The 54,643-nt window shown below is 66.1% G+C and carries 55 protein-coding genes (1 of these 55 cut by a window edge); 32 read left to right on the top strand and 23 right to left on the bottom strand.

From position 1 onward, the window contains the following. A protein-coding gene (locus ACFQ4E_RS09670; protein ID WP_386802987.1) for a Hint domain-containing protein crosses the window boundary here: on the top strand, positions 1-614 show its 3' portion. The gene continues 421 nt to the left of window position 1, outside the view; the window shows 614 of its 1,035 coding nt (coding positions 422-1,035); the start codon falls outside the window, past its left edge; the stop codon is at positions 612-614. Here ACFQ4E_RS09670 and ACFQ4E_RS09665 read toward each other — a convergent pair. The 3 genes from ACFQ4E_RS09665 to dapD form a co-directional block, all read right to left on the bottom strand. Beyond that, positions 592-840: a GlsB/YeaQ/YmgE family stress response membrane protein gene (locus ACFQ4E_RS09665; protein ID WP_386802985.1), complete on the bottom strand. Its 249-nt coding sequence runs from the start codon at positions 838-840 to the stop codon at positions 592-594. The genes ACFQ4E_RS09670 and ACFQ4E_RS09665 overlap by 23 nt on opposite strands. Positions 841-864: 24 nt before the next feature. Further along, positions 865-1,893: a sodium:calcium antiporter gene (locus tag ACFQ4E_RS09660; RefSeq protein ID WP_386802983.1), complete on the bottom strand. Its 1,029-nt coding sequence runs from the start codon at positions 1,891-1,893 to the stop codon at positions 865-867. Positions 1,894-1,998: 105 nt separating this feature from the next. Continuing rightward, positions 1,999-2,826 (bottom strand): 2,3,4,5-tetrahydropyridine-2,6-dicarboxylate N-succinyltransferase, encoded by an 828-nt coding sequence (gene dapD / locus ACFQ4E_RS09655; protein ID WP_386802981.1) that lies wholly within the window; start codon positions 2,824-2,826, stop codon positions 1,999-2,001. Positions 2,827-2,963: 137 nt separating this feature from the next. Between dapD and ACFQ4E_RS09650 the strand changes: the two genes are divergently transcribed. After that, positions 2,964-3,800 carry an LOG family protein gene (locus tag ACFQ4E_RS09650; protein WP_386802979.1) on the top strand — a complete coding sequence of 279 codons (837 nt, stop codon included), beginning with the start codon at positions 2,964-2,966 and terminating at the stop codon, positions 3,798-3,800. Between the two features lie 33 nt (positions 3,801-3,833). Here the strand turns inward: ACFQ4E_RS09650 and ACFQ4E_RS09645 are convergent, their stop codons facing one another. Beyond that, positions 3,834-5,714, bottom strand: coding sequence for a polysaccharide biosynthesis protein (locus ACFQ4E_RS09645; RefSeq protein WP_386802977.1), 1,881 nt, complete (start codon positions 5,712-5,714; stop codon positions 3,834-3,836). A 322-nt stretch (positions 5,715-6,036) separates the two neighbouring features. On the opposite strand from ACFQ4E_RS09645, the gene ACFQ4E_RS09640 reads away from it, so the two are divergent. Together ACFQ4E_RS09640 and ACFQ4E_RS09635 are read left to right on the top strand one after the other, a co-directional pair. Continuing rightward, the gene (locus ACFQ4E_RS09640) at positions 6,037-7,059 is read left to right on the top strand and encodes an aspartate-semialdehyde dehydrogenase (protein WP_386802975.1); all 1,023 of its coding nucleotides are present in this window, start codon (positions 6,037-6,039) and stop codon (positions 7,057-7,059) included. A gap of 392 nt (positions 7,060-7,451) precedes the next feature. Further along, positions 7,452-7,751 (top strand): hypothetical protein, encoded by a 300-nt coding sequence (locus tag ACFQ4E_RS09635; protein ID WP_386802973.1) that lies wholly within the window; start codon positions 7,452-7,454, stop codon positions 7,749-7,751. Positions 7,752-7,760: 9 nt separating this feature from the next. On the opposite strand, the gene ACFQ4E_RS09630 is transcribed toward ACFQ4E_RS09635, so the two are convergent. Continuing rightward, complete coding sequence (locus ACFQ4E_RS09630; RefSeq protein WP_386802971.1) at positions 7,761-8,414, bottom strand: carbonic anhydrase; 654 nt, start codon at positions 8,412-8,414, stop codon at positions 7,761-7,763. Positions 8,415-8,565: 151 nt separating this feature from the next. Here ACFQ4E_RS09630 and ACFQ4E_RS09625 point away from each other — a divergent pair, with 151 nt between their 5' ends. After that, positions 8,566-8,949, top strand: a complete 384-nt coding sequence (locus tag ACFQ4E_RS09625) for a hypothetical protein (protein WP_386802969.1) — start codon at positions 8,566-8,568, stop codon at positions 8,947-8,949. Positions 8,950-8,961: 12 nt separating this feature from the next. Here the strand turns inward: ACFQ4E_RS09625 and ACFQ4E_RS09620 are convergent, their stop codons facing one another. Together ACFQ4E_RS09620 and nth are read right to left on the bottom strand one after the other, a co-directional pair. Further along, the gene (locus tag ACFQ4E_RS09620) at positions 8,962-9,951 is read right to left on the bottom strand and encodes an adenosine kinase (RefSeq protein WP_386802968.1); all 990 of its coding nucleotides are present in this window, start codon (positions 9,949-9,951) and stop codon (positions 8,962-8,964) included. Then, positions 9,948-10,592 (bottom strand): endonuclease III, encoded by a 645-nt coding sequence (nth, locus tag ACFQ4E_RS09615; RefSeq protein ID WP_386802966.1) that lies wholly within the window; start codon positions 10,590-10,592, stop codon positions 9,948-9,950. Before nth ends, ACFQ4E_RS09620 begins: the two co-directional genes overlap by 4 nt. 102 nt (positions 10,593-10,694) lie before the next feature. Between nth and ACFQ4E_RS09610 the strand changes: the two genes are divergently transcribed. From ACFQ4E_RS09610 to ACFQ4E_RS09600, 3 genes are all read left to right on the top strand, one after another. Then, the gene (locus tag ACFQ4E_RS09610) at positions 10,695-11,546 is read left to right on the top strand and encodes a methylated-DNA--[protein]-cysteine S-methyltransferase (RefSeq protein ID WP_386802964.1); all 852 of its coding nucleotides are present in this window, start codon (positions 10,695-10,697) and stop codon (positions 11,544-11,546) included. A 121-nt stretch (positions 11,547-11,667) separates the two neighbouring features. Continuing rightward, a complete protein-coding gene (locus ACFQ4E_RS09605) occupies positions 11,668-12,336 on the top strand; it encodes an OmpA family protein (RefSeq protein ID WP_386802962.1) in 669 nt (222 codons plus the stop codon). Between the two features lie 96 nt (positions 12,337-12,432). Next, positions 12,433-12,981 (top strand): NADPH-dependent FMN reductase, encoded by a 549-nt coding sequence (locus tag ACFQ4E_RS09600; RefSeq protein ID WP_386802960.1) that lies wholly within the window; start codon positions 12,433-12,435, stop codon positions 12,979-12,981. 4 nt (positions 12,982-12,985) lie between these two features. Here the strand turns inward: ACFQ4E_RS09600 and ACFQ4E_RS09595 are convergent, their stop codons facing one another. Continuing rightward, on the bottom strand, positions 12,986-13,675 hold the full coding sequence (locus ACFQ4E_RS09595; protein WP_386802958.1) for a sugar transferase: 690 nt from the start codon (positions 13,673-13,675) through the stop codon (positions 12,986-12,988). Positions 13,676-14,468: 793 nt separating this feature from the next. On the opposite strand from ACFQ4E_RS09595, the gene ACFQ4E_RS09590 reads away from it, so the two are divergent. From ACFQ4E_RS09590 to ACFQ4E_RS09565, 6 genes are all read left to right on the top strand, one after another. Next, positions 14,469-15,083, top strand: a complete 615-nt coding sequence (locus ACFQ4E_RS09590; RefSeq protein ID WP_386802956.1) for a ribonuclease D — start codon at positions 14,469-14,471, stop codon at positions 15,081-15,083. Between the two features lie 8 nt (positions 15,084-15,091). Then, positions 15,092-15,706 (top strand): LPS export ABC transporter periplasmic protein LptC, encoded by a 615-nt coding sequence (gene lptC / locus ACFQ4E_RS09585; RefSeq protein WP_386802954.1) that lies wholly within the window; start codon positions 15,092-15,094, stop codon positions 15,704-15,706. A gap of 9 nt (positions 15,707-15,715) precedes the next feature. Further along, the gene (gene lptA, locus ACFQ4E_RS09580; RefSeq protein WP_386802952.1) at positions 15,716-16,207 is read left to right on the top strand and encodes a lipopolysaccharide transport periplasmic protein LptA; all 492 of its coding nucleotides are present in this window, start codon (positions 15,716-15,718) and stop codon (positions 16,205-16,207) included. A gap of 1 nt (position 16,208) precedes the next feature. Then, positions 16,209-16,970 (top strand): LPS export ABC transporter ATP-binding protein, encoded by a 762-nt coding sequence (gene lptB / locus ACFQ4E_RS09575; RefSeq protein ID WP_386802950.1) that lies wholly within the window; start codon positions 16,209-16,211, stop codon positions 16,968-16,970. 233 nt (positions 16,971-17,203) lie between these two features. Then, positions 17,204-17,773: a ribosome hibernation-promoting factor, HPF/YfiA family gene (hpf, locus tag ACFQ4E_RS09570; RefSeq protein ID WP_386802949.1), complete on the top strand. Its 570-nt coding sequence runs from the start codon at positions 17,204-17,206 to the stop codon at positions 17,771-17,773. Positions 17,774-17,831: 58 nt separating this feature from the next. After that, the gene (locus tag ACFQ4E_RS09565) at positions 17,832-18,296 is read left to right on the top strand and encodes a PTS sugar transporter subunit IIA (protein ID WP_386802947.1); all 465 of its coding nucleotides are present in this window, start codon (positions 17,832-17,834) and stop codon (positions 18,294-18,296) included. Between the two features lie 14 nt (positions 18,297-18,310). Here the strand turns inward: ACFQ4E_RS09565 and ACFQ4E_RS09560 are convergent, their stop codons facing one another. The 7 genes from ACFQ4E_RS09560 to cysQ form a co-directional block, all read right to left on the bottom strand. Beyond that, a complete protein-coding gene (locus tag ACFQ4E_RS09560; RefSeq protein WP_386802945.1) occupies positions 18,311-19,735 on the bottom strand; it encodes a sulfotransferase family 2 domain-containing protein in 1,425 nt (474 codons plus the stop codon). Positions 19,736-19,741: 6 nt separating this feature from the next. Further along, the gene (locus ACFQ4E_RS09555; protein ID WP_386802943.1) at positions 19,742-21,442 is read right to left on the bottom strand and encodes a DUF5927 domain-containing protein; all 1,701 of its coding nucleotides are present in this window, start codon (positions 21,440-21,442) and stop codon (positions 19,742-19,744) included. Beyond that, positions 21,439-22,449: a glycosyltransferase family 2 protein gene (locus ACFQ4E_RS09550; RefSeq protein WP_386802942.1), complete on the bottom strand. Its 1,011-nt coding sequence runs from the start codon at positions 22,447-22,449 to the stop codon at positions 21,439-21,441. Before ACFQ4E_RS09550 ends, ACFQ4E_RS09555 begins: the two co-directional genes overlap by 4 nt. Before the next feature lie 56 nt (positions 22,450-22,505). Then, on the bottom strand, positions 22,506-23,708 hold the full coding sequence (locus tag ACFQ4E_RS09545; RefSeq protein WP_386802940.1) for a glycosyltransferase family 4 protein: 1,203 nt from the start codon (positions 23,706-23,708) through the stop codon (positions 22,506-22,508). A 19-nt stretch (positions 23,709-23,727) separates the two neighbouring features. After that, positions 23,728-24,621, bottom strand: coding sequence for a UTP--glucose-1-phosphate uridylyltransferase GalU (galU, locus tag ACFQ4E_RS09540; protein ID WP_386802937.1), 894 nt, complete (start codon positions 24,619-24,621; stop codon positions 23,728-23,730). 110 nt (positions 24,622-24,731) lie between these two features. Next, complete coding sequence (locus ACFQ4E_RS09535; RefSeq protein WP_386802936.1) at positions 24,732-25,979, bottom strand: glycosyltransferase family 2 protein; 1,248 nt, start codon at positions 25,977-25,979, stop codon at positions 24,732-24,734. A gap of 9 nt (positions 25,980-25,988) precedes the next feature. Next, positions 25,989-26,786: a 3'(2'),5'-bisphosphate nucleotidase CysQ gene (gene cysQ / locus ACFQ4E_RS09530; protein ID WP_386802934.1), complete on the bottom strand. Its 798-nt coding sequence runs from the start codon at positions 26,784-26,786 to the stop codon at positions 25,989-25,991. A 123-nt stretch (positions 26,787-26,909) separates the two neighbouring features. Here cysQ and ACFQ4E_RS09525 point away from each other — a divergent pair, with 123 nt between their 5' ends. After that, on the top strand, positions 26,910-27,740 hold the full coding sequence (locus ACFQ4E_RS09525; RefSeq protein WP_386802932.1) for an ABC transporter permease: 831 nt from the start codon (positions 26,910-26,912) through the stop codon (positions 27,738-27,740). After that, positions 27,737-28,363: an SH3 domain-containing protein gene (locus tag ACFQ4E_RS09520; RefSeq protein WP_386802930.1), complete on the top strand. Its 627-nt coding sequence runs from the start codon at positions 27,737-27,739 to the stop codon at positions 28,361-28,363. The genes ACFQ4E_RS09525 and ACFQ4E_RS09520 overlap by 4 nt, the downstream gene beginning before the upstream one ends. Positions 28,364-28,379: 16 nt before the next feature. Here the strand turns inward: ACFQ4E_RS09520 and ACFQ4E_RS09515 are convergent, their stop codons facing one another. Next, positions 28,380-28,985, bottom strand: coding sequence for an alpha-ketoglutarate-dependent dioxygenase AlkB family protein (locus ACFQ4E_RS09515; RefSeq protein WP_386802928.1), 606 nt, complete (start codon positions 28,983-28,985; stop codon positions 28,380-28,382). Positions 28,986-29,192: 207 nt separating this feature from the next. Here ACFQ4E_RS09515 and dnaK point away from each other — a divergent pair, with 207 nt between their 5' ends. The 5 genes from dnaK (at position 29,193) to ACFQ4E_RS09490 (ending at position 36,263) form a co-directional block, all read left to right on the top strand. Then, a complete protein-coding gene (gene dnaK / locus ACFQ4E_RS09510; protein WP_386802926.1) occupies positions 29,193-31,100 on the top strand; it encodes a molecular chaperone DnaK in 1,908 nt (635 codons plus the stop codon). Positions 31,101-31,179: 79 nt separating this feature from the next. After that, entirely contained in the window at positions 31,180-32,331 is a 1,152-nt protein-coding gene (gene dnaJ / locus ACFQ4E_RS09505) for a molecular chaperone DnaJ (protein ID WP_386802924.1), read from the top strand. 106 nt (positions 32,332-32,437) lie between these two features. Further along, complete coding sequence (locus ACFQ4E_RS09500; RefSeq protein ID WP_386802922.1) at positions 32,438-34,459, top strand: FAD-dependent oxidoreductase; 2,022 nt, start codon at positions 32,438-32,440, stop codon at positions 34,457-34,459. A 135-nt stretch (positions 34,460-34,594) separates the two neighbouring features. After that, positions 34,595-35,155 (top strand): type 1 glutamine amidotransferase domain-containing protein, encoded by a 561-nt coding sequence (locus ACFQ4E_RS09495; protein ID WP_386802920.1) that lies wholly within the window; start codon positions 34,595-34,597, stop codon positions 35,153-35,155. Between the two features lie 202 nt (positions 35,156-35,357). Continuing rightward, the gene (locus tag ACFQ4E_RS09490; RefSeq protein WP_386802918.1) at positions 35,358-36,263 is read left to right on the top strand and encodes a LysR family transcriptional regulator; all 906 of its coding nucleotides are present in this window, start codon (positions 35,358-35,360) and stop codon (positions 36,261-36,263) included. A gap of 65 nt (positions 36,264-36,328) precedes the next feature. Here the strand turns inward: ACFQ4E_RS09490 and ACFQ4E_RS09485 are convergent, their stop codons facing one another. The 3 genes from ACFQ4E_RS09485 to ACFQ4E_RS09475 form a co-directional block, all read right to left on the bottom strand. Further along, the gene (locus tag ACFQ4E_RS09485; protein ID WP_386802916.1) at positions 36,329-36,955 is read right to left on the bottom strand and encodes a hypothetical protein; all 627 of its coding nucleotides are present in this window, start codon (positions 36,953-36,955) and stop codon (positions 36,329-36,331) included. Next, positions 36,955-38,133 carry a 23S rRNA (adenine(2503)-C(2))-methyltransferase RlmN gene (gene rlmN / locus ACFQ4E_RS09480; protein ID WP_386802914.1) on the bottom strand — a complete coding sequence of 393 codons (1,179 nt, stop codon included), beginning with the start codon at positions 38,131-38,133 and terminating at the stop codon, positions 36,955-36,957. Before rlmN ends, ACFQ4E_RS09485 begins: the two co-directional genes overlap by 1 nt. Before the next feature lie 133 nt (positions 38,134-38,266). Next, positions 38,267-38,797, bottom strand: coding sequence for an invasion associated locus B family protein (locus ACFQ4E_RS09475; protein ID WP_386802912.1), 531 nt, complete (start codon positions 38,795-38,797; stop codon positions 38,267-38,269). A 170-nt stretch (positions 38,798-38,967) separates the two neighbouring features. Between ACFQ4E_RS09475 and ACFQ4E_RS09470 the strand changes: the two genes are divergently transcribed. After that, positions 38,968-39,966, top strand: a complete 999-nt coding sequence (locus ACFQ4E_RS09470; protein ID WP_386802910.1) for an asparaginase — start codon at positions 38,968-38,970, stop codon at positions 39,964-39,966. 16 nt (positions 39,967-39,982) lie between these two features. Here the strand turns inward: ACFQ4E_RS09470 and serB are convergent, their stop codons facing one another. Beyond that, positions 39,983-40,852, bottom strand: a complete 870-nt coding sequence (gene serB / locus ACFQ4E_RS09465) for a phosphoserine phosphatase SerB (RefSeq protein ID WP_386802908.1) — start codon at positions 40,850-40,852, stop codon at positions 39,983-39,985. A 160-nt stretch (positions 40,853-41,012) separates the two neighbouring features. Here serB and ACFQ4E_RS09460 point away from each other — a divergent pair, with 160 nt between their 5' ends. Further along, a complete protein-coding gene (locus tag ACFQ4E_RS09460; protein WP_386802906.1) occupies positions 41,013-42,167 on the top strand; it encodes a phosphoserine transaminase in 1,155 nt (384 codons plus the stop codon). Between the two features lie 79 nt (positions 42,168-42,246). After that, complete coding sequence (gene serA / locus ACFQ4E_RS09455) at positions 42,247-43,842, top strand: phosphoglycerate dehydrogenase (protein WP_386802904.1); 1,596 nt, start codon at positions 42,247-42,249, stop codon at positions 43,840-43,842. A 142-nt stretch (positions 43,843-43,984) separates the two neighbouring features. On the opposite strand, the gene ACFQ4E_RS09450 is transcribed toward serA, so the two are convergent. Further along, positions 43,985-44,356 carry a hypothetical protein gene (locus ACFQ4E_RS09450; protein WP_386802902.1) on the bottom strand — a complete coding sequence of 124 codons (372 nt, stop codon included), beginning with the start codon at positions 44,354-44,356 and terminating at the stop codon, positions 43,985-43,987. Beyond that, positions 44,353-44,811 (bottom strand): cupin domain-containing protein, encoded by a 459-nt coding sequence (locus tag ACFQ4E_RS09445; protein WP_386802900.1) that lies wholly within the window; start codon positions 44,809-44,811, stop codon positions 44,353-44,355. Before ACFQ4E_RS09445 ends, ACFQ4E_RS09450 begins: the two co-directional genes overlap by 4 nt. A gap of 173 nt (positions 44,812-44,984) precedes the next feature. Between ACFQ4E_RS09445 and ACFQ4E_RS09440 the strand changes: the two genes are divergently transcribed. Both ACFQ4E_RS09440 and ACFQ4E_RS09435 read left to right on the top strand, forming a co-directional pair. Beyond that, positions 44,985-45,929 carry a LysR family transcriptional regulator gene (locus tag ACFQ4E_RS09440; protein WP_386802898.1) on the top strand — a complete coding sequence of 315 codons (945 nt, stop codon included), beginning with the start codon at positions 44,985-44,987 and terminating at the stop codon, positions 45,927-45,929. A gap of 10 nt (positions 45,930-45,939) precedes the next feature. Then, positions 45,940-46,650, top strand: coding sequence for a metallophosphoesterase family protein (locus ACFQ4E_RS09435; protein WP_386802896.1), 711 nt, complete (start codon positions 45,940-45,942; stop codon positions 46,648-46,650). Here the strand turns inward: ACFQ4E_RS09435 and ACFQ4E_RS09430 are convergent. Then, complete coding sequence (locus ACFQ4E_RS09430) at positions 46,597-48,372, bottom strand: SulP family inorganic anion transporter (protein WP_386802894.1); 1,776 nt, start codon at positions 48,370-48,372, stop codon at positions 46,597-46,599. The genes ACFQ4E_RS09435 and ACFQ4E_RS09430 overlap by 54 nt on opposite strands. Before the next feature lie 290 nt (positions 48,373-48,662). On the opposite strand from ACFQ4E_RS09430, the gene ACFQ4E_RS09425 reads away from it, so the two are divergent. The 6 genes from ACFQ4E_RS09425 to ACFQ4E_RS09400 all read left to right on the top strand — a co-directional run bounded on the left by ACFQ4E_RS09425 (position 48,663) and on the right by ACFQ4E_RS09400 (position 54,639). Continuing rightward, positions 48,663-49,097 carry a universal stress protein gene (locus ACFQ4E_RS09425; RefSeq protein ID WP_386802892.1) on the top strand — a complete coding sequence of 145 codons (435 nt, stop codon included), beginning with the start codon at positions 48,663-48,665 and terminating at the stop codon, positions 49,095-49,097. A 34-nt stretch (positions 49,098-49,131) separates the two neighbouring features. Continuing rightward, complete coding sequence (locus tag ACFQ4E_RS09420; protein ID WP_386802890.1) at positions 49,132-50,670, top strand: alanine/glycine:cation symporter family protein; 1,539 nt, start codon at positions 49,132-49,134, stop codon at positions 50,668-50,670. Positions 50,671-50,879: 209 nt separating this feature from the next. Next, positions 50,880-52,226: a TldD/PmbA family protein gene (locus ACFQ4E_RS09415; RefSeq protein ID WP_386802888.1), complete on the top strand. Its 1,347-nt coding sequence runs from the start codon at positions 50,880-50,882 to the stop codon at positions 52,224-52,226. Further along, complete coding sequence (locus ACFQ4E_RS09410; protein WP_386802886.1) at positions 52,213-53,007, top strand: inositol monophosphatase family protein; 795 nt, start codon at positions 52,213-52,215, stop codon at positions 53,005-53,007. Before ACFQ4E_RS09415 ends, ACFQ4E_RS09410 begins: the two co-directional genes overlap by 14 nt. Before the next feature lie 192 nt (positions 53,008-53,199). Next, positions 53,200-53,442, top strand: a complete 243-nt coding sequence (locus tag ACFQ4E_RS09405) for a DUF4170 domain-containing protein (RefSeq protein ID WP_386802884.1) — start codon at positions 53,200-53,202, stop codon at positions 53,440-53,442. A 3-nt stretch (positions 53,443-53,445) separates the two neighbouring features. Further along, positions 53,446-54,639, top strand: a complete 1,194-nt coding sequence (locus ACFQ4E_RS09400) for a 3-deoxy-D-manno-octulosonic acid transferase (protein WP_386802882.1) — start codon at positions 53,446-53,448, stop codon at positions 54,637-54,639. The last annotated feature ends 4 nt before the right edge of the window (positions 54,640-54,643 follow it).

The following is a 54,643-nucleotide window of genomic DNA, read 5'->3' as shown; positions in this document are numbered from 1 at the left end:
TCGCCGTGCCCGACGGCAAGCAGCGGATCGAGAAGATCCGCGAAGGCGATCAGGTGCTCGATTACGGCGGAGAGGTTCTGACCGTGATCGAGGCGCGCCGGACGCGCTACGACATCCTGCCAAACGCCTGGGCGCCGATCGTGATCGAGCCGAACGCGCTCGGACCCGATACCCCGAACCGTCGGCTGAAAGTGTCGCCCCAACACAGGCTGGCGCTACCGGTGTCGCAGCAAGACAGCGATCTGCCCCTTCTCGCGCCCGCAAAGGCCTTTACCGTGTTGCCGGGCGTCCACCGGGCGCGCAAGCGCAAGCCGGTCGTCTACATCCATCTCCTGACCGAGCGGCACGCTCTCCTCCGGGCCAACAATCTGCCCGCGGAGTCGCTTCTGCCGACCCGGGTCGAGGCGGATGACGAGATCGGCCCGGACACCGAAATGGTCGCCCAGGTTTCGGATGCGGATCATAAACTGGTCGACGCCCAGCCCTGCGGCAAAATCCTGAGCACCGCCGCCGCCCGGCAGATCCTGCGGACATGGACCTATGTGCGGGACAGCGGCTGCGGCCCGGTCAACCTGTCGCGAACCTACGACTTCAGCGACGCACAGCTCGGATGATCGCGATCAGAAGGCACGCGCCCAGAAGGCCCACGAAGCCCTGAGCGAGCCAGCCGCCCTGCGCGGTGATGCCGATGAGCGAGAGCAGGAAATTCGCGAGAATCGCGCCGACGATTCCGAGGAAGATGTTCAGCAGAAGGCCGGTGTTGGCCTTCATGATCATGCTCGCAATCCATCCGGCCAATCCGCCGAGGATCAGCGAGGCAATCCAACCAAGTCCCGTCATGGGGTCTCCTTTCGTGTGGCAGGGTCAGCGGGTCACTTCGACCACTGTCGCCGCCGCGTATATCGCCATCATCAACACAGATTCGATGCCAATGCGACCCGGTCCTTCGCGCTGGCGCAGGATCAGGCCACCGAGCAGCACGGCGGTCATCAGGAGACCAGTGCCGAGCCAGTAGAGATCGCCGGGCGCGACCGCGTGGTAGAGCGACCCGTCGCGATAGGCGATGTCCGAAGCGACGAGGAACAGCGTGTCGAAGGTGTTGCCGCCGATGATGCCGCCGACGGCAAGCTGAAGCGCGCCGCGTCGGACGGCGACAAGGGTGGTCACGAACTCCGGCAGCGAGGTCACGACCGCGGTGATCAGCGAGCCGACGAGGCTCGACGATAGCCCGAAACGCGAAATGAACTGCCCGCCGACCTGACTGATCACCCAGCCGCCCGCGCCCATCGCGGCAACGAGGCCCACGAAAACCAGCGCGGGACGCATCGCGGGCTTGTCGGCCTCGTCGTCATCCTCAGGCTCGTCCTCGCGCGTGTCCGAGGTGCGCACCGGCCGCCACATCGGGTCTTCCTTGACGCTCGACGACAGGCGGACGCCCGCGAGATAGGCGAGGAACAAGAGGATCGAGACCGGATGGATGCCGAAATAGGCCAGGTCCGGGCCCGCGACCGCGCAGATCGGCAGGCTTAGGAGGATGATCAGCATCACCGCTTGGAAGAGATTGGCAGGCTCGGCCGCGGCATGTTCGAGATTGGCGCGTTTGTGCAGGAGATCCGCGAGTGCCAGGAACAGCGTCTGCGCGGCGATGCCGCCGACCGCGTTCGAGAAGGCAAAGCTCGCATCGCCCGACAGCGCCGCGTTGACCGAGACGACGACCCCGGCGAGCGACGTCGCCGCGCCGAGGATCAGGCCGCCCGCAAGCGCCTCGCCCATCCGGGTGCGGTCGGCGAGGATATCGGCAAGCTCGGTGGCCTTGATCGAGGCGAGCACAACGACAAGCGCCGCCGCGGCGAACACTGCGAGAAGAAGCGTGAGTGACAGATCGTCGAGCATGAAAAATCCCGGTCCTTTCGCAAGAAACGACCGGGACGGCGAAAGGGTCCCATCATCTCTGCGCGGGGGCGAAGAAGTGTCGCCGCCCCCGCGAAAAGGGCGCGATCAGTCGCGGAGAAGCTCGTTGATCCCGACCTTGGAACGGGTCTTCTCGTCCACGCGCTTCACGATCACCGCGCAGTAGAGATTGATGCCGTTGGTCGAGGGCATCGAGCCGGACACCACCACCGAGTAGGGCGGCACTTCGCCATAGCTGACCTTGCCGGTCTCGCGATCGACGATCTTGGTGGACTTGCCGATATAGACACCCATGCCGAGGACCGCGCCTTCACGGACGATGCAGCCTTCGACCACTTCGGAGCGGGCGCCGATGAAGCAATTGTCCTCGATGATCGTCGGACCCGCCTGCATCGGCTCCAGAACGCCGCCGATGCCGACGCCGCCGGAGAGGTGGACGTTCTTGCCGATCTGCGCGCAGGAGCCGACGGTCGCCCAGGTGTCGACCATCGTGCCCTCATCGACATAGGCGCCGAGGTTGACGAAGGACGGCATCAGCACCACGCCGGGCGCGATATAGGCGGATTTCCGGACGATGCAGCTCGGGACGGCGCGGAACCCGGCCTCTTTCCAGTCCTTCTTCTTCCAGCCCTCGAACTTGCTGTCGACCTTGTCCCACCAGGTGCCGCCCTGCGGGCCGCCCGAGTGCTTCTCCATGTCGTTGATCCGGAAGCCCAGGAGCACGGCCTTCTTGGCCCACTGGTTCACGTGCCAGTCGCCGCTGGCCTGTTTCTCGGCAACGCGCAGCGCGCCGCTGTCCAGCGCCTCAAGCGTGGCTTCGATGGCGTCGCGCGTCTCGCCCATGGTCTCGGGCGTGATCTCGGCGCGGGCCTCCCAGGCGGCTTCGATGGCCGTCTCGAGCTGTGCGATGTCCATTCGGGGCTCCTTCGCGGGACTATCCTCGGTCGCGGGCGTCTTAACGCGCCCGGGGCCCTAGGGGAAGAGCAGGCGCTGGCGCGCCCTCGGCAAACAGGCTAACCGGACAGGGTTAGTTTGGATCTTGAGGGCATGACATGACCGATCAGAGCGAAAGCGCCTTCCGTGACGCCGGGCGGGACCGCCGCACCGCGACCGAGGTGCCGGAAACGCCGCAGACGCTCAACCCCGCCTATCGCCTGGCTTTCGCGGATGACGATTTCCTCTGTCGCCGCGAATTGCGCCCGGTTCGGCTGCAGCTCGAGCTCCTGAAGTTCGATCTTCTGCTCGACGAGGCCGGGATCGACACGACCGTCGTGCTCTTCGGCGGTGCCCGCATTCCGGCGACGCCCGACGACGCGCGCTCCGAGACGCTCGCCGACCTCTCGCGGTTCTACGACGAGGCCCGCGCCTTCGCCCGGAAGGTGACCGAGCATTCGCTCAAGGGTGGCGGCCGCGAATGGGTGATCGCGACGGGCGGCGGACCGGGTGTGATGGAAGCGGGCAATCGCGGTGCGGCCGAGGCAGGCGGGCGCTCGATCGGTCTCAATATCGTGCTCCCGCACGAGCAGGCGCCCAACAGCTACGTGACGCCCGACCTGTCCTTCAACTTCCACTATTTCGCGATCCGGAAGATGCATTTCCTGATGCGCGCCCGCGCGGTCTGCGTCTTTCCCGGCGGTTTCGGGACGCTCGACGAGCTGTTCGAGACCCTGACGCTCGTGCAGACGGGACGGATGAAGCAGGTGCCGATCATCCTCTTCGGCAAATCGTTCTGGGAGGAGATCGTCAACTGGGATGCGCTCGCCCGCGCCGGAACGATCAGCGCCACCGATCTCGACCTCTTCCGCTACGCGGAAAGCGCCGAAGAGGCGATGGCCATTCTGGAAGAGTGGAAGCCGGCCCCGCCGCGCGACATCGTTCCCGACCGGTGATCGGATGCACTCCGGCCCGTCAGCGGGCCGGGGTCACGACCGTTTGTCGTCGGTGCCGGTGGCGCTTTCTGCGGGCTCCTCGGCGCGCTCCACCCAGCGGTGGATCACGTCATGGGCCAGACCTTCGTCGAGCGAGGTGATGGCACGGCGCAGCTCGCGCAGCGCATTGGCCATCTCGATCTCGGACAGGTAGCTCTCCTGCGCGCGCAGAATCTTCGGATGCGGCGTGGTGAGCATGTCGGGCGAGATCAACAGCTCTTCGTGCAGCTTCTCGCCAGGGCGCAGTCCGGTGATCTTGATCTCGATATCGCCTTGCGGGTTGTTGCTGTCCTTCACGGTGAAGCCCGCGCCCTCGACCATCTGGCGCGCCAGTTTGCGGATCGGAACGGGCTTGCCCATGTCGAGCACGAAGAGATCGCCGCCGCGCGCGAAGGAGCCTGCAAGAAGCACAAGCCGCGCGGCTTCGGAGATGGTCATGAAGTAGCGCGTGACCTTCGGGTCGGTGAGGGTGATCGGACCGCCCCGCTCGATCTGCTCTTCGAAGAGTGGGATCACTGAGCCGGACGAGCCCAGCACGTTGCCGAAACGCACCATCGAAAACCGGGTGCCGGACGAGCGTGTGGCGAGGTCCTGGACCACCAGTTCGGCAAGACGCTTGGAGGCGCCCATGACGTTCGTGGGTCGCACGGCCTTGTCCGAGGAGACCAGAATGAATCGCTCGACCCCGGCGTCGCGGGCCGCGTCGGCCAGCACCTTGGTGCCGATCACGTTGTTCCGGAGCCCGGCGAGGACGTTGGACTGGACCAGCGGCACATGCTTGTAGGCCGCGGCATGGAGGACGACGTCGATGGCATGCGCGTCCAGCGTTTCACGCATCACGGCATCGTCGAGGACGGACGCCAGAACCGGGACGATGTGCAGCTTCGGAGCGAGATCGCGCAGTTCCTTGTCGATGGTGTAGAGCGCCAGCTCGGACTGATCGAGGATCACGAGGCAGTCGGGCTTGCAGGCCACGACCTGACGGCAAAGCTCGGACCCGATGGAGCCGCCCGCGCCGGAGATCAGAATGCGGCGGCCGCTATAGGCATCGCTGACGCCCGGCAGCTCCGATTCAAGCCGGTTGCGGCCAAGCAGATCTTCTGGCGACACCGGAACCGCGCGACGGCGCAATTCGCCCGGGTTGCCGACAAGCTCGGCAAAGGACGGCAGCGCGTAGACCTCGATCCCAAGCTGCCGCAGCCCGTGGGCGATATGCGCCTGTCGCGGCTGGCTGATCGAGGGCATCGCCAGCACGACCCGGTCGACCTTCTTCCGTGCCACCAGAGACTTGATCTGCGTCGGCGCGTGCACGGTTAGACCGCCGATCTTCAGGGTCTGAAGCGTCGGGTTGTCGTCGACGAAGGCGACGGGCTGGATCTGGTTGTCCGAGTGCAGCGCCGCGGCCAGCTGCTGTCCGGTCTGTCCGGCGCCGTAGATCAGAACCCGAAGGTGCTGTCCGCCCCGGCGGTAGATTTCGAGCACCAGCTGGCGCAGCAGGATACGCCACGCCGCCGCCAAGGTGACGGTGACGAAGGCGAAGATCATGAAGGTCTCGCCGACGAGCCCCGGCCCGACAAGGCGGTCCGCGACGATGGCCGCCACGGTCACCGCGCCGGCATAGGCGCCGGTCAGCATCAGGCTCCGACCCTCGTAGGCGTTGAGCTTGATGCGGTTTAGGCAGAGCACGCGCGACAGGACGAGGCCCGCGGCGGTGGTCAGCAGGAGAAGCGGAAGTATCTCGCTATAGGCCTCGGCGGCGCGTCCCTGAAGGAGAACCGCCAGCAAGAGCGCGAGGGAGACTGCAAGTCCGTCGATGACGAGGAAGAATGCGGATTTCTGCTCTCGCGTGAGCGACGTCGCAAGTCTGTATAGCATGCCCCGATAATGCCTTCTGTCCCCTTGCCGTACTGCCGACGGCGTCAGGTCTGGTGTATTATCCCCGGACAACACGCTCCGGGTCCGGTCACAACTTGATGCAGCTATATGCGACCGCCTAAGGAATGGACAATAGCGTCACACCGCACCTGCGAAAAACGGCGGGATTCCACTTATCTCTGCCCGGTTTTGCGGCATTTACGCCCCGAGGCGTGACCCGGAAACCACGTCTTGGCCCTTTTGTCCCTACCGCTCCTGCAGTATGGAGGCGCGAAATCGCCGCCCCGTCGGGCTGCGCGGAGTCGAAAAGGAACGAGCGAAGATGGGATACAAGGTCGTCGTCGCAGGCGCCACGGGCAATGTGGGCCGAGAAATGCTGAACATTCTGGCCGAGCGCGGCTTCCCGGTGGACGAACTGGCACCGCTGGCCTCGCGCCGGTCGCAGGGCACCGAAGTGAGCTTCGGCGAGAAGACCCTCAAGGTGCGGGACATCGACCAGTTCGATTTCACCGGCTGGGACATCGCGCTTTTCGCCATCGGGTCGGACGCCACCAAGAAATACGCGCCGATCGCCGCCAAGGCGGGCTGCATCGTGATCGATAACTCCTCGCTCTACCGATACGACCCGGACGTGCCGCTGGTCGTGCCCGAGGTGAATCCCGAAGCGGTCGAGGGGTATTCGAAGAAGAACATCATCGCCAACCCCAACTGCTCGACCGCGCAGATGGTCGTCGCGCTGAAGCCGCTGCATGACCGGGCGCGGATCAAGCGCGTCGTCGTCTCTACCTACCAGTCGGTGTCGGGCGCGGGCAAAGAGGGCATGGACGAGCTCTGGGATCAGACCAAGGCGGTTTACAACCCGACCGACGACGTCAAGCCGAAGAAGTTCCAGAAGCAGATCGCCTTCAACGTCATTCCGCATATCGACGTCTTCCTCGAAGACGGGTCGACCAAGGAAGAGTGGAAGATGGTCGCCGAGACCAAGAAGATCGTCGATCCGTCGATCAAGGTCACCGCGACCTGCGTGCGCGTGCCGGTGTTTGTCGGCCATGCCGAAGCGATCAACCTCGAGTTCGAAGAGTTCCTCGACGAGGACGAGGCCCGAGACATCCTGCGCGAAGCGCCGGGCATCATGGTCGTCGACAAGCGCGAGGATGGCGGCTACGTCACGCCGATCGAATGCGTGGGCGATTTCGCCACCTTCATCAGCCGCATCCGCCAGGACAGCACGATCGAGAACGGCCTGAACCTCTGGTGCGTCTCCGACAACCTGCGCAAGGGCGCCGCCCTGAACGCGGTCCAGATCGCCGAGACGCTGGGCAACCGGGTGCTCAAGAAGGGCTGACCGGGCGCGATCATCGCTCCGAGAATGTCGCCGCCGTCCGCCATTGCGGGCGGCGGTTTCTCGTTCGCCCACAGGGCGACCGGAGGTGCTCCGACCGCTGCCCTGCGACGCGGGAAAGACACCGATCCGGGCGGCGGTCTCGGGAGGAGAGCGCCTGCGACGAGGGCGGCATTCGCGACACGGAAACGGTAAGCCATTCCCAAGGAAGAAATTTTTCGGAACCGGATCAAAGCCGCCCGCATTCTCTGGAAAACGTCGCTTCAAGGCTGACGCTGGTCTAACGCCCGATGCGCTTTTCTGGGCACAGGCCGCGGAAAAGGTCCGGCTCGGCCCTAATTGAGCCGGAAACCTGTCGTAGCCTTGACGCAGTCCCGAGTGCTGAGGAGGTGGCCATGATGCCCGATCCCGATCTTCCCAACCCCCTTGATTGCGAAACCCGCGCGCTGTTCGCGCGCTTCCTCGCTCCGATCCTGTCCCGCGCGACCGACTGGACCGCCCTGACCCGCGAATTGGCGGAAAAGGGCTACCAGCTGAGCTTCCGGTCCGGCCGCCTCGTCATTCTCGAAGAGATGTCGGGCCGCGCGGTCTGCACCGGACGCGATCTCGGATGCCCGCTCTCGGACCTCTCGGCCCGGCTTGGCCGCCCGGCGATCCGGGTTCACGCGTCTGGGATGACGGGCGATCTGGCCTGACGCCGACCGTCAGATCGGCAGAAAACGCTCGGTGGCGGTGTCGTAATACTCCAGCCCGCCGGCACCGATATCGGTCCAGAGACCGTGCAGCGACAGCTTGCCCGCAAGGACGGCCTCTTCCACGAAGGGGAACGTCATCAGGTTGTCGAGACTGACCAGAACCGCCTCGCGCTCCAAGGCACTCGCGGCCTCGCTCTCGCCGAGATTGCGCGACTTCACGCGCTCGTAGCCCGGCCTCAATATATCCATCCAGCGCCCGACGAAACTCGACGCCTCCTCAAGCGCCGGGGCCTTGCCCGTGCACATGTCGAGACATCCTTGCACCCCGCCGCAGCTTGAATGCCCAAGCACGATCAGATGCGCGACCTTGAGCGCCGTTACCGCGTATTCCACCGCCGCAGAGGTGCCGTGCTGGTTGCCGTCGGGCTGATAGGGCGGCACCAGATTCGCGATGTTGCGGTGGATGAAGAACTCGCCCTGGTCGGCCCCGAAGATCGAGGTGACATGCACGCGGCTGTCGCAGCAGGAAATAACCATGGCCCGGGGGCGCTGCCCCTCATCCGCGAGCCGCCGATACCACGCGCTGTTCTCGGAATAGGTCGTTGCTTTCCAGCCGTGATAGCGCTGGACGAGGTAGCTCGGCAGCGGCTTGGCACGATGCATCTGGTCTTCTCCCTATCCCTGTCTGGGTTAACCGGATACGCCGGATTGCCGAAAGATTCGACCCCAACAATCCATACCCGGCAATCATTTGGGAAGTGCGATCTGTCATAAAGAGCCTTGGGTGTACGGGAACTGGAAGAAGGACGATCCGATGACGACCGCTCTCACGATTTCGGCCTGCAAAGAGCAGGTCCGCCTCGATCATGACCGCCTCAATCTTCTCTACGCCGATGTCGGCCTGCGCGAGGCCGAGGACATGCTCTGCCGCGCGATGGAGGAACTGGCGCTGCGCCTCGGGCAGGCCGAGCGCCTGTGGCGCGGCGGCGAGCTGCAGGAATTGCGCCGCTGCGTGCGCGCGCTGGGCGCCATCGCCGGTCAGATCGGTCTGGACGGCATCGTCGCGGTGGCGCGGGACGTGGGCGCCTGCGTCGATCGGCAGGACAGCGTCGCGCTGGCTGCCGTACTCGCGCGGCTTCTGCGCTTGGGCGAGGCGTCGCTGTCCGAGCTCTGGGACAGCGCGGTCGTCAATCTCTGACGCGGGGCCGGATCAGCCCAGCCCGGCCTCGGCGAACAGCGTCGCGAGCTTCGCCTCGGGCCGCGGCCCGACATGCGAGATCACCTCGCCCGCGGCGATGCAGCCCATGCGCCCGGCCTCTTCCATCGAGCGGCCGGTCACCAGCCCATAAAGGAACCCGGCGGCGAACTGGTCGCCCGCGCCGGTGGCATCGACGGGCACGACCTTCTCCACCGGGACATCGGTGCGCGTGCCCTCCCGCAGGATCGTCACGCCATCGCCCGAGCGGGTGCAGACGACCAGAGGGCAGAGCGCCGCGACTTGTTCCAGATCGGTCTCGAGATCGCCCTCCTGGTAGAGCGCGCGGATCTCGGCCTCGTTGCCGATCACGAAATCCAGCTCCTCGGCGATGAGCCGCAGGAAGTCGTCGCGGTGCCGCTCCACGCAAAACGGGTCCGAGATCGCGATCCCGGCGGTGCCGCCCGCATCGCGGCAGGCGCGGGCCATCTTGATGAAGGCCTCTTTCCCCTTCGGCTTGTCGAAGAGATAGCCCTCGAGAAAGACCAGCTCGGCCTCGCGCGCGACCGCGTCATCCACGTCCTCGGCGCCAAGCTCGGCGGAGATGCCGAGATAGGTGTTCATCGAGCGCTCGCCATCGGGCGACACGAAGATCATCGAGCGCGAGGTCGGCAATTCGCCATCCGGCACGGGCGGGTTGAGGAACTCGGTGCCGCCTTCCTCCATCGCCTTGGCGTAGAAGCGCCCCAGGCCGTCATCGCGGACGCGCCCGACGAACCCGGTGCGCAGCCCCAGATTGCCGAGACCCGCGAGCGTGTTGGCCACCGACCCGCCGGGGGCCTGCACCCGGCCCTCCATCGCGCCGTAAAGCATCTCGGCCCGCTCGCGCTCGACAAGCTGCATGATGCCCTTGCCGATGCCCATATTGTCGAGAAACGCATCCTCGGCACGGCTGATCACGTCGACAATCGCGTTGCCGATGCCCACGACTTGATAGGTCTTCATTCGGTCTTGTCCTCGAAAGCGCAGAGGTCGCGGATCAGGCAGGCCCCGCATTTGGGCTTGCGCGCGACGCAGATGTAACGGCCGTGCAGGATCATCCAGTGATGCGCGTGAAGCTGGAACTCTGCCGGAATATTGTCTTCGATGGCGCGCTCGACCGCGACGACGTCCTTGCCCGGCGCGATGCCCGCGCGGTTGCCGAGCCGGAAGATATGGGTGTCGACCGCCTGCGCCGGATGCCGCCACCACATGTTCAGCACGACATTCGCGGTCTTGCGGCCCACGCCGGGAAGGCCCTCGAGCGCGGCACGCGACGAGGGGACGGTGCCGCCATACTCCTCGACCAAGATGCGGCTGAGCTTGATGACGTTCTTGGCCTTGTTGCGGTAGAGCCCGATCGTCTTGATGTGCTCGATCAGACCCTCTTTGCCGAGCGCCAGCATCTTTTCCGGCGTATCGGCGATCTCGAAAAGCGCGCGGGTTGCCTTGTTCACCCCCGCATCGGTCGCCTGCGCCGACAGCGCGACGGCCACGACAAGCGTATAGGCGTTCACGTGCTCGAGCTCGCCCTTGGGCTCGGGCTCGGCGTCGCGAAAGCGGGTGAAGATCTCGCGGATCGTGTGATAATCGAGCTGCTTGGCCATCCGACGCTCTATGCCCGCCCGGTGCCGCTTGCGCAATATCCGGGTCGCGCCCGTGGTCCCGGACTTGCTATGACCGGGCGAGACCTTTCGGAGACCCCGCCCATGTCCGTCGCCGCTCCTGAGACGCCCGCGTTCAGCCGCTACCATTACGATGTCATGGCGCGGGCCATCGAGACGGTGGATCGGCTCGGACCGCAGGCCACGCTGACCGAGATCGCCGCCGCGATGGACATGAGCCCCGCGCATTTTCAGCGCCTCTTCTCGCGCTGGGCAGGGGTCAGCCCGAAGCGCTACCAGCAATACCTGACCCTCGATCATGCGCGCGCGCTCTTGCGCGAGCGGTTCACCACCCTCGAGACCGCGCATGCCACCGGTCTTTCGGGAACGGGCCGTCTCCACGACCTCTTCCTGCGCTGGGAGGCGATGGCGCCTGGCGACTACGCCACTGGAGGCGCGGGGCTGGAGATCGCTTGGGGCTGGTTCGACAGCCCCTTCGGCGCGGCGCTCGTCATGGGCACGGATCGGGGCATCTGCGGGATCGCTTTTTCCGCCGAGACGACCGAGGACGCGGCGATGGACGACCTCGTCTCGCGCTGGCCTGCGGCGCGCTACCGCGAGGACCGCGCCGCGTTGAGCGCCTGGGTCGACGCCGCTTTCGGCGTCTCCGGCGAGGCGCGCCTTGTGCTGATCGGAGCGCCGTTTCAGATCAAGGTCTGGGAGGCCCTGATGCGCGTGCCCTCGGGCCACGTCACCACCTATTCCGAGATCGCCAGCGCCATCGGTCACCCCAAGGCCGTGCGCGCCGTCGGGACGGCCGTCGGGCGCAATCCGATCAGCCTCCTCATCCCCTGCCACCGCGCGCTTCGGAAATCCGGCGGCCTCGGAGGCTATCACTGGGGGCTGCCGGTCAAGCGCGCGATTCTCGCCTGGGAGAGCGCGCGGACCGAAGCCTAACGCCCGTTTGGCGGAAATCGGCCCAAAAATGCGACATGTTTTTGGATAACAGGGAACGCTGCGTGTAGAGGAGGCGTTATCCCTACCGGGTATCCAAAACCAACTCGAACGAGGACACATCATGCTTCGAGCAAAATCTGCCATTCTTCTTTCGTCCGCCGCGCTGATGGCTCTTGCCGCCTGTGAACCGGCCGCGCTGAACGACCCGAACAACCCCAACCGCAACGCCCAGCAGGGCGCTCTGATCGGCGCAGGCGTCGGCGCGCTCGCCGGTGCGGCCCTGGGCAACGACCCCGAAGAGCGCCGCCGCAACGCGGTGGCCGGCGCGCTGGCCGGTGCCGCGGGCGGTGCCGTGATCGGCAACCAGCTCGACAAGCAGGAAGCCGCGCTCCGCGCCCAGGTCGGCAACCCGAACATCGGCATCACCAACACCGGTGACCGCCTGATCGTGACGCTGCCGCAGGACATCCTCTTCGCGACCGACTCGACCGCCGTGTCGCCCGCCGTCCAGAGCGATCTGCGCGCCGTTGCCTCGAACCTGAACCAGTATCCGAACACCACCGTTCAGGTCGTGGGTCACACCGACAACACCGGCGACGCGTCCTACAACTACGACCTGTCCCAGCGCCGCGCCCAGGCCGTCGGTGGCATCCTGATCTCCAACGGCGTGTCGTCGTCCCGCATCCAGACCATCGGTCGCGGCGAGGACCAGCCGGTCGCGTCGAACCTGACGCCGGAAGGCCGCCAGCAGAACCGCCGCGTCGAGATCGTGATCCTGCCGAACGCCTGATCCCGCACCTCGCGCACATCACATGTGGAAACGCCGCGGCTTGCCGCGGCGTTTTTGCGTCACAGCTATGGGGAAACGTTCTTACGGGAGTTCCCCATGTCCGATCTGAGCCTTCTCGGCATCTCCGGCTCGCTGCGCGCGGCCTCGACCAACCGCTTGCTGATCCGCGCCGCCGCCCGCCATTTCGATCCCGCCTCCTTCATCGAGGCCGAGATCGATTTTCCGATCTACAACGGCGATCTCGAGGACAAGGGCATCCCCGACGCGGTCACGCTGCTCGGACGCCAGATCGACGAGGCGGATGCGGTCATCATCTCGACGCCCGAGTACAACAAGGGCCTCTCCGGCGGGCTGAAGAACGCGCTCGACTGGGTCAGCCGTCTGGAGGGCAACCCGTGGCGCGACAAGCCCGTCGCGATCATGTCGGCCGCCTCTGGCGTGGCCGGCGGCGCGCGCGGTCAATCGATGCTGCGCACGCTCCTGAACCCGTTCCGCCCGCATGTCATCCCGGGCCCCGAGGTCATGGTCGGGCAGACGTCCAAGCAGTGGAACGAGGACGGCACCCTCGCGAACGAGGGCACCCACAAGTTTCTCGGAGAGTTGATGAGCGAGCTTCGGAAAGTGGCCGAGGCGCGGAGCGCCTGACCGGTCAGTAGCCCGTTCCGCGGATCACCACGACGACGGTCCGCAGCATGACCGCAAGATCGGTGCGGAGAGACAGCGCCTTGGCATAGGCGGTGTCGTACTCCGCCCGGTCGGCGAAGCTCGACTCGTTGCGGACGGAGGTCTGCCAGAACCCGGTGACGCCCGGGCGCAGCGTGTAATAGGCGGTGCCCGGATAGAGATCCATCTGGTCGATCATCATCGGTCGCGGTCCGACGATCGACATGTCGCCGCGCAGCACGTTCCAGAGCTGCGGCAGCTCGTCGAGCGAGCTCTTGCGGATGACGCGCCCAAGCGGCGTGATCCGCGGATCGAAGCGCAGCTTCTGGCTGCGATCCCACTCGGCGCGGGCGGCGGGGTCGGAGGCCAGATGCGCTTCGAGCAGGACGTCCGCGTTCGGGACCATGCTGCGCAGCTTCCACATGCGGAAGATGCGACCGTTCAGGCCGACGCGACGCTGGCTGTAGAACGGCGAGGCGCCCTGAGCCGCGAGCAGCAGACACAGCGGCAACAGGATCGCCAGCGTCGGCAGGGCGGCGATCAGAACAAGGGTGATGTCGATGGCGCGCTTGAAGCAATCGCGGTACAGGGCAAAGCGAATGCCCCGGGTCGGCGCGTAGCCAAGCAGCTCACGACGAGTTGCCTCGGTGCAGGGGGGCGTAAGGTGCAGCGTCACAGTCTCACTCCATCGCGGGAGAGACGGACAGACACCCTCTGATACTCAACAAGCTTCACAAGAAACGGGACGCAGCGCCCGTTACAGAGCAGGGATCGCTCCCTGGAGGTTTCTCAGCAGTGAAGACACGCGGTGCAGCAGCGGACGCGTCCGTAAACTCCCAACTCGCGACACTGCCCCCTAGTGCCGTTTACCAAACTCCTGCCCGGACCACGGGCAGATACAGCGTCATTATGAGAATGTGGCGAAAATCAGTCAATTGGCTTTGGAGGCGCACACCCCTGAGGAGAGCGGTGCAATCGCTGCACGCTCGGTATCACGGGCCGCCGGCCTTGGTGGGATGAAACCCCGCCGTGCCGAACGCGTCGTCCGGCATATCAACATTGCGCTGAACAATTCGCGGATTCCAGCGCGAAATTGTCCACGTAACATGAACGATCCCCCTCATTCCGGGGATTGTCGCGAAATTGGCACCAGCTTGAGGCCGGAGAGACCAATTCGCGGAAACAGTTCTGTCGCGGAATTGTCGACGGTTTTGAGCGCAATATGCGATTTCAAGCTCTTATTTGCGGAGAAAACCTAAGGCAAGAGCACACGTTCCGCGGTAAGGAATTCCCTCACGAAATATTACATCCCGTGGGAAAGCTGGAAAGCGCTGCCTCATTTCTGCCGTTTCCGGGTCCGATTTTGCCTCAAATTCGCCGAATCGATCTCATGATCGGACTGCGCCGCGCATTGCCCCGGGCCGCGGTTCTCCTTATGTCGCCAAGGCATCGGAGCAGATGAGGACGAGATGGCAAACCACCTGTACCAAGGCGATCTTCCCAACGACCTGGATCTCGGGCCGGTCGTGGCGATCGATTGCGAGACCATGGGGCTCGACCCGCACCGTGATCGCCTCTGCGTCGTCCAGCTCTCCGGAGGCGACGGGCACGCGCATCTGGTGCAGATCGCCAAGGGTCAGACCAGCGCGCCGAACCTCGAGCGCCTCCTGACCGATCCAGACGTCCTGAAGCTCTTCCATTTCGGCCGCTTCGACATCGCCGTCATGTACCATGCCTTCGGTGCGCTCGCCCGCCCGGTCTATTGCACCAAGATCGCCAGCCGCCTCGTGCGGACCTATACCGACCGGCACGGGCTGAAGAACCTCCTGCAGGAACTCCTTTCGGTGGATATCTCCAAACAGCAGCAAAGCTCGGACTGGGGCGCCGAGGCGCTGAGCGAGGCGCAGCGCGACTACGCCGCGTCGGACGTGCTCTACCTGCATCGCCTGCGCGAGAAGATGGACGGGATGCTGGAGCGCGAAGGCCGCATGGAGCTGGCGCAGGCCTGTTTCGACTTCCTGCCGGTGCGCGCGCAGCTCGACCTCGCCGGGTGGCCCGAAACCGACATCTTCGCGCATAGCTGAGACCGGCGATGGCGCGCGGTCCCGGCACCCGATCCCAGATCGTCGCCTGGCTCAAGGTGCTCTTGCCGCTCCTCGCCATCGCGCTTCTCTCGACCCTGTTCCTGGTCGCGCGCGAGCTCGATCCGACGGTGAACCTGCCGGTGTCGCGGGTCGAGGATCTGGCCGACAGGTCGTCGCAGACCGTGACCGGCGCGGCCTTCTCCGGCACCACCGAAAGCGGCGCGCAGCTCGACCTGTCGGCGGACACCGCCCGCCCCGACCCGGAGGACGGCGACCGCCTTCTGGCGCGCGCGGTCTACGGCGCGCTGACCCAAGAGGACGGTTCGCGGGTCGATCTTGCCGCGCCCTCGGCCGAGATCGTCAGCAAGACCGACCGCGCCCGCCTGACCGGCGGCGTCACTCTGCGCTCCTCGGCGGGTTGGGTCATGACGACCGACGCGCTTTCGACATCGCTGTCGGGCACCGCGGTCGAAAGCGACGGATCGGTCGAGGCCACGGGACCCGGAGGGCGGATCACCGCCGGCAAGCTCGTCATCACCGAGAGCACAGATCAGAGCGGTAGCCTGGAGTTGCTTTTCCAAAACGGGGTCCAGATGATATACCGCCCCCCGGGACCCGAGTGAGTGCTGACAATGCCATCCAATCTTCGCCTTCTCGCCGCGGCTGCGGCATTGGTGCTTCTTGCTGCGCCGATCCACGCGCAGGAGGTCACCTTCGGCACGATGCGCGCCGACAGCGACGCTCCGGTCGAGGTCAGTGCGGATCAGCTTTCGGTGAACCAGTCCGACGGCACCGCGCTCTATTCCGGCAACGTGGTGATCGGGCAGGGCGAGATGCGACTCTCGGCGCCGCGCGTTCTGGTGGTCTACGCCGAGACCCGCAACGCCATCGCGCGGCTCGAAGCCACGGGCGGCGTGACGCTGGTCTCGGGCACGGAAGCCGCTGAGGCGGAGCGCGCCGATTACGACATCGACGCCGGGACTGTGACGATGAGCGGCAATGTCCTTCTGACGCAGGGCGACAACGCGCTGACCTCCGAGCGCATGGTGGTCGATCTCGACAGCGGCACCGCCCAGATGGATGGACGGGTCCGGACGGTCCTGCAGCCCGGCGGCTCTGAGTGAGATGACCCCGCGCCCCGAACTGAGCGTGACGGAAGGCCAGAGCGGCCTGATCGTCCGCCATTTGCGCAAGAGCTACCGCAAGCGCGTGGTGATCCGCGACGTCTCGATGACGCTCAGCCGCGGCGAGGTCGTGGCGCTTCTGGGACCGAACGGGTCGGGCAAGACCACGAGCTTCTATGCCATCGCCGGGCTGGTGAATCCCGAGGGCGGCGAGGTGCTGATCGACGGGCGTGATGCGACCTACCTGCCGATGTATCGCCGCGCACGGATGGGGATCGGCTATCTTCCGCAGGAGATGTCGATCTTCCGTGGCCTGTCAGTCGAGGACAACATCGCCGCGATTCTCGACATCTCCCAGCCGGATCCCTCGACCCGCCGCGAGCGGCTGGAAGAGCTTCTGTCGGATTTCTCGATCGAGCATCTGCGCCGCGCCCCCGCGCTGGCCTTGTCGGGCGGCGAGCGGCGCCGGGTCGAGATCGCCCGCTGTCTTGCGGCCGATCCGAAATACCTCCTGCTCGACGAGCCCTTCGCGGGGGTCGACCCGATCTCGGTCGGCGACATCCGCGGCCTCGTGGCCGATCTAAAGACCCGCGGCATCGGGGTGCTGATCACCGACCACAACGTGCGCGAGACGCTCGAGATCGTGGACCGCGCCTATATTCTGCACGAGGGAACGGTGCTGATGTCGGGCTCGCCCGACGAGGTGGTCCGGAACGAAAATGTCCGCCGCGTCTATTTGGGCGACAGTTTCCGCATCGGATGACCGCCAGGGGCACGCCCTCCGCGATGCGGTTTCATTTGACAGACGCGCGCTCTGGCCCTTGAATGAAGCTATGACGGCTCGCGCCCTTGGAGATCGGATCGCCTTCACCCCTTCGCGGGGAGCGGTCGCGATCAAGCCGCGCGAGGTCCGTCGAATTCCAACCGATCGCCGCCAGACTGGCCGGGCCGTGCGCCCGGTGGCGGCGCTCGGCTGACACGAAAGGACACCCTTCCATGCGCTACCAGATCACGGGAAAGCAAATCGATGTCGGCGCTGCGCTGCAGACCCACGTCCAGACCGAGCTGACCGAAATGCTCAGCAAGTATGCCGGTCGCCCGACCGATGCCACGGTCACCTTTTCCAAGTCGGCGCACGAATATGTCTGCGAAGCGATCGTCCATCTGTCGACCGGTCTGACCGCGACCGCCAAGGCCCACCAGACCGAGATCTACGCGGCGTTCGACGCCTGCTGCGAGAAGATGGACAAGCAGCTTCGCCGCTACAAGCGCCGTCTGAAGGACCATCACAAGGAGCGGACAAGCCCCGTTGAACTTTTTGGAGCCTCCTCGTATATCCTCGCCTCTGCTGCAGAAGATGCCGGTGAAGAGGCTGAACCCGAGACGCTTCAGCCGATCATCGTGGCCGAGATGCAGACCTCGATTCCCTCGCTTTCGGTCGGGGAAGCCGTGATGCAGATGGAGCTCGCCGGCGCCCCGGTGCTGGTGTTCCGCAACGAGAAGAAGGACGAGGTCAACGTCGTGTATCGGCGTGACGACGGAAATATCGGCTGGATCGATCCGTAAGCACACGGCGTTGGGGAACGCCGCCGACCGACGGGGAACGGCAGAGAGCAGGAACGCTATGAACTTCATGAAACTTCTTACGCCCGGCGCGGTCAGGGTCATCAGCACGGCGTCGTCCAAGAAACGCCTGATGCATGACCTTGCCGACCTGGCCGACAGCGCCTATCGCATCCCGGCCCCGCAGGCCGTCGAAGCGCTGATGGAACGCGAAAGCCTCGGCCCGACCGGCGTCGGGCACGGGGTGGCTCTGCCGCATGCGCGGATCGGAGAGATCGAAGAAGTTCTGGGCGCGTTCATCCTGCTCGAAAAGCCGATCGATTTCGAAGCCGTCGACCGTCAGCCGGTCGATATCGTCTTCGCGCTCTTCGCCCCCGAGGAAGCGGGCGTGGAGCATCTCAAGGCGCTTGCATTGGTGTCGCGCACGCTGCGCGACGCCAATTTCTGCGCCAAGCTCCGGGCCAACCCCGACCCGGCCACGCTCTACACGATCCTGACCGAATCCCAGTCGGTGCAGGCGGCCTGAGCGCGCGGCGCGCGTCAGGGCGCGCGCCAGTCTCCAAATCCGAACATCAGGTAGTCGCGGCCATAGGCGTCGCGGGCCAGCGCCTCGGTCTCCGCGTCGTGAATGTCGGCGAGCGGCACCGGGCCGAGCCCGCTCTCGACAGACGGATCGGGAGGCGCGCCATGCCCCACCTGCAAGGCGAGCGCGGGCAGGTAGCTCTGCATCTCCTCTTCCCGCACGATCATGTCGGGCAGGGTGAACTCGGCCATGCCCTGCAGGCACTGAACCTGGCTCGACCAATGCCCGTCGACGCGGATCGGCGTCTGACCGGCGAGGTTGGGTTTCAGGAACTTCAGGAAGGTCTTGAATGCCTCACGCGTCGCCTCCGCCGAGGGCGCGCCGTTTCCCGGCAACTCCATCCCGTAATGCTTCTCGAGATGGCGACGGATCTGGGCGTAGCTGCCCTTGCCGCTATGGGCGATCTTTTCGCAGAACGCCTCGTAGGCCCGGGCAAGCGGATGACGGATCACCGTGAAGCTGCGATGCCCGGGATGCGCCTCTTTCCAGGCCTTGAGCGTGTTCTGCCGAAAATCGCCTAGAAGCGCGTCTTCCCCGACGCTATCGAGCGCCGCCATCCAGCGCCGGACCGACGCTTCCGGCCCAGAGCGGATCGGCATGTAAAGAAGCGGCGTCTTCGCCGCGGCCAGATAGCTGGGCACGACCGGGCCCCGGCGCGGCTCGAAATTCGGGGTGCGGGTCAGGTTGAACCGGTCGAGCCGCACCAGCGCGGTTTCCATCTCGGCGAAGTTCTCGACCTTTTCTGATAGCGGCTCGGGGTTCTGGCGTTTGATCTTGCCGTCGAGCGCCTCGAGCCGGTCGGGCAGGCCCAGCCACGCGGCGAGCCCGTTCATCACGTCGAGATCGTCCAGATCTTCGTTGGCGACGTAGAAGGCCGTCTGCCCGGTGACCTGCAGCGCGTGCTGGAGCGTGATCTGGAACCCCTGGATCGCAGTCAGCATCTCTTCAAATTCCTGCGGCTCGAACCGCGCCTTGGTCTCCTTGCGCTTGCGGACATTGGTCAGTTTCCACTGCCCGGTCTCCTGCGCGATCTTCCAGCTGACATAGGATTCGACCGGGTTTCGTGTCAGCACGATCTTGGCGATGCGCGGATTGGTCAGGATCGCCTCGAGCACGCGCGGCTCATGATCGTGGAAATAGCGAAACCCCCCAAGGCCGCGGCTCGCGCGAATGATCCGCTCCAAAAGACGACCGGGGTCGCGGTCGCGCTCGCCTTGCGTGATCCCCATGACATCGTCCGAGTTCGGATAGCCGATGAAATGCGGGTTGAAGACCTCACCGTGGCAGGTGACGGTCGGAAAGGCGTTGAGGTTCGCCTCAAGGAAATTGGACCCGGTGCGCATCTCGGCGAAAATCACGAAAGCGTCGAAACGGTCGGTCATCGGGTCCTACTTCTTCACCAGATAGGGTTTCTTGCTGCGGCGCTGGGCGTTGCGCGGCGCCGGATCGACCGGGAAGTCGCCCATGAGATACGGGTGCATGCCCTGGTTCTTCAGGTTCTGCAGGAACTGCCCGAAGCCCGCCAGGTCGTTCATTACCGGCGCCTCGGTCAGCCGCCGCTGGGTCTTCTGGCCGATCTCGTCGATGATGACCTGCAAGGGCTCCATCGGCGCTTCGATGAACTCGGCCATCGACCAGATGCGGATCCGCGCCTTGGCATAGGGCGAGCGCAGTGCGTCGAGCATCGAGGCTTCGATCTTCTGCAGATCGGCGGCCTCGGCCCGGAGGTCGGCGAAGTTGCGGTTGGTCTGGAAGAGGGGCACCGCCCATGCGCCCGAGATCACCGAGATCTGCGCGTTGGGATCCTTGGCGAAATCCCAGATCACGTCCGGCGTGTCATGCGGCCCGTATTGAAAGCACTGCCGCTCGCCCCGGGTGTTCCAGATGAGATTGGTGAGGAACGCCCGCGGGTTGGCATCGCGCAACAGCGCGCTGTCCGAGAGCGCCCCGGCGCACACGGCCTGACCATTGGCAAACTCGGCGCGCTCGGGCGCAAAGAGATGCCCGTGGACCTGCGCCCCGGTGGCGCGGGCGAGCCAGGGCTCGAAATCGCGGAAAAGCTCGGCGAAGCCCTGGAAAACCGAGTAGCGTCCGGCGGTTACACCGTTCTCCCAGCCAGGGTTGGGGTAGCGGCTCTGCATGTAGAGGCCCGCGCGTCCGCGGGTCCGGCGATCGACGGCGCGGGCGAAGATGCGGTCGATCTTGCCGGGGTTCGGCTCGGCCATGTCAGTGCGGTTCTGCCCGTCGCCCAGGAACGCGTCGTAGAGCTTCCCGGCATGGGGCCAGATCTTGCGCGCCATGAAGCAGTCCGACCGCCGCAGAAGCTGCAGGTGATCGTCGTAGAAGATGTGCGGTTTGCCCTGGAAGTCGAATTTCGACAGGGTCAGCGACCGGCTTTCCACATTGGTCGAATAGAGCCGCGCGAGGGTCTGGAAATAGCTCTCGTCCGGGATCCAGACAGAGCGGAAATACCTGTCGTATACGTGACGCTTCGGGTCCTGCAGGATCGCCGAGAGCGTCTGTCGCGTCAAGCACCACCACTGGCTGCCCATATGCGGCTCGATCCCATCAGGGATGCGGCGGCGATAGCCGACCTTGCGCTGCAACTCGACGAACCGGTCGAAGAAATAGCGGTTCTTCCGCCACGAGAAGGGGAAGCGCATGGTGAAGCGCTCTTCGTCGAGCCCTCCCACGGTCCAGGGCACGTCCGAGGTCGTGGCGCTTTCGATGAAATCCACGCGAGGGCGTTCGTCGAGATAGGCGATCAACTCCTGAACGGGTCTCAGCGGTAGGCAGGACCCGGAGGACAGGCAGACATGGCGGACATCCGGGAATGTTTCGAGCATCAGCTCGGCGGCATCCTGGCTCGCCGCGACGAGACCCCAGCTGCCCCATTCACAGCGATGCCGCCGCGAGAACCGCACCAGCTCCTGGTCCGAGAGGCTGTCCTTGAACGCGTCGACCGCCGCGCGCGGAACGGCGCTGTCGATATGGATCACGACGGGACAGTCTGCCTTCATCCAGTGCCGCGCGACCTGCGCCGCCCGGCCGAGCGCCGTGTGCACCAGCATGATGATCCCGACCGTCACGCCCAGTTCCCCTTGGACATAAGGCCCAGGATCTCGAGCTGCCGCCAGTTGATGTAGCGCTCGGACCACTTGCACCAGAGATCGGGATTATCCTGTATGCCGTTTGCATACTGAATGTATTCCCGCGACGCTCCGTAGTGTTGTCCGCGCTCAAGCTCCTCCGCCGCCTTGGCCTTGAACGTGTCGAGAAACTTCGTGTGCAAGAGCACGCCCGAGGCCTTTTCACCGCCCCACTCGTCATAGACGAGGTTCAGGCCGCGCGGCAGCAGGTTGTGGGTCGAGCTCACATAGGCGTAGCGCCGGTTCCAGCGCACCAGCGGGATCTTGTTCAGCGCCGGCGCCCGCTCCGGCTCGTCGGAAAAGAACACCCGCGAGCGCGGCCCGCCCTGGATCCAGAGATTTCCGAACTTGGGGTTCTTGGAAATCGTATAGTTGCCGCTGTCGAACCACGCGGCGATCTCAAGCGGGTTCTGCCCGGCGCGGTAAGGCTCGGCGTCGATCCGGCCCTTGGGATACATGTCGAGCAGCATCGCTGAGAAGGACTTGATCGACGACGCATCAAGCCAGTCGGTCAGCGCGCGCAGGGGCCGCGTGTCGCAGAACGGGTAGAGAAACAGCTCGTCGGGATCGACCGTCAGGCACCAGTGCTCGTGCCCGTATTTCATCGCCAGCCAGTTCAGCCAGTCGACCCCGAAGCGCGAGCGTTTGTAGCTGGAGCGTGTGTGCCAGACCGAGACATCGGGCTGCGAGGCGAGGTAATCGAGCGACCCGTCGGTCGAGTCGTTGTCGACCATGAGAAAGTGGTCGACGCCCATATCCCTGTAATGCTTCAGGAAATAGGGAAGGCGGACCCCTTCGTTGCGCAGCGTCGAGAAGACCAGAAGGTCGGTCGGGGCGATCTGATCGGTGCGATTGGCGACAGGGCGCAACTCACGCCGCTTGCGGAATGCGCGAAGCCGCCAGCGCCTGCGCTGCAGCCTGAGCCTGTATGATTGCCACGCGCCCACTGACTGTCGCTATCCTGCCCGCCACTCTTTCGGCCCTTCTGGCCTCTGATAGTCTATCAGACCCGCCTTAAGACGGTGTTGAAATGCGCGTCCCAATCCGGTGGATCGTACGGCACCGGCTGCCTGTCGCCGCGCGCCTGAGCCCGGGTCAGTTCCCGGACGGCATTTTCCCAAAGATATAGATGGTTGACCGATGCGTAAACTGGAATGTCTCCAAGCGACTCGCGCAGCACCGGAAGGTCCGATGCGATCACCGGACAGCCCAGGGCGGCGGCTTCGACCGGGGGCAGGCCAAACCCCTCGGCATGGCTCGGAAAAAGCAGACCGGCCGCGTCCCGCAAAAGCGCGAAGCTCTCGGCATCGCCGAGCGCGCCCAGCTCGAAGACCTGGGGCGGCCTAGCATCGAGCCGCGCCAGAAGCCGGTCATCCGCCCAGCCGCGCTGACCGACGATCAGAAGCGGCGGAGCCTCGGCGCCGAGCTTGTCCCAGAGGTCCAGAAGCAGCCGGTGGTTCTTGCGCGGCTCGATGGTGCCGAGCGCCACGAAATAGGGCTGCCCCGTCCAGGGTCCTTCGGGCGCGTGCCCCGGGTCCGGGCGCGGCACGCCCAAGAGAGCGGTGACGATCTCGGGCATCGGTCCCAGCACCGCGAGGTGGCGGCGGAGATCGTCTTCGGTTTTCTGCGAATTGGCGATCAGAAGGTCCGAGACGTGCCAGGCGCGGATCAGGAAGTCGCGAAACCGTTCCTCCGTCCCAACGCGCTGATATTGCGGGAAATCCAGCGGGATCGTGTCATGGATCAGCGTCGCCACGCGGAGCCCGGGCGTGGCCTTCAGCCCCTTCATCGTCGCGCGCGACAGGTTCGTGTGCCCGGTGTTGAGATAGACCGCTCCGCGCGGAAGATGCCGCGTCAGCATCGCGCCTAAAAGCGGCGGCGCGGCGCGCGCCAGCGCCTGACGGCGGAGGAGGGCTTCTTCGTCCGCACGGTCGGGATGGCCGCGCCGGAGCGCGCGCCCGAGCGGCCCGGCCTTGCCGCGGGGCTTGCCCGCCCGCCGCTCCGCGATCCCGGCGCAGGCCCAGCCGTCGAGAAGGAGATAACCAAGCGCGGTGCGCACGAGCCCGAAGAGCGGAACCCGCTCGGAGAGCAGGCGCTCGAGGTAGGCGGCCTCGACCCGGTCGACGCCGGTATCCCGCCGCCCGGCGCGGCTCACCAACCGCGTCAGGTCGAGAAGCCGGGCCGGCGGCGGCGCGCGATCGCTCATGACGGCGCCGCCTGCGGGATTATTCCGCCGCCTTGTCGAGCGACACGATCTCGTGGAGGTAATTGCGCAGATCGTCCTTCAGATCGTCGCGCGAGAGGCCGAAGGCCACCGTCGCCTGGAGGAACCCGGCTTTCGAGCCGCAATCGAAGCGCTGACCGCGGAAGCGCAGCCCGTAGACCCCGTCAGAACCGCCGATCTCCTGCGCGATGGCGTCTGTGAGCTGGATCTCTCCGCCCGCGCCGGTCTTCATCTTGTTGAGGTTCTTCAGGACCGAGGGCGTCAGGATGTAGCGACCGATCACCGCGAGGTTCGACGGCGCCTCCTCGACCTTGGGCTTTTCGACCATGCCCTTGACCTGCACGACCGAGCCCATGTCGTCGGCGACATCGAGGATGCCGTAGGACGAGGTCTTTTCCTTCGGGACCTCCATCGCCGCGACCACGTTGCCGCCGGTCTCGGCATGGGCGTCGACCATCTGTTTCAGGCAGGAGGTTTCGGCCGCGATCACGTCGTCGGGCAGCATCACCGCGAACGGCTCGTTGCCGATCAGGCGCCGCGCGCACCAGACCGCGTGGCCGAGGCCCAGCGCCTTGTGCTGGCGGATATAAGCGATCTCGCCGGAATCCATGTTGGTAGATTTCAGCACCTCGAGAAGCTGCTCCTTGCCCTTCTTCTTCAGCTCCTGCTCAAGCTGGGGTGCATGATCGAAGTAATCTTCGAGCGCGCCCTTGCCGCGCGAGGTCACGAAGAGGAACTCCTTGATGCCCGCCTCGCGCGCCTCGTCGATGGCGTATTGGACCAGCGGGCGGTCGACCAGCGTCATGATTTCCTTGGGGACCGACTTGGTGGCTGGCAAAAATCTGGTGCCCAGTCCCGCGACAGGGAAAATCGCCTTGGTCACTTTCTGCTTCATCTGCCTCTCCTCGGGCCTGTGTTGGACGCGATCCTACAGGGTCGGCTGGGGGATTGCACCTCATCTCCGGCGCTCAAACGGCTATTCTGATGCAATTGTGCTGACAGGACTCACTTGTCCGCTGAGCGGTCGAGCGCGCGCGTTTGCGACAGCCGTGCGGCCTCGAGTTTGGCACGCCGTGCGGCGGTCAGCGGTCTGAAGCGCGGCTCGTTGCGCAGGGCCTTGCCGAACTGTCCACCGATCTGCTCCCACCAGCCGTCGGGGTGAAACCGCATCCGGTGATAGAGCGCGGTCGGCGAGAGCCGCAGGACCGTGGCGGTCTCGCCGGACACGACGGCTGCGCGGGCTTCGTCCTCGAGCGCCGCGCGCTGCCACGTCCGGCCGGCTATCAGCCGGTGCCGTGCCCCGGGCCGCGTCGGGTAGGAGCGAAAGCCATCCGCCGCGCGCGGGATCGGTTGGAGCCGCTCCAGTTGCCGCTCCCGCCCGTCCGCGAGCCCGGCATCGAGCCTTCGCATCAGGCGTTGCAGATCGAGAGGGTCGAGACCGCCGCGCTGGAGATGCTCCAGAAGCCGCAGCCGCTGACCGGTGCGGAACGCCCTCCGCGCCGCGTCCTGCGCGTCGGGGGCGAGATGCTTGCGCATCAGCACCGACTGAGACGCCCCGATCTCGAAGAGATCGCGCGGCACCCGGTCGGCGCGGCGCGTGGCAGAGGGCGCGAAGCCATGATGGACCAGCGCCTGCGGCACCAGAGCCGTCACCGAGCCCTGCTCGGCAAGGCGGAGGTTCAGGTCCGTCTCGTCGTGATAGAAGCGAAAGGCGGGATCGAACCCGCCCATCTCCGCCAGCGTCTCGCGGCGCAGCGCCATGTTCGTGCCTTCGGTCTTGATTGCCCGGCCCGGAGCGGCGGTCAGCAGAACCGGCGCGTCACCATCAAGGGGCAGGGCGCGCGCGACGCCCTCCGCGCCGACGGTCCGCGCGCCCCATTGCAGGCTGATGCCGTTCCGCCCCAAGACGAAGCCGCCTGCGCAGAGAACCGTCGGATCGGAGAAGGGCGCGACCAGCCGCGCCAGCCAGGACGGCTCGGACACGGCATCGTCGTCGATGAAGGCGACGATCTCCCCGGTGGCGCGGGCGATGCCGAGATTGCGCGCGGCCGAGAGGTTGGGCTCGTCGACCAGAACGGTCTTCGCCTCGGCCCCGGCCTCATGCGCCCCGGCGGCGACGAGCCCGTCCTCGCAGGCCACCACGATCACCTCGACACCGTCGTAATCGAGCTGCGACAGCCCGCTGAGACAGCGCGACAGCGCGTCGGGCCGTTCCCAGCTTGCGACAACCACGCTGACGCGGGGCGTCTCCATCGCGCGGGCCTAGCCGGTCTTGAGCGTCACGCCCGGTGCATGGGCGATGAAGAACGGGTTGGCGAAACCGGGCTTGCCGTAAGAAAGCGGCGTGTGGTCATCGAACCGCACGACCCGCCCGCCAGCGCCGCAGAGCACCGCATGGCCAGCCGCCGTGTCCCACTCCATCGTGCGGCCGAGCCGCGGATAGAGATCGGCCTCGCCGGTCGCCACGAGGCAGAATTTCAGCGACGACCCCGCCGAGGTCATGTCGCGCACCTGGTACTGACCGATGTAATCGTCCGTGGCCTCGTCGCGATGCGACTTGGAGGCCACGACCATCAGCGCGGAATTGTCCGGCTCGCGGACCTCGATATAGGTGGTCTCGCCGACCTCATCGGGGTGGAAGCTGCCGCTTTCCTCCAGGGACCGCCCGACGCTGTCGGTGTAGAACATCCGCTCTTTCGCCGGAGCGTAGACCACGCCGCGGGTCGGCATCCCGTCCACGACCAGCGCGATGTTCACGGTGAAATCGCCGCGGCGGTTGATGAATTCCTTGGTGCCGTCGAGCGGGTCGACGATCAGGAAGGTCGAGACGTCCTGCGCGTGGCTCTCGGACTGCTCCTCGGTAACCAGCGCGATATCCGGGAAGGCCTCGCGCAGACCGGCGGAGATCAGGGCGTCGGCGGCCTCGTCGGCCTCGGTCACCGGGCTCAGGTCGCCTTTGGTTTTGATCTCGAAATCGGCGGCGTTGTAGATCTCCATGATCTTCTCGCCGGCCTCGATCGCCAGACGGCGCATCACGCGGGTCAGTTCGGAATAATTCAAACTCTCGCCTTTCCCATGGCACAATCCTGCGGTTCATTGATCGGAAACCGCGCGCCCCTTATGATGGGGCTGCCCCCGAACGGCAAGCCGCGACGGGCTGAGAGACCGAGGAAGAGCAGGCCCATGTTTCAACAGGTCAGACCGCGTACTGCCGCCGGTGGCGCGGTCAATATTCTCGAGCTTGTGTATCACAACTCGGTCCGCTCGGTCCGCAAGACCCATTCCAATGCGGTGATGGCGATCGGGATGAACATGCTGCAGACCGTGGTCTTCACCATGGCCTTCTTCTTCATGTTCCAGATGCTGGGCCTGAAGGGCAGCGCGGTCCGGGGCGATTTCCTGCTCTACATCATGACCGGCATCTTCCTCTACATGACCCATTCCAAGACCCTTGGGGCCGTGTCCGGGGCCGAGGGCGCGACGAGCGCGATGATGCAGCACGCGCCGATGAACACCGCGATCTCGATCCTCTCGGCGATGCTCTCGACCCTCTACATCCAGGTCCTGAGCTTCCTCGCAGTCCTCTTCGTCTATGACGTGGCCTTCAATCCCGGCGTCATCTCCGAGATCCACGACCCGATCGGCGTCATTCTCATGCTGTGCCTGGCATGGTTCAGCGGTGCCGCGATCGGCATGTGCTTTCTGGCCGCCAAGCCCTGGGCGCCGACGCCCATCGGGATCGTGTCGACCATCTACCAGCGCGCCAACATGATCGCGTCGGGCAAGATGTTCCTGGCCAACACCTTGCCGCCGATGATGCTCAACCTCTTCGACTGGAACCCGCTCTTCCACGCCATCGACCAGGCGCGCGGATATGCCTTCGTGAACTACTTCCCGCGCAATTCCGACTGGGAATACGCGCTCTGGGTCGGCATCACCCTGATGATGGTCGGCCTGATGGGCGAGTTCGTGACGCGTCGCAACGTCTCGGCCTCCTGGACGGCCCGCCGATGATCCGCTGGGTCCTGATCTGTCTCGCCTGCCTCACCGGACCGGCCGCCGCGACACAGGACCAATGGCCCGCGCTCTTCGACGTGGCAGGAGTGGCCGCGGACGATGTCCTGAACATCCGGGCCGAGCCCTCCGCGTCCGCGCCGATCGTCGGAACCCTCGCCCCCGACGCCGTGGATATCGAGGTGATCCGCCCCAATCCGCGCGAGCTTTGGGGGCTGGTGAATGTCGAGGACGGCACCGGTTGGGTGTCGCTCTCCTACCTGCGGCGACAGCCAGGCCAGTATCTGGGCGCGCTTCTGGAGCCGCGGACCTGCGTCGGGACCGAGCCGTTCTGGTCGCTGTCGCTGACCGATGCGGCGCGCGTCACCTATGAGGTCGCGGCCGATCAGACCGTACTCGAAGGAACCGTTCCGGGCCGGTTCCGGTCTGCCAATCGGCGCGATGTCGAGGCGCTGAGCCTGACTTTCTTCGATGGCACCACCGGGACCGCGTTTCTGCGGCTCGATCAATGCTCGGACGGGATGAGCGACCGCGCCTTCGGCATCTCCATCGACCTGCTCCTGAAGCATCCCGAGCGCCCCGTCACCCCCTCGCTCGTCAGCGGTTGCTGTTCGCTGAACTGAGCCGGACGCTCGGGACTTACCTCACGACGCGCAGCGTCAGGTTGATCCGCCCGCCCTGCGGCAACAGCGTCGACGACCCGAAACGGATACGGTCGACACCGTGATGGCGCAGCCGCGCCTCGCCGCCCATCACCACCACATCGCCGGAGCGCAGCCAGAACGACTCGGTCGAGCCGCCGCGCTCGACATTGCCCATCCGGAAGAGACCCTCGTCGCCCAGCGAGATCGACACCACCGGTTGCATGAAATCAGCCTCGTCGCGGTCCTGATGCAGCCCCATCCGCGCGCCTTCGCCATACCAGTTCACCAGGCAGCATTCCGGCGCCCGCGCCGTGCCCGAGAGCGCGTCCCAGACGTCCAGGATGTCGGCGGGGATCGGCGGCCACGGCGTGCCGCCCGGATGGCGCGGCTCGTAGCGGTAGCCGCGCCGGTCTGAGACCCAGCCGAAATCGCCGCAGGCGGTCATTCGCACGGACATTTTCCGGCCGCGCCGCGTCTCGGGCGCGAAAAGCGGCGCCGCGGCGACGACATCGCGCAACCCGGCCACCATGCGTTCCTGCGCGGGCCGGTCCAGCCAGCCGCGATGGATCACGAAGCCACGTATCTCGATCCGCTCGGCCATCCTCCGCCTCTCTGTCGAACATGTGAAAAACCTGTCGTTTTTGTCTTGGACCGCTGCTTGCAGCACCAAAACCCCCTCCTTATATACCTCTCGAACGCGTGACCGGGATCGTTCACGACCCAAGTCCGCTCTCGCAATCGGGGCAGGATGCCGTCAGGGTCCGACGCCTCGAGTCATCGCCTTGAAGTCAAAAAGGGATCGAAACACATGGGCAAGGTAATCGGCATCGACCTCGGCACCACCAACAGCTGCGTCGCCATCATGGACGGCAGCCAGCCGCGGGTTATCGAGAACTCCGAAGGCGCACGGACCACCCCGTCCATCGTCGCCTTCACCGACGACGAACGTCTCGTCGGCCAGCCTGCCAAGCGGCAGGCCGTCACCAATCCGGAAAACACCATCTTCGGCGTCAAGCGCCTGATCGGCCGTCGCGAGGACGATGCGGATCTGGCCAAGGACAAGAAGAACATGCCTTTCGAGGTGATCGACGGCGGCAATGGCGACGCCTGGGTGCGCGCCAAGGGCGAGAAATATTCGCCGTCCCAGATCTCGGCCTTCATCCTGCAGAAGATGAAAGAGACCGCCGAAAGCTATCTCGGCGAAGAGGTCACGCAGGCGGTCATCACCGTCCCGGCCTATTTCAACGACGCCCAGCGTCAGGCCACCAAGGACGCGGGCAAGATCGCCGGCCTCGAAGTTCTGCGCATCATCAACGAGCCGACCGCGGCGGCGCTGGCCTATGGTCTCGACAAGAAGGACAGCAAGACGATCGCGGTCTACGACCTCGGCGGCGGCACCTTCGACGTCACCATCCTCGAGATCGACGACGGTCTCTTCGAAGTGAAATCCACCAACGGCGACACGTTCCTCGGCGGTGAAGACTTCGACATGCGGATCGTCAACTACCTCGCGGACGAGTTCAAGAAAGAGAACCAGGTCGACCTGACCAAGGACAAGATGGCGCTGCAGCGTCTCAAGGAGGCCGCCGAAAAGGCGAAGATCGAGCTGTCGAGCTCGAGCCAGACCGAGATCAACCAGCCGTTCATCTCGATGGGCTCGAACGGCCAGCCGCTGCACATGGTGATGAAGCTCACCCGTGCGAAGCTGGAAAGCCTCGTCGGCGATCTGATCAAGTCCTCGATGAAGCCCTGCCAAGCGGCGCTCAAGGATGCCGGTCTCTCCACGTCGGACATCGACGAGGTGGTTCTGGTCGGCGGCATGACCCGCATGCCGAAGGTCGTCGAAGAGGTGACCAAGTTCTTCGGCAAGGAGCCGCACAAGGGCGTGAACCCGGACGAGGTCGTGGCGATGGGCGCCGCGATTCAGGCGGGCGTTCTGCAGGGTGACGTCAAGGACGTCGTGCTGCTCGACGTGACGCCGCTGTCTCTGGGCATCGAGACGCTTGGTGGCGTGTTCACCCGTCTGATCGACCGCAACACCACGATCCCGACCAAGAAGAGCCAGATCTTCTCGACCGCCGAGGACAACCAGAACGCGGTGACGATCCGGGTCTTCCAGGGCGAGCGCGAAATGGCGGCCGACAACAAGATGCTCGGTCAGTTCAACCTCGAGAACATTCCGCCCGCACCGCGCGGCATGCCCCAGATCGAGGTGACCTTCGACATCGACGCCAACGGCATCGTCTCCGTCTCGGCCAAGGACAAGGGCACGAACAAGGAGCAGAAGATCACCATCCAAGCCTCTGGCGGCCTGTCCGACGAGGATATCGAACAGATGGTGAAGGATGCCGAACAGAACGCGGAAGCCGACAAGAAGCGCCGCGATCTGGTCGAGGCCCGCAACCAGGCCGAAAGCCTGATCCATTCGACCGAGAAGTCGATCGAGGATCACGGCGACAAGGTCGACCCCTCGACCGTCGAGGCGATCGAACTGGCCGTGGCCGCGCTCAAGGACGAGCTGGAGAAGGACGACGCGGACAAGATCCGCGCCGGTATCCAGAACGTCACCGAAGCGGCGATGAAGCTCGGCGAGGCGATCTACAAGGCGCAGCAGTCCGACGGCGACGACGAGCCCAAGGCCGCTGACGAGGATGGCTCCGACGACGATATCGTCGATGCCGATTTCGAGGATCTCGGCGAAGACAAGCGGGGCTGAGCATCCGCGCGGAACCTCTGAAGGGCCGGCCCGGCAGATGGGCCGGCCCATTCACGTTCCGAACTGAGGAGGGGCAGTGATGTCCAAACGCGACTATTACGATGTGCTCGGCATCAAGAAGGGTGCGTCGGCGGAGGAGATCAAGAAAGCCTATCGCCAGAAGGCGAAAGAGCTGCATCCCGACCGCAATGCCGACAACCCCGAGGCCGAATCGCAGTTCAAGGAAGCCAACGAGGCTTACGAGGTCCTGAAGGACGCCGACAAGAAGGCGGCCTATGACCGGTTCGGCCATTCCGCCTTCGAGGGCGGCATGGGCGGCGGCGGTGGCCGTCCGGGCGGCGGCTTCGGCGGCGGCCAGGGCGATTTCGCCTCGGCCTTCTCGGACGTGTTCGACGATCTCTTCGGCGATTTCATGGGCGGCGGCCGCGGGGGTCGCAGCCGCGCCGCGCGCGGTGCCGACCTGCGCTACAATCTCCGCGTTACGCTGGAAGAGGCCTATGGCGGTCTGCAGAAGACCATCACCGTGCCGACCAGCGTGCAGTGCGGCTCGTGCAGCGGCTCCGGTTCCGAAGGTGGCGCCGAGCCCACCACCTGTCCGACCTGTTCGGGCATGGGCAAGGTGCGCGCGACGCAAGGTTTCTTCACGGTCGAACGGACCTGTCCGACCTGCTCGGGCCTCGGCCAGATCATCAAGAACCCGTGCTCGACCTGCGGCGGCAATGGCCGGGTGCAGAAGGAGCGCGCGCTGTCTGTGAACATCCCCGCAGGCGTCGAAACCGGCACCCGCATCCGTCTCGCCGGGGAAGGCGAAGCGGGCATGCGCGGAGGCCCTCCGGGCGATCTCTACATCTTCATCGAGGTCACGCCGCACAAGATCTTCGAGCGTGACGGCACCGAGCTGCACTGCCGCGTGCCGGTCTCGATGACCGCCGCCGCGCTGGGCGGCGATATCGAGGTGCCGACCATTGACGGTGGGCGCAGCCGCGTGAAGATCCCTGCAGGCAGCCAGTCCGGCCGCCAGATGCGCCTTCGCGGCAAGGGCATGCCCGCGCTCCGGGGCGGCACCGCGGGCGACATGTTCATCGAGCTCGCGGTCGAGACGCCGGTGAACCTGACCACCAAGCAGAAAGAGCTCCTGCGCGAGTTCGAAGCGCTTTCCGAGGACAACAACCCCGAGAGCAAGAGCTTCTTCTCCTCGGTCAAGAGCTTCTGGGACTCGATGAAGGGCTGACGCCCCCGGCCGCGCCCCTGTCGGGGCGCGGCTGGCTCTGACGTCACGTGTCGCGTGACAGCACGGTCCTGCCGTGCCACCTCTCTTCCTCAAAGGGAGGCCCGTCATGACCCAGTATCCGCATCTTCTCGCCCCGCTCGATCTCGGCTTCACCACGCTCAAGAACCGCGTGCTGATGGGCTCGATGCACACCAATCTCGAAGAGACCGGACACTGGGACCGCGTGGCGGCCTTCTATGCCGCGCGCGCGGCGGGCGGTGCGGGGCTCATGGTCACCGGCGGCATGGCGCCGAACCGCGAAGGCGGGGTGTTCCCTGGTGCTGCGGGCCTTTTCACCGATCAGGATCTCGCCAACCATGCCCGCGTCACCGACGCGGTGCATCAGGACGGCGGCAAGATCGCGATGCAGATCCTCCATGCCGGCCGCTACGCCTATGGAAAGGAATGCGTCGCCCCCTCGGCGATCAAATCGCCGATCTCGCCCTTCACGCCCGTGGAGCTCGACGAGGACGGCATCGAGAAGCAGATCGCCGACATCGCCACCGCTGCCGAGCGCGCGCGGCAGGCGGGCTATGACGGTGTCGAGGTGATGGGATCGGAAGGCTATTTCCTCAATCAATTCCTCGTCACGCATACCAACAAGCGCGAAGATCGCTGGGGCGGCTCCTACGAGAACCGCATGCGCCTGCCGGTCGAGGTGGTGCGCCGGGTCCGCCAGGCCGTGGGCGAGGATTTTATCGTCATCTACCGCATCTCGATGATCGACCTCGTGCCCAACGGCTCGACCCATGCCGAGGTCGTCCAGCTTGCCCGCGCGGTCGAGGAAGCGGGCGCCACGATCCTCAACACCGGGATCGGCTGGCACGAGGCGCGGATCCCGACCATCGCCACCTCGGTGCCCCGCGCGGCCTTCGCCTGGGTCACCAAGAAGCTGATGGGGCAGGTGTCGATCCCGCTCATCACTTCGAACCGCATCAACACCCCCGGCGTGGCCGAAGAGGTGCTGGCCGAGGGCTGCGCCGACATGGTCTCGATGGCGCGGCCCTGGCTCGCCGATGCCGATTTCGTCGCCAAGGCCGAGGCCGGACGCGCCGACGAGATCGCGCCCTGCATCGCCTGCAACCAGGCCTGCCTCGACCATACCTTCCAGGGCAAGGTGTCCTCCTGCCTCGTCAATCCACGCGCCTGCTGCGAGACCGAGATCGTCCTGACGCCCACCGAGACGCCGAAGGACATCGCCGTCGTCGGCGCGGGCCCGGCGGGCCTCTCGGCGGCCCTGACCGCGGCCGAGCGCGGCCACCGGGTGACGCTCTTCGACCAGGCCTCCGAGATCGGCGGGCAGCTCAATCTCGCCAAGCAGATCCCCGGCAAGGAAGAGTTCGTGGGCCTCGTCGACTGGTTCCGCACCATGGTCGCCAAGCGCGGCATCGAAACCCGCCTCGGCACCCGTGCGACCCCCGAGGCGCTGGCGGGGTTCGACACCGTGATCGTCGCCACCGGCGTCCTGCCGCGCGATCCCGAGATCCCCGGTCAGGACGGCCCGAACGTCCTGTCCTATATCGAGGTCCTGCGCGGTGCGCCGGTGGGCAAGCGTGTCGCCGTGATCGGCGCGGGCGGCATCGGCTTCGACGTCTCCGAGTTCCTCGTCACCGAGGACAGCCCGACCACCAGCCTGCCCGACTGGATGCGCGAATGGGGTGTCACGGACCCCGCCGAGGCCCGCTCCGGCCTCGCCCCCGAAGGTCCCCAGCCCGACGCGCCCGCCCGGCAGGTCACGCTCCTGCAGCGCAAGACCGAACGTCCGGGCAAGCGTCTCGGCAAGACCACCGGCTGGATCCATCGCGCCGGGCTTCAGATGAAGGCGGTCGAGATGAAGGCGGGCGTGAATTATGAGAAGATCGACGCCGAGGGGCTCCATGTCTCCTATGACGAGGCCCGCGAGCGCCCGGAGCTCATCGCCTGCGACACGGTCGTGCTTTGCGCGGGACAGGTTAGCGAGCGCTCGCTTGCCGAGGCGCTCTCGGACAGCGGGGTCGAGGTGCATGTCATCGGCGGTGCCGATGTCGCGGCGGAACTCGACGCGAAACGCGCGATCGACCAGGGCACGCGGCTCGCCGCCGAGCTCTGAGATCGGGCGAAACCTGCATGTTTCGCGCCTGTTTTCGGAACAGGCCGCCCTGTGATGCGTTGGGTGTGCAAGAGGTCGGGCGTCACTCCCGACCACCGCACAATCCGAACCATAGACATGCAAAGGAGGCATTTCATGCCCCGCATCTACGAATCGAAAATTCTGATCCTTGCTACCCACGGCTTCGAGCAATCCGAACTGGAAAGCCCGCGCGACTCGCTCCGCGATGCCGGTGCGTCCGTGCACATCGCCTCGCTCGACGGCGAGAAGATCAAGGGCTGGGACGGCGACGACTGGGGCCGTGAGGTCGCGGTCGACAAGGCGCTCGGCGATATCGACGCCTCCGCCTATGACGCCATTGTCCTGCCCGGCGGCCAGATCAATCCGGACCTCCTGCGCGTCGAAAAGGACGTGATCGCACTGGTCAAGGAGTTCCACGACGCCGGGAAACCCATCGCCGCGATCTGCCACGCGCCCTGGATCCTGGTCGAGGCCGACATCCTGAAAGGCCGCCGCGCGACCTCGTATAAATCGATCGAGACCGACGTCGCCAATGCCGGTGCCGAGTGGGTGGATGAGCCGGTCGTATCCGACCACGGAATCATCACCAGCCGGAATCCCGGTGACTTGGCGGCATTTTCTGCTAAGATTGTCGAAGAGATCGAGGCAGGTCTGCAGGACCGCAAGGCCGCCTAAGACATACCCGGTTTCACCGCGAGAGGACCGCGTCGCCCCCCGACGCGGTCTTCTTGCGTTTTGGGGGACAACCCAGCCGCGACCGTTTCCTTCCGCCTGACAACCTTTGCAAATACCCCTCAATTGTCCGCAGCACGCCGCGATTGTGCCCAGATTGAGGGCGATACCCTCTCCTCATGACCGACGATCTAAGGAGACCGGTATGGATCGCCTGACCGAGATGGAGGCTTTCGCCACGGTGGTAGACCAGGGGGGCTTCACCGATGCCGCGAAAAAGATGGGCATCTCGAAATCCGCCGTGTCCAAACACGTGTCCTCGCTCGAGGCACGTTTGGGAGCGCGGCTTTTGAACAGAACCACCCGCCGGGTCTCGCCCACCGAGATCGGCCTTGCCTATTACGACCGCGCCCGCCGTGTCCTGAACGACGCGGGCGAGGCAGACGCGCTTGTCACCTCGATGCAATCCGCGCCCTCGGGCCTTCTGCGGATTTCCGTGGCGACGGATTTCGGCGTCAATCACCTGAGCCCGGTGCTCGGCGAGTTCCTGTCGGAATTCCCGGACATCACCGTGAACATGGTCCTGAACAACCGCTATGTCGAGCTGATCTCCGAAGGCTTCGACATGGCGATTCGGATCGGCGAGCTAGAGGACTCGACCCTGCGCGCCCGCAAGCTGACCGAGACCACAAAGCGGATGATCGCGGCGCCCGCCTACTTCGAGAAGTTCGGCCGCCCGACCCGGATCGACGATCTGAACGAGCACAAGCTTCTGCACTATTCCAACCAGGCCTCCGGCAATGTGTGGAAAGTGACGGCGCCGTCGGGCGAAAAGCGCCAGGTCCGCACCGCGGGATGGCTGTCGGTCAATGACGGACAATCGCTCCTGAACGCCTGTATCGCCGGTCTCGGCATCGCCTACCTGCCCTCGTTCCTCTACGGCGACGCGCTGGAGCAGGGGCTGGTCGAGGACGCGATCCCCGAGCTTCCGACCGAAACCCAGGGCATCTACGCGGTCTACCCGCCGGGCCGGTTCACCCAGCCCAAGGTCCGCGCCTTCATCGACTTTCTCGTCCACACTTTCGGGGACAAGGGCCCCGTGGACTGGTAACGACGTTCCCCAAGCCTGTTCCTAAGGCTATTCCTTCCCCGGTCAGTCCTCTGACCGGGGATTTTTCATTCGAAGAACAGCCGCTCCAGAGCCGCCGCGCTCGCGGGTCGTCCGAAGATCCGAAAGGTCGAAAGATGCGGCAGTCCGACCAGCCGGACACCGCCCGCTGCTGCATGGTGTCCGCTGACCGAGCCCCATGAGACTGGCAGCTTCGTCCGCTCCGGATTGCCGAACACGGCGCTGACCGCCGTCGTGGCTTCTGCGCCCATGGTGATGATCAGCTCGGGCGCGGCCCGGGTCAGGATCTCGGACCAAAGGCTCTGACCGAAGGCGACGGCACCCTTGCGGTCGGGCAGGTCGGTCCATCTGGGCGAGCGGTAGGGCACGAGATTGCCCGCCAGAACCCGCTCGGCAGGCTCGTCCAGAAGCGCGCACATCCGTTGGACCTGGACCTGCAACGGCGCTCTGCCGGCGGGATGCCTGCCCCAGGCCTCGTCGCGATAGGCGCTGCCCCGAGGCGGCGCCAGCTGGGCATGTCGCGGATCTTCCGCCCGCCCACCGGGATTGAGGCCGATGAAGGCGATCCGGGCGTGCTCGACCGTCGTGGCCGGGGAATAGAGCAGACGCCAGCCGAGACCGACACCGAGCGCCTCTTCGCGCGCCTCGATCCGCTCGGCGAGCGCCTCGAGCATCAGCCGCCGCGCGTTTCCGCCTCGATCTCGCGGCGCGATTTGCGGGCGCGCTCGGTCGCGCTTTTCAGCTGGCCGCAGGCCGCCATGATGTCCTCGCCGCGCGGCGTCCGGATCGGCGAGGCGTAGCCCGCCTTGTAGACGATATCGGCGAAGGCCTCGATCCGCGACCAGTCCGAGCGCTCGTAGGGCGCGCCGGGCCATTCGTTGAAGGGGATGAGGTTGATCTTCGCCGGGATGCCCGCGATCAGCTTCACCAGCCGCCGCGCATCCGCGTCGCTGTCGTTCACGTCCTTCAGCATCACGTATTCAAAGGTGATCCGCTCCGAGTTCGACAGCCGCGGATACTCCTTGAGCGCGGTCAGGAGCGTCTCGATGTTCCAGCGCTTGTTGATCGGCACGAGCTTGTCGCGCACCTCGTCGGTGGTGGCGTGGAAGCTCACCGCCATGAGGCAGCCGATCTCTTCGGCGCAGCGGGCGATCTCGGGCACGACGCCGCTTGTCGAGAGCGTGATCCGGCGACGCGACAGCGCGATCCCTTCGCCATCCATCGCGATCTTCATCGCATCGCGCACATTGTCGAAATTGTAGAGCGGCTCGCCCATGCCCATCAGCACGATGTTCGACAGAAGCCGGGTCTCGTTCTTCGGCGCACCGGGCAGCGGCCATTCGCCCAGATCGTCGCGCGCCAGCATGATCTGGCCGACGATCTCGCCCGCGGTCAGGTTGCGCACCAGTTTCTGCGTGCCGGTATGGCAGAACGAACAGGTCAGCGTGCAGCCCACCTGCGAGGAAATGCAGAGCGTGCCGCGATCCGCTTCGGGGATGTAGACCACCTCGACCTCGTGCCCGCCCGCGATCCGCACCAGGTATTTCCGGGTGCCGTCGGCGGAGACGTGCTTTGAGACAAGCTCGGGCAGGCGGATCTCGAAATGCTCGGCGAGCTTGGCGCGGAAGTCCTTGGCAAGATTGGTCATCTCGGCGAAATCGCGGACGCCCCAGTGGTAGACCCACTGCCAGAGCTGGTTCACGCGCATCTTCACCTGCTTCTCGGGCACGCCGATCTCAAGCAGAGCATCGCGCAGGGCAGGGCGCGTCAGGCCGACGAGATTCGGCAGCCCCTCCGGCGCCTTGCGCGGAATGGTGACGAGATCCTGCGTGATCGGTGCGGTTGCATCCATGGCGAAGCCCTTTCTGCGAGAAGTGGGCTGCATATAGGAAATGCGTCGCGAAACCAAAAGGATTTGGCGGTGTCGCAACGAAAAACGCCGCGACGGAGGGTCGCGGCGTCGGGTCTGTCGATGCGGGCGCGTCTCAGCTCGCGCAGCGCTTCTCGGCGTCCTCGACCGCGGCGGTGAAGCCCAGAAGCGAGAAGGTGTCTTTCGTCGTGGTCCCGCGCGAGGAGCGCGCCGTCACGATTGCCTCGGCACCGCGCTTCATCGCCGTGACGACCTTGGCGTCGTCCTGCGGCGAGGCGGGCCAAGCCCATTCGCCCTCGACGAAGAACTCGAATTCGGTGCCGCTGATATTGACGTTCACCGGCGAGCCCTCCGCGAAGGGATAGCCGCCGGTAAAGGCGACCTGGCCCTGCACCTCGGCGCCCGGACGGTAGAACACCATCAACAGGATCTCGCCGCGATTGACCGAGACCACGCGCCCGTCCCGGGTGTTCACGCTTTCCTTGAAGGTCGTCACCGCCCAGCATTCCCGCGGGTCGGAACCCTCGAAGACCGACCAGTCGGTCATCGCGTCGACCCGGTTGGTGCTCGTTTCCTGTGCGCCTGCCAGCGTTGCGGCGACCGTCAGGGCCACGCCGGTCAGCGCGCTCGTGATCCGTGCTTTCATGCGTCTGGCCTCCAGCCGTCTCTACCTCATGTCGCCCGGGTTGCGCCTTCGCGCCCACGGCTTATCTTGCCGCGACGAAACCCGTACCGACCGGGCGCACACTAGCCCGATTTCGCAGGCGCGGAAAAGCCCCAACGGCAGATAATCGCCAAAGCGTGAGGACCCGATCCATGCCCCGATCTCCCGCCCCCTTCGCCGAGATCTGGCGCGGCGACATCGCCGAGAGCCATCATGTCGGCCACGCGGTGATCTGCGACGCGACCGGCGATATCGTCGAGGCCTGGGGCGACCCCGAGGCGATCATCCTGCCGCGCAGCTCCGCCAAGATGATCCAGGCGATGCCGCTCGTGACCTCCGGGGCCGCCGAGGCGGCGGGGCTGACGAGCGAACAACTCGCCCTGGCCTGTGCGAGCCACGAGGGCGCGCCGATCCATATCGACCGCGTCGCGGCCTGGCTGTCGGATCGGGGGCTCTCTGAGGACGATCTGCGCTGTGGTGCCCAGCCGACACGCGACCGGGCGCTAAAGATCCACAACATCAAGCACGACATCCCGCCAAACCAGCTTCACAACAACTGCTCGGGCAAGCATGCGGGCTTCCTGACGCTGAACCAGCACCTGGGCGGCGGACCCGAGTATCACGAGACCGACCACCCGGTGCAGCGCGCCTGTCTCGAGATCTTCGAGGACCTGACCGGCATGACCAGCCCCGGCTACGGCATCGACGGCTGCTCGGCTCCGAACTTCGCGACCAGCATGCACGGGATGGCGCGCGCCATGGCGCGCTTCGCCTCGGCGACCGAGGCGGATGTGGCGGGCCGGGCGATGATCGCGTTGCGCGAGGCGATGATGGCGCATCCGATGCTGGTTGCGGGCGAGGGCCGCGCCTGCACGCGGCTGATGCAGGCGGCGACCGAGCCCGTCGCGGTCAAGACCGGGGCCGAGGGCTATTTCACCGCGATCCTGCCCGAGCGCGGCTTCGGCATCGCGGTCAAATGCATCGACGGCGCGACCCGCGGTGCGGAATGTGCGATCGCCGCGCTTCTGGTCCGGCTGGGCGCGGCTTCGGCCGATCACCCGGACGTTGCGGCGTTCCTCAATCCTGAGATCCCGAACCGCCGCGGCGTGAAAACGGGCGAGATTCGTCCCGCTCCGGGGCTTCTGGCCTGAGAGGGCCTGACGGCCCTCAGGTGACGAATTCGGTCTTCGCGTAGCCCTGCAGGAACAGGAGCGCTGTCAGGTCGCCGAAATTCACCCGGATGTCGCAGGCCTCCTGCACGCTCGGCTTGGCATGGAGCGCGACCCCGGTTCCGGCGCGCACGAGCATGCCCAGATCGTTCGCCCCGTCGCCCACGGCGATGACCTCCTCTTCGGAGAGGCCCAGCCGCGCGGTGATCTCGGCCAGGGCCTGCACCTTCGCCTCGCGCCCAAGGATCGGTCGCGCGACCTGACCGGTGAGCGCGCCGTTCTCCTGCAGGAGCGTGTTGGCGCGGTGCTCGTCGAAGCCGAGCGTCTCGGCGATGGAGCTGGTGAAATCGGTGAACCCGCCCGAGACCAGCGCGGCATAGCCTCCGGCCGCGCGCATGGTCGCAACGAGCTCGCGCCCGCCCGGCATCAAGGTGATCCGTTCGTCCAGAACCCGCGCGATGACGCCGGCATCGAGACCTTCGAGCAAGCCGACCCGCGCGGTCAGCGCGCCCTCGAAATCGAGCTCGCCATTCATCGCCCGCGCGGTGATCTCGCGCACCCGGTCGCCGACCCCGGCCTCCTCGGCCAGCTCGTCGATGCATTCCTGCTGGATCATCGTCGAATCCATGTCCGCCAGAAGCATCCGCTTGCGCTGCCCCTCGGCGGGCTGGACCACCAGGTCGACCCGCTGCGACTGGCACTCCGACCAGACCTCCCAGAGGTTCGAGGGCATGGCAGCCACGGGAAACTCCGCCGCCTCGTCCGGCGCCAGCCATTGCGCCGAGCCGCCACCCCAGGCGTTGCGCAAGGCATCGACCAGCGCGGGGTCGAGAGTTCCGGGGCGGGCGATGAGCGTGACGACGAACATGGGGACAGGTTTCCGATAGAGGTCGCGCGGGCGACGGAATGAGACTGTTGCGCGCCCCTTAGCGACATTTTCCGTCTTGTGGAACCGCCCCGGCAGGCGTAGCTCCGCCCGTGGGACACCCCTCCCCAACGAGGGGCGCTTATCTGGAAGGATAGCAGCAATGGCACTGACGAAACCGGCATCGCGGCCGGCCAATCCGCGGTTCTCCTCTGGCCCCTGCGCCAAACCCCCCGTTTTCTCGCTCGACAAGCTGTCCGACGCGGCCCTCGGCCGGTCGCACCGTGCCGCCATCGGCAAGGACAAGCTGAAAGCCGCGATCGAAGAGACCCGAGACATCCTCGGCGTGCCCGCCGACTATCGCATCGGCATCGTGCCCGCCTCGGACACCGGCGCCGTCGAGATGGCGATGTGGTCGCTTCTCGGCGCCCGCAAGGCCACCATGGTCGCCTGGGAAAGCTTCGGCGCAGGCTGGGTCACCGACGTGGTCAAGCAGCTCAAGATCGATGCCGAGGTGAAGACCGCCGAGTATGGCGAGATCGTCGACATGGCGGCGCTCGACTACGACACCGATGTCGTCTTCACCTGGAACGGCACCACCTCGGGCGTGCGCATGCCGAACGGCGATGCGATCCCCGCCGACCGCGGTGGCCTGACGATCTGCGACGCCACCTCGGCGGCCTTCGCGCAGGACCTGCCCTGGGACAAGCTCGATGTCGTAACCTTCTCCTGGCAGAAGGTGCTGGGCGGCGAAGCCGCGCATGGCATGCTGATCCTGAGCCCGCGCGCCGTCGAGCGCCTGGAAAGCTACACCCCCGCCTGGCCGCTGCCGAAGATCTTCCGCATGACCAAGGGCGGCAAGCTGATCGAGGGCATCTTCAAGGGAGAGACCATCAACACCCCCTCTATGCTCGTGGTCGAGGATTACCTCGTCGCGCTGGACTGGGCGCGCTCCGTGGGCGGCCTGAAGGGGCTGATGGACCGCGCCGACCGCAACGCAAACGCGGTCTGGGCGTTCTGCGAGGCCAATGACTGGATCGAGAACCTCGCGACGGATCCGGCCACGCGATCGAACACCAGCGTCTGCCTGAAGTTCACCGACGCGCGCATCTCCGATCCGGCGGCTTTCGCCAAGGCGGTGCAGAAGCGGCTCGAAGCCGAAGGCGTGGCGCTCGATGTCGGCGCCTATCGCGACGCGCCCGCGGGCCTGCGCATCTGGTGCGGTGGCACGGTCGAGACCTCGGATCTCGAGGCGATGCTGCCCTGGCTCGACTGGGCGTTCCACGCCGAGATCGACGCCCAGTCGCAAGCCGCCTGAGCCCTTCGCCTGCAGAATTTTAGCTTAAAATTCTGCGGGCGCCCGGACATTCCCAAGTACTCCTAGAAGGACCATAGACATGGCCCCCCGCGTTCTCATTTCCGACAAGCTCTCCGACGCCGCCGTGCAGATCTTCCGCGACCGCGGCATCGATGTCGATTTCCAGCCCGATCTCGGCAAGGACAAGGACAAGCTCCTCGAGGTCATCGGCCAGTATGACGGCCTCGCCATCCGTTCGGCCACCAAGGTGACCGAGAAGATCCTCGCCGCCGCCGACAACCTCAAGGTCATCGGCCGCGCCGGGATCGGGGTCGACAATGTCGACCGCGAAGCGGCGTCGAAGAAGGGTGTGATCGTCATGAACACCCCCTTCGGCAACATGATCACCACCGCCGAGCACGCCATCGCGATGATGTTCGCCGTCGCGCGCCAGATCCCCGAGGCCTCGGCCTCGACCCATGCCGGCAAGTGGGAAAAATCGAAATTCATGGGGGTCGAGCTGACCGGCAAGACGCTCGGTGTCATCGGCGCCGGCAATATCGGCGGCATCGTCTGCGACCGCGCGCGCGGTCTCAAGATGAAGGTCGCGGCCTACGACCCCTATCTGAGCCAGGAGAAGGCCGAGAAGATGGGTGTCGAGAAGGTCGAGCTCGACGACCTTCTGGCGCGCGCCGATTTCATCACCCTGCACGTGCCGCTGACCGACCAGACCCGCAACATCCTCTCGGCCGAGAACATCGCCAAAACGAAGAAGGGCGTGCGGATCATCAACTGCGCCCGCGGCGGTCTCGTCGATGAAGAGGCGCTGGCCGAGGCCCTGAAATCCGGCCATGTCGCGGGCGCCGCCTTCGACGTGTTCTCGGTCGAACCCGCGACGGAAAACCCGCTTTTCGGTCTGCCGAACGTCGTCTGCACGCCGCATCTGGGCGCGGCCACCACTGAGGCGCAGGAAAACGTGGCCCTCCAGGTTGCCGAGCAGATGTCCGACTACCTCCTGACCGGTGCCGTGACCAACGCGCTCAACATGCCGTCGGTCACCGCCGAGGAGGCCAAGGTCATGGGTCCGTGGATCAAGCTTGCCGATCACCTCGGAAGCTTCATCGGCCAGATGACCGACGAGCCGATCAAGGCGATCAACATCCTCTACGACGGCTCGGTCGCCGAGATGAACCTCGCGGCGCTGAACTGCTCGGTCATCGCGGGCATCATGAAGCGCGCCAACCCGGACGTGAACATGGTCTCCGCGCCGCTGGTGGCCAAGGAGAAGGGCATCAAGATCGCCACGACCAACCAGGCCCAGACCGGTGCGTTCGAGGGCTACATAAAGGTCACCGTGGTCACCGAGAAGCGCGAGCGCTCGATCGCGGGCACGGTGTTCTCGGACGGCAAGCCGCGCTTCATCCAGATCAAGGGCATCAATATCGACGCCGAGATCGGCAACCACATGCTCTACACCACCAACGAGGACGTGCCGGGCATCATCGGCACGCTCGGCCAGACGATGGGCGAGAACGGCGTGAACATCGCGAACTTCACCCTGGGCCGGTCGGGCATCAAGGGCGAGGCCATCGCGCTTCTCTATGTCGACGAGCCGGTGCCGTCGCCGGTGATCGACAAGCTGGTGAAGACCGGCATGTTCCAGCAGGTCAAACCGCTGACCTTCGACGTCGCCTGACGGCTTTCGTCGAACGACATACCCCATGCGACAGCCGCCCGCCCTCCGGCGTGGCGGCTGTTTCTTTTTGCCACAGCCGAAACAAGCGAGGCGCCGCGCTCGCGCGCGACGCCCCTCTACAAACCGATCCGTGAGCGATGGATCAGGCCGCCCGGCCGCGGGTCAGCACCACGACGAGAAAGACCAGCATCGACAGGAGCGTAAGCACCGAGCCGATCTTGGCGAGACCCTCGCCTGCGCCCGTGATCGCCATGACGATCCCCGGGACGACGGTCACAAGGCCGAGCACCGCGAGACCGAAATGCGCCTTGGCGAGCCCGCCTTCCGCCGCACGCGGCACCAGGTGGTAGAAGAACGCGTAGATCGACATCGTCACGAAGCCGAGCAGGTTCAAATGGGCGTGGGCGGGCGACAGGGTGTGATCGCCGGTTGCGGACATCTGGATGCCCCAGCCCATCCCGACCAGCACCGCCAGGACGCCGATCACCATGAACGACAACGAGATCCCCTTCATGCCGCGCCCTCCGTGCCGAGCGGCGGCCCGGTGAAGCTGAGATGGAACCGCTCGCCCGCCTCGACGATGGCGTCCATGTCCTCGGGGATGCGGCGCTTCTCGGACGCCATCTCGTAGAAGAAGCCTTCGAAACCGCCCGGGGTCAGGATCAGCAGGTGGCGGCAGGGCGCGTCGCCCACGACCCGGAACGTGTGCTCGACGCCGCGCGGAATGAACGCGGTCTCGCCGGGGCCCCGGTAGAAGGTCTCACCCGCGAGCCAAAACTCGCACTCGCCCGAGAGGATCACGAAGACCTCGTCGGCATCGTGGTGGATATGGCGGGGCGGTCCGGAGTTTGGCGGGCTGACACTGTCGGTAATCGACATCGCGCCCTGCGAGTCTTCGGTCGCGAGAATGGACTTGTAGAGCGTACCATTCCAGTCGGCCGCATCGGGGCCGAGGATCGAGTTATTCATTGTCGTCTCCTTAGGTCATCAGCGGGGCCTAAAAGGCCGTATCGCAAGAGCCTGAGCGGAAAGCCGAAATTGGCGCTCGAGAAAAATACCTGCCGGTCTCTTGCAATATGCTGACGCTAGCCCATGCCTTTCCATATCGGAAATTGATTGATCTTATGTTAGAAATTGGGTTCATGAATTTCACGAATTTCGACCTGAACCTCCTGCGCATCCTCGACGCCCTTCTCGCGACCGGGTCGACGACCGAGGCCGGTCGCAAGCTGGGCCTCTCGCAGCCCGCGGTCTCGGCAGCGCTCGGGCGCCTGCGCCACGCGCTCTCGGATCCGTTGTTCCTGCGGCAGGGGAGGGGGCTCGTGCCGACCGATTTCGCCGCCGGTCTGCAGGAGCCGCTGCGCCGCCTGCTCGAGGAGGCCGAAACGCTCCTCAGCCCCGAGCGTTTCGACCCGCTGCAGACCGAGGCCCGGTTCAAGCTCTCCGGTGCCGATTTCTTCGCGGAGCTCCTGGTCCCCCAGCTCGGCGACCGGCTGCAGAGACGCGCTCCGGGGATACGCGTCCAGCTCGTCGATCTGGTGCCCGACAGCTATGTCGACACCATCGAGCGCTACCAGGTCGACATGGCCTTCATCCCCAACATGAGCTTTCCCGACTGGATCGCGCACCAGCCGCTCTTCCGCTCGCCTTTCGTGACGGTCGCTTCGCAAAACAATGCCCGCCTGCGCCGCGCCGGGATCGCCCCGGGCGACACCATCCCGCTCGATCTCTATTGCGACATGGCGCATGTGCTGTTCTCGCCCGAGGGCAACATGACCGCGATGGGCGACGCCGCGCTGGCGCGGCTGGGGCGCAAGCGCAAGGTCGCGATGACCATGCCGTTCTTCTCGGGCGTGGCGGGCGCTGTGGCCCGGTCCGAGATGATCGCGCTTCTGCCGGTGCAATACGCAAACCACGTCGCCGACCGGATCGGGCTCGCGCTCTATCGCCAGCCGATGCCGGTGCCCGTCGCGACGGTCTCGATGATCTGGCACCGCCGCTCGACCGAGAATCCGGCCCATCGCTGGCTGCGAGAACAGATCGCCGATCTGACCGCGCCGCTGGACGCGGGCACCGACGCGCCATAGGTCGAGGGGCATGGACGAAGACCCGATTTTCGCCTTGGGCGACATCCACGGCCATCTTGGCGAGCTCGAGCGCGTGCTGGCGCTGATCGACGAGGACCCGGCGGCGGGTGCGCCGGTGGTGTTCCTCGGCGACTATGTCGACCGCGGGCCGGACAGCCGCGGCGTGATCGAGCGCCTGATCGCGGGGCGGGCCAACGGTGCGGCCTGGGTCACCCTCTGCGGCAACCATGACCGGACCATGCTCGACTTTCTCGACGGGACTGGTCGCGGCGAGGGCCGCTTCTGGCTGTCGCGCAACATGGGCGGTCGCGCCACGCTCGCCTCCTACGGTGTCGACTGCCCCGACACCCGCCCGGTCTCCGAAATCCGGGAAGAGGCGCTTCAGGCGATCCCCGAGACGCATATCGCCTTCCTGCGCGCGCTTGAAACGATGCACGTCACCGAGACGCAGGTCTTCGCCCATGCGGGCATCCGCCCCGGCGTGCCGCTCGATGCGCAGGACGAGGCCGACCTTCTCTGGATCCGCGATCCGTTCCTTGACGAAACAGGCGATCACGGGCGGCTCGTCGTGCATGGCCATACCGCCATCGACGCGCCGATCCATTACGGCAACCGGCTCAACATGGATGGCGGCGCGGCCTATGGCCGCCCGCTCCATGCCGCGGTGCTACTGGGCCGCGACGCCTTCGTCCTCACCGCCTTCGGCCGGGCGCGGCTCTGAGAGTCTCGCCCAAGCGTCATAGTGCGACAGGAAGACCTCGCCGGTCATCTCGTCGAGGAACGAGCAGCGCTTGAGCCGGTCCATCACCGGCCCCTTCACCTCCGACAGGTGCAGCCGGATACCCATATCCGCCAGCCGCCGGTTGATCGCCTCGAGCGTTTCGAGCGCCGACAGGTCGACCTCGTTCACCGCCGAGAACAGCAGCACCACGTCGCGGATCTCGGGGCTGCGCAGCACGCGCTCGGTGACATAGTCCTCAAGGAAGCTCGCATTGGCGAAGTAGAGGCTCTCGTCGACCCGCAGCGCCACCAGATGCGGAACGGTGGTCACGTCGTGGCGAAGGATGTTGCGGAAATGCTGGGTGCCCGGCACCAGCCCGATCTCGGCCACATGCGGCTTCGACGTCTTGTAGAGATGCATGCCGATCGACAGCGCCACGCCCGCCGACACCCCGGCCTCGACGCCGAGCGTCAGGGTGACGAGGATCGTCACCGCCACGGCGGCGAAATCGACGCGGTTGTAACTCCAGGCGCGGCTCAGGACGTGCAGGTCGACGAGGCTCAGGACGGCCACGATGATCGTCGCGGCGAGTGTCGCGGTCGGCAGGAAATAGAGAAGCGGCGTCAGGAAGAGTGCGGCCAGGAGGATGCCGATGGCGGTCATGGCGCCCGCGGCGGGGGTCTCGGCGCCCGCGTCGAAATTGACCACCGAGCGGGCGAAGCCGCCGGTCACTGGATAGCCGCCGGTCACGGCAGCGGCGACGTTCGAGGCACCGAGGCCGATCAGCTCCTGGTCGGGAACGATGCGCTGTCGCCGCTTGGCAGCGAGGGTTTGCGCGACCGAGACGGATTCGACGAAGCCTATGATCGAGATCAGGAGCGCGGGCACGAAGAGCGCGCGCCAGAGCTCGGGATCGAGCGCGGGCAGGGTGAGCGGCGGCAGGCCCATCGGCACGGTTCCGACGATGGAGACGCCGTGGGAGTGAAGGTCGAACGCCCAGCTCGCGAGCGTCGTGACGGCCACGGCTCCGACGGGACCGGCCTTGGTCAGGATGTCGGCAAGGCGCGGCCCGACGCCGCGGCTCAGAAGGAGCGGCTTCAGCCCCTTGCGGACCCAGAACAGGAAGGCCAGCGCGCTGCCCCCGATGATCAGGGTCGGCAGGTTGGTGCCGCCGAGGTTCTGCCAGAGCCCGTGGCCGATCTCGACCAGCGTGTGCCCGCCGCCCGAGATACCCAGGATGTGCCGAAGCTGCGAGGCCGCGATCAGGAGGCCCGAGGCCGTGATGAACCCCGCGATCACCGGGTGGCTGAGGAAATTCGCCAGAAATCCCAGCCGCAGGAAGCCCAGAGCCAGAAGGATGGCGCCGGACGCGAAGGCCAGCGTGCCCGCCGCCAGCGCAATCTGCGCCGGGTCGGTCAGTCCGAGCGTGCCGATGGCCGACGCGGTCATCAGCGACACCACCGCGACGGGGCCGACGGCGAGCGTGCGCGACGTGCCGAAGATCGCGTAGGCCACGAGCGGCAGGATCGACGCATAAAGACCCATTTCCGGCGGCAACCCGGCAAGGAGAGCATAGGCCAGGGACTGCGGAATGAGCATGATCGTCACGATCACCGCGGCCAAACCGTCATTGACCGCGGTATCGCGATCATAGCGCCGTCCCCAGTCGAGGATCGGCAGGTAGCGGGCGACGCGGCGGGTCTGGGAAGGGCGGCCGGTCATGGGGTGAGTCTCCGTCAGGACGTTTCGCTTGTCTATATATTCATATTAGTGAATTTGTATAGTCCCCCCTCGCGACGCTTGACGAACCGTGCAGCAGCGGCCCACGCTTCCCCTTGTAGAATTGGGGAAACCCGGCGGCATGCATCTGCATTTCGCCTGCCATCCGTTTATTTCGCAGGCCAATGATTGGAGTTCGGCCAGATTTCCGAGGCTTTCCCCGGCTGCATCGCCTCAAGACGACCGGTCTCGAAACCGGTCCACATCAGCGACAGGACAGGGGGATATTCATCATGTCAGGAACTTTGGTCGTCGGATACGACGCCAGCGATACCGCCGAACGGGCGCTTGCCCATGCGGTCGACGTGGCCAAGAAGCAGGATTCGAGGATCGTCCTCGTGCATGTCCTCGAATGGTCACCCTATTCCTTCCTCACGCCCGAGGAACTGGAAGAGCGGCATTCGCGGCGCCGCGAAGAGCTTGCCCGTGCCGAAAGCGCGGTCATCGCCCCGGTCAAAACGCGACTCGAAGACGAGGGGATCTCGGTCGAAACCCAGATCAACTACGGCCATACGGCGGAACTTCTGATGAAAGTTGCCAAAGAAAGAGGCGCCAGCCAGATCATCGTCGGTCGCGACGGGCATGGCGGCTTCGCCGCGCGCTTCTTCGGCTCGACCGCCGCCACGCTGGTGCAGCTCGCGCCCGTGCCCTGCACGATCGTGCCGTGACGCCGCCATTTCAGGACAGGACAGGATTTTCGACATGAACAAGGTCTTCCCGGGCGCGCTCGCCGCCCTTGCCCTCGTCGCGCTGGCCGCTCCGGCCGCCGCGCAGGGCATCGACGAGCAGGTGAACGCCATCTTCGCAAGCTCGACCGGCTGGTTCGTCAGCCTCATCTTCTCGAACTTTCCCGGCACCAGCTTCCCCTGGATCGTCGGCTGGCTGGTGATCGCGGCCACCGTCTTCACGCTCTATTTCGGCTTCGTCCAGCTTCGCTGGGTCGGCCACTCCATCGCGCTGGTCAAAGGCGATTATTCCGACCCCAATGACGCGGGCGAGGTCAGCCACTTCCAGGCGCTCGCGACCGCGCTGTCGGGCACGGTGGGTCTCGGCAATATCGCGGGCGTCGCGGTCGCCATCGGCATCGGGGGACCGGGGGCCACGTTCTGGATGATCCTCGCGGGTCTCATGGGCATGGCGTCCAAGTTCACCGAATGCACGCTCGGCGTGAAATACCGCAACGAGTTCGAGAACGGCACCGTCTCGGGCGGGCCGATGTACTACCTCACCAAGGGCTTCAAGGAGCGTAACCTGCCCGGAGGCGGCATCCTCGCCGTCCTCTTCTCGATCTTCTGTATCCTCGGCGCGCTGGGCGGCGGCAACATGTTCCAGGCCAACCAGGCGCATGCGCAGCTCGCGAACGTACTGGGCGACTATCCGGGCTGGATCACCGGCGTGATCTTCGCGGCCATCGTCTTTGCGGTGATCGTCGGCGGCCTCAAGTCCATCGCGCGGGTCACCGAAAAGGTCGTGCCCTTCATGGGCGTGCTCTATGTCGGCACCGCGCTGATCATCATCCTGATGAACGCCGACCAGATCGGCTGGGCCTTCGGGCAGATCTTCGAAGGTGCCTTCACCGGCCTCGGCGTCGCGGGCGGCTTTGTCGGCGCGCTGATCCAGGGCTTCAAGCGGGCGGCCTTCTCGAACGAGGCGGGCGTCGGCTCGGCGGCCATCGCGCACTCCGCGGTGAAGACCAAGGAGCCGATCACCGAGGGCTTCGTGTCCCTGCTCGAGCCCTTCATCGACACGGTCGTGGTCTGCACCATGACCGCGCTGGTGATCATCATCACCGGGCAGCTCGTGTCCGATCCCGAAACCGGCCTCTACATGGTCACCGAAAGCGGTGCGATCGAGACCGTGGGCGGCACATCGGGCGTGGCACTGACCTCGGCGGCGTTCTCGTCTTCCATCGACGGGTTCAAATACGTGCTCGCCATCGCGGTGATCCTCTTCGCCTTCTCGACCATGCTGAGCTGGTCCTATTACGGCCTCAAGGCCTGGACCTTCCTCTTCGGCGAGGGCCAGACCAAGGAGGTCATCTTCAAGGTGATCTTCTGCCTCTTCGTCATCATCGGCGCGGCCTCGAACCTCGGCCCGGTGATCGACTTCTCCGACGCGGCGATCTTCGCCATGGCGGTGGTCAACGTGATCGGCCTCTACTTCCTGATGCCGATCGTGAAGCGGGAGCTGAAGAACTACACCGCCAAGCTTCGCTCCGGAGAGATCAAGAAGTTCTCCTGACGCAAGACCTCGGGGCGGCGCTCACGCGCCGCTCCACCTCCTCGCGCGCTCGCGAGCCGTATCAAACGCCGCGACGCAGTCCCCGATCCCTCCCAAATCTGCGCTCTCCGCGCCAAACCGGGCGCCCCGCCGAACCCGCGACCGCCGGGCCGCCTTGCGCCGTCGCCCGCTGCGGCCTAGGTCTGATCCATCCACAGACAGGACCGGACATGGCCCACGACCTCGCCTCCCTGACCCAGGCGCTTCTCGCCGCCGCCAAACGCGCCGGAGCCGACGCGGCCGACGCGCTCGCCATCGACGGGCGCTCGGTCTCCATCGACGTGCGTGGCGGCACCCTGGAACAGGCCGAGCGCTCCGAGGCGGTGGAGCTCGGTCTGCGCGTCCTTCTCGGCCAGCGCTCCGCGACCATCTCCGCCTCCGACATCCGCCCCGAGACGATGGAGGCGATGGCCACCCGCGCCATCGCCATGGCCCGCGAAGCGCCCGAGGACCCCTATATCGGCCTCGCCGATCCCGACGCGCTGGCCCGCGACATCCAAGTCGATGCGCTCGAGCTTTACGACCCGGCGCCGGAACCGTCGCCCGCCGATCTCGAGGAGGATGCCAAGCGCGCCGAGGCCGCGGCCATGGCGGTCAAGGGCATCACCCGGATCGACGCGGCCTCAGCGGGCTACGGCGCGAGCCGCATCCATCTCGCCGCGACCAACGGCTTCTCTGGCGGCTACAGCCGCTCCTCGCGCTCGACCTCGCTTGTGGCCATCGCGGGCGAGGGGACCGGCATGGAGCGCGACTACGACGGCGACAGCCGCATCTTCCAGACCGATCTGCGCAGCCCCGAGGATATCGGCACCAGCGCCGCCGAGCGCACGCTCGCGCGCCTGAACCCCCGCCGCCCGAAGACCGGCGCCTATCCGGTGCTCTTCGACGAGCGTGTCTCGTCGAGCCTGATCGGTCATCTCCTCTCGGCGATCAACGGCGCGGCCATCGCCCGGGGCGGGTCCTGGGCGCGCGATCTTCTCGGAAAGCAGGTCCTGCCGCGCGCGCTCTCGCTGACCGAGGACCCGCGCCGCCGCCGGGCCACCGGCTCCCGCCCCTTCGATGCCGAAGGTCTGCCGACCCGCCAGCGGGCGATCGTCGAGGACGGCATTCTCACCGGCTGGACGCTCGATCTGGCCACCGCGCGCAAGCTCGGGCTTCAGAGCACCGCCAATGCCGCCCGCGCCATCGCCTCGGGCCCCAACCCGTCGAACTGGAATATCGCGCTGTCGCAATCGGACCGCAGCCAGGCCGACCTGATGGCCGAGATGGGCACCGGGCTGCTCGTCACCTCGATGATCGGCGCGACGATCAACCCCAATACCGGCGATTACTCGCGCGGGGCAGCGGGGATGTGGATCGAGAACGGCGTCCCGAAATACCCGGTCTCGGGCGTCACCATCGCGGGCTCGCTTCCGGAGATGCTGAAGACGCTCCTGCCAGCCAACGATGCGCGGCCCTGGCTCTCGCGCGTCGTGCCCTCGCTTCTCGTCGAAGGTCTCACCCTTGCCGGAGAGTGACGGCGATCTGGCACTTCTCCTGACCGCCGCAGAGGCCGCGGGCGAGATCGCGATCCGTCACGCGGGCCGACCGCTGATGGTCACCGAGAAGCCCGGAGGCGCGGGGCCGGTCACCAATGCCGATCTCGCCGTGAACGCGGTGCTCGAGGACATGCTGCGCAGCGCCCGACCCGAGTATGGCTGGCTCAGCGAGGAAAGCGCCGACGACCCCGCGCGGCTCGACGCGCCCGCCACCTTCATCATCGACCCGATCGACGGCACCCGCAGCTTCATCGACGGCTCCGACATCTGGGCGCATTCCCTGGCCATCGCGCGGGGCGGCGAGATCACCGCGGCGGTCGTCTACCTGCCGGTGGTCTCGCGGCTCTACGCCGCCGCGCGCGGCGAAGGCGCGACGCTGAATGGCCGGGCGCTCCGCGCCTCGTCCCGGGCCGCGCTGGCCGAGGCCGAGGTTCTGACCACCCGCCCCAATCTCGATCCCCGCTTCTGGAAGGGCGCCCCGCCGCGCTTCCGCCGCTCCCACCGCCCGTCGCTCGCCTACCGCCTCGCCCTCGTGGCCGAGGGCCGCTTCGACGCGATGTTCACCTTCCGCCCGTCCTGGGAATGGGACATCGCCGCGGGCGCGCTGATCTGCACCGAGGCCGGAGCCCGCGTCACCGACCGCCGCGGCGCCCCCCTGCGCTTCAACGCCGCCCACCCCCAGGCCGACGGCGTCGTGGCGGGCCCGGAAGGCGTCTGGGGCGAGGTGATGCAGGCCCTGGATCACCCGCCGGTCGCCTGAGCCGAACGCGTCAGCGGTTCGCCCTCCAAAGCACTGATCGCCCCCGCCTGTCGCACTGACCCGCCGCGGTGCCTGTCGTGGCATCATCGCGCGCGCATCTCGGCGCGTGGCAGGGCACGCGACCTTGTGCTCGCAGAGCGGCAGCTTTACGCTTATGGCCAATCCCTGACATCACAGCCTCGGAGCCCTCACATGCAGCGTCTGCACCTCGTCTTCGGCGGCGAGCTCGTCTCACCCTCGAAGAACCAGTTCAAGAACGTGGACGACATCCATATCGTCGGGATTTATCCCGATTACGCCAAGGCTTACGATGCCTGGAAGGCCGAGGCGCACCGTACCGTCGACAACGCCCATATGCGCTACTTCATCGCGCATCTGCACCGTCTTCGCGACGAGGGGACACCGGCCTCCCCGACCGAGGAACTTGGCGTCTAGGCCTTGCCGCGGCGGGCGTTCTCTCTTCGGGCCTATCTCGCGCTGGCCCGGGCAAGGGGCGCGGCGGGGCCCGGCCCGGACGCGCCGGAGCGGCCGAAGGGCGCGCTCCTGTGGTTGCATGCCTGCAGCCGGGCCGACACCGCCCCGCTCGAGACCTTGGCGCAGCGGATGATCCAGCAGCGCCCCGATCTCTCGCTCCTCAGAACCGGCGCATGGGAGCAGCCCGATCTGACCTTGCCCGCGGATACGCCGTCGGATGCGGCGCGCTTCCACGCGACCTGGCGCCCCGATCTCGGTGTCTGGAGCGGCTACGATCTCAGCCCGGCGCTGATCGCCGCGGCCACGGGGCCGATGATCCTCGTCAATGCCGGGGAAGAGCCGTTCAGCACGCCCGCCGCCCGCTGGATGCCGGATGCGGCGCCCGCGACGCTCCAGCTTTTCTCGCAGATCTACGCGACCTCCGCAGAGGCGAGCCGGGCGCTCCGCCGGTCGGGCGTCGAGAGCGCCCGCATCCGCGCGGCAGGCCCGCTCACGGACATTCCCCCGGCGCTCGATTGCTCGGATACGGCACATGAGGAGACCGCCCAGATCCTCGCCGCGCGCCCGCTCTGGCTTGCTGCCCGCCTGCGCGCCCCCGAGGCCCGGGCGGTGATCGACGCGCATCTGCGCGCCGCGCGCCTGGCGCATCGGCTTCTCCTCGTGATCGTGCCGCAAACCGTCGAGGATGCCGCCGAGGCCGAGGCCGTCGCGCGCGATAGCGGCGCGCGGCTGTGTCTCTGGGACGCGGACGAGATGCCGGACGAGAACACCCAGATCCTGCTTTGCGGCGACGCCAGCGAGCTCGGCCTCTGGTACCGGCTCGCACCGCTCAGCTTCCTCGGCGGCTCGCTGATGCCCGGCGAAGGCGGCACCAATCCCTTCGAGGCCGCCGCTCTTGGCTCCGCCATTCTCTACGGCCCCAATGTCGGACGGCACCTGACCGCCTATACGCGGCTCGTCGATGCGGGCGCGGCGCGGATCGTGCGCGATACCGACAGCCTGGGCGGCGCGGTCGCGCAGCTTGTCGCGCCGGACCGGGCCGCGGCCATGGCGATGGCGGGCTGGGAGATCGTCAGCCAGGGCGCCGAGGTCACCGACGCGATCATCGACGCCGCCTTCGAGCTGATCGACGCGCCCCCCGCGCCCGAGGTGGCCTGATGCG

It is taken from the genome of Litorisediminicola beolgyonensis (assembly GCF_042679605.1).
GTDB classification, from domain to species: domain Bacteria; phylum Pseudomonadota; class Alphaproteobacteria; order Rhodobacterales; family Rhodobacteraceae; genus Litorisediminicola; species Litorisediminicola beolgyonensis.
Note: the sequence above shows the minus strand (reverse complement) of the source record. Positions and strands in the feature narration are given on the sequence as shown.

Excerpts from the sequence above, each read along its gene's own strand:
- ACFQ4E_RS09460 (WP_386802906.1), top strand. The coding sequence starts at position 41,013 with ATGGCACTGACGAAACCGGCATCGCGGCCGGCCAATCCGCGGTTCTCC.
- ACFQ4E_RS09645 (WP_386802977.1), bottom strand. The coding sequence starts at position 5,714 with ATGCTATACAGACTTGCGACGTCGCTCACGCGAGAGCAGAAATCCGCA.
- ACFQ4E_RS09565 (WP_386802947.1), top strand. The coding sequence starts at position 17,832 with ATGAACTTCATGAAACTTCTTACGCCCGGCGCGGTCAGGGTCATCAGC.
- ACFQ4E_RS09475 (WP_386802912.1), bottom strand. The coding sequence starts at position 38,797 with ATGAAAGCACGGATCACGAGCGCGCTGACCGGCGTGGCCCTGACGGTC.
- ACFQ4E_RS09605 (WP_386802962.1), top strand. The coding sequence starts at position 11,668 with ATGCTTCGAGCAAAATCTGCCATTCTTCTTTCGTCCGCCGCGCTGATG.
- ACFQ4E_RS09620 (WP_386802968.1), bottom strand. The coding sequence starts at position 9,951 with ATGAAGACCTATCAAGTCGTGGGCATCGGCAACGCGATTGTCGACGTG.
- lptC (WP_386802954.1), top strand. The coding sequence starts at position 15,092 with ATGGCGCGCGGTCCCGGCACCCGATCCCAGATCGTCGCCTGGCTCAAG.
- ACFQ4E_RS09435 (WP_386802896.1), top strand. The coding sequence starts at position 45,940 with ATGGACGAAGACCCGATTTTCGCCTTGGGCGACATCCACGGCCATCTT.
- ACFQ4E_RS09405 (WP_386802884.1), top strand. The coding sequence starts at position 53,200 with ATGCAGCGTCTGCACCTCGTCTTCGGCGGCGAGCTCGTCTCACCCTCG.
- ACFQ4E_RS09490 (WP_386802918.1), top strand. The coding sequence starts at position 35,358 with ATGGATCGCCTGACCGAGATGGAGGCTTTCGCCACGGTGGTAGACCAG.
- dnaK (WP_386802926.1), top strand. The coding sequence starts at position 29,193 with ATGGGCAAGGTAATCGGCATCGACCTCGGCACCACCAACAGCTGCGTC.
- ACFQ4E_RS09450 (WP_386802902.1), bottom strand. The coding sequence starts at position 44,356 with ATGAAGGGGATCTCGTTGTCGTTCATGGTGATCGGCGTCCTGGCGGTG.
- ACFQ4E_RS09500 (WP_386802922.1), top strand. The coding sequence starts at position 32,438 with ATGACCCAGTATCCGCATCTTCTCGCCCCGCTCGATCTCGGCTTCACC.
- serB (WP_386802908.1), bottom strand. The coding sequence starts at position 40,852 with ATGTTCGTCGTCACGCTCATCGCCCGCCCCGGAACTCTCGACCCCGCG.
- ACFQ4E_RS09640 (WP_386802975.1), top strand. The coding sequence starts at position 6,037 with ATGGGATACAAGGTCGTCGTCGCAGGCGCCACGGGCAATGTGGGCCGA.
- ACFQ4E_RS09520 (WP_386802930.1), top strand. The coding sequence starts at position 27,737 with ATGATCCGCTGGGTCCTGATCTGTCTCGCCTGCCTCACCGGACCGGCC.
- ACFQ4E_RS09515 (WP_386802928.1), bottom strand. The coding sequence starts at position 28,985 with ATGGCCGAGCGGATCGAGATACGTGGCTTCGTGATCCATCGCGGCTGG.
- ACFQ4E_RS09650 (WP_386802979.1), top strand. The coding sequence starts at position 2,964 with ATGACCGATCAGAGCGAAAGCGCCTTCCGTGACGCCGGGCGGGACCGC.
- ACFQ4E_RS09445 (WP_386802900.1), bottom strand. The coding sequence starts at position 44,811 with ATGAATAACTCGATCCTCGGCCCCGATGCGGCCGACTGGAATGGTACG.
- ACFQ4E_RS09430 (WP_386802894.1), bottom strand. The coding sequence starts at position 48,372 with ATGACCGGCCGCCCTTCCCAGACCCGCCGCGTCGCCCGCTACCTGCCG.
- rlmN (WP_386802914.1), bottom strand. The coding sequence starts at position 38,133 with ATGGATGCAACCGCACCGATCACGCAGGATCTCGTCACCATTCCGCGC.
- nth (WP_386802966.1), bottom strand. The coding sequence starts at position 10,592 with ATGGCCAAGCAGCTCGATTATCACACGATCCGCGAGATCTTCACCCGC.
- ACFQ4E_RS09495 (WP_386802920.1), top strand. The coding sequence starts at position 34,595 with ATGCCCCGCATCTACGAATCGAAAATTCTGATCCTTGCTACCCACGGC.
- dnaJ (WP_386802924.1), top strand. The coding sequence starts at position 31,180 with ATGTCCAAACGCGACTATTACGATGTGCTCGGCATCAAGAAGGGTGCG.
- ACFQ4E_RS09425 (WP_386802892.1), top strand. The coding sequence starts at position 48,663 with ATGTCAGGAACTTTGGTCGTCGGATACGACGCCAGCGATACCGCCGAA.
- ACFQ4E_RS09635 (WP_386802973.1), top strand. The coding sequence starts at position 7,452 with ATGATGCCCGATCCCGATCTTCCCAACCCCCTTGATTGCGAAACCCGC.
- hpf (WP_386802949.1), top strand. The coding sequence starts at position 17,204 with ATGCGCTACCAGATCACGGGAAAGCAAATCGATGTCGGCGCTGCGCTG.
- ACFQ4E_RS09610 (WP_386802964.1), top strand. The coding sequence starts at position 10,695 with ATGTCCGTCGCCGCTCCTGAGACGCCCGCGTTCAGCCGCTACCATTAC.
- ACFQ4E_RS09485 (WP_386802916.1), bottom strand. The coding sequence starts at position 36,955 with ATGCTCGAGGCGCTCGCCGAGCGGATCGAGGCGCGCGAAGAGGCGCTC.
- ACFQ4E_RS09590 (WP_386802956.1), top strand. The coding sequence starts at position 14,469 with ATGGCAAACCACCTGTACCAAGGCGATCTTCCCAACGACCTGGATCTC.
- lptA (WP_386802952.1), top strand. The coding sequence starts at position 15,716 with ATGCCATCCAATCTTCGCCTTCTCGCCGCGGCTGCGGCATTGGTGCTT.
- ACFQ4E_RS09535 (WP_386802936.1), bottom strand. The coding sequence starts at position 25,979 with ATGGAGACGCCCCGCGTCAGCGTGGTTGTCGCAAGCTGGGAACGGCCC.
- dapD (WP_386802981.1), bottom strand. The coding sequence starts at position 2,826 with ATGGACATCGCACAGCTCGAGACGGCCATCGAAGCCGCCTGGGAGGCC.
- galU (WP_386802937.1), bottom strand. The coding sequence starts at position 24,621 with ATGAAGCAGAAAGTGACCAAGGCGATTTTCCCTGTCGCGGGACTGGGC.
- ACFQ4E_RS09525 (WP_386802932.1), top strand. The coding sequence starts at position 26,910 with ATGTTTCAACAGGTCAGACCGCGTACTGCCGCCGGTGGCGCGGTCAAT.
- ACFQ4E_RS09625 (WP_386802969.1), top strand. The coding sequence starts at position 8,566 with ATGACGACCGCTCTCACGATTTCGGCCTGCAAAGAGCAGGTCCGCCTC.
- serA (WP_386802904.1), top strand. The coding sequence starts at position 42,247 with ATGGCCCCCCGCGTTCTCATTTCCGACAAGCTCTCCGACGCCGCCGTG.
- ACFQ4E_RS09630 (WP_386802971.1), bottom strand. The coding sequence starts at position 8,414 with ATGCATCGTGCCAAGCCGCTGCCGAGCTACCTCGTCCAGCGCTATCAC.
- ACFQ4E_RS09545 (WP_386802940.1), bottom strand. The coding sequence starts at position 23,708 with ATGAGCGATCGCGCGCCGCCGCCGGCCCGGCTTCTCGACCTGACGCGG.
- ACFQ4E_RS09600 (WP_386802960.1), top strand. The coding sequence starts at position 12,433 with ATGTCCGATCTGAGCCTTCTCGGCATCTCCGGCTCGCTGCGCGCGGCC.
- ACFQ4E_RS09440 (WP_386802898.1), top strand. The coding sequence starts at position 44,985 with ATGAATTTCACGAATTTCGACCTGAACCTCCTGCGCATCCTCGACGCC.
- ACFQ4E_RS09560 (WP_386802945.1), bottom strand. The coding sequence starts at position 19,735 with ATGACCGACCGTTTCGACGCTTTCGTGATTTTCGCCGAGATGCGCACC.
- lptB (WP_386802950.1), top strand. The coding sequence starts at position 16,209 with ATGACCCCGCGCCCCGAACTGAGCGTGACGGAAGGCCAGAGCGGCCTG.
- ACFQ4E_RS09415 (WP_386802888.1), top strand. The coding sequence starts at position 50,880 with ATGGCCCACGACCTCGCCTCCCTGACCCAGGCGCTTCTCGCCGCCGCC.
- ACFQ4E_RS09665 (WP_386802985.1), bottom strand. The coding sequence starts at position 840 with ATGACGGGACTTGGTTGGATTGCCTCGCTGATCCTCGGCGGATTGGCC.
- ACFQ4E_RS09660 (WP_386802983.1), bottom strand. The coding sequence starts at position 1,893 with ATGCTCGACGATCTGTCACTCACGCTTCTTCTCGCAGTGTTCGCCGCG.
- ACFQ4E_RS09420 (WP_386802890.1), top strand. The coding sequence starts at position 49,132 with ATGAACAAGGTCTTCCCGGGCGCGCTCGCCGCCCTTGCCCTCGTCGCG.
- ACFQ4E_RS09470 (WP_386802910.1), top strand. The coding sequence starts at position 38,968 with ATGCCCCGATCTCCCGCCCCCTTCGCCGAGATCTGGCGCGGCGACATC.